Annotated in this window: 60 protein-coding genes, 2 tRNA genes and 1 pseudogene (1 of these 63 only partly in view); 39 read left to right on the forward strand and 24 right to left on the reverse strand. The window is 68.2% G+C overall.

Annotated elements, in window-relative coordinates:
- Positions 1–642: 642 nt before the first annotated feature.
- Positions 643–924 (reverse strand): annotated as a pseudogene (locus tag IE88_RS17920) (integrase core domain-containing protein); the annotation flags it as partial.
- A 267-nt stretch (positions 925–1,191) separates the two neighbouring features.
- Positions 1,192–1,283: transfer RNA gene (locus IE88_RS0114165), tRNA-Ser, on the reverse strand.
- A gap of 130 nt (positions 1,284–1,413) precedes the next feature.
- Here IE88_RS0114165 and IE88_RS0114170 point away from each other — a divergent pair.
- On the forward strand, positions 1,414–2,091 hold the full coding sequence (locus IE88_RS0114170) for a hypothetical protein (protein WP_031555689.1): 678 nt from the start codon (positions 1,414–1,416) through the stop codon (positions 2,089–2,091).
- 7 nt (positions 2,092–2,098) lie between these two features.
- Here IE88_RS0114170 and IE88_RS0114175 read toward each other — a convergent pair whose 3' ends face one another.
- Positions 2,099–3,094 carry an NADPH:quinone oxidoreductase family protein gene (locus IE88_RS0114175; protein ID WP_031555690.1) on the reverse strand — a complete coding sequence of 332 codons (996 nt, stop codon included), beginning with the start codon at positions 3,092–3,094 and terminating at the stop codon, positions 2,099–2,101.
- 77 nt (positions 3,095–3,171) lie between these two features.
- Between IE88_RS0114175 and IE88_RS16760 the strand changes: the two genes are divergently transcribed.
- From IE88_RS16760 to IE88_RS0114200, 5 genes are all read left to right on the forward strand, one after another.
- Positions 3,172–3,624, forward strand: coding sequence for a hypothetical protein (locus IE88_RS16760; RefSeq protein WP_051882305.1), 453 nt, complete (start codon positions 3,172–3,174; stop codon positions 3,622–3,624).
- A gap of 3 nt (positions 3,625–3,627) precedes the next feature.
- On the forward strand, positions 3,628–4,983 hold the full coding sequence (locus IE88_RS0114185) for a spinster family MFS transporter (RefSeq protein WP_031555696.1): 1,356 nt from the start codon (positions 3,628–3,630) through the stop codon (positions 4,981–4,983).
- Between the two features lie 177 nt (positions 4,984–5,160).
- Positions 5,161–7,572 (forward strand): endopeptidase La, encoded by a 2,412-nt coding sequence (gene lon, locus IE88_RS0114190; protein WP_031555698.1) that lies wholly within the window; start codon positions 5,161–5,163, stop codon positions 7,570–7,572.
- Positions 7,573–7,644: 72 nt separating this feature from the next.
- On the forward strand, positions 7,645–7,965 hold the full coding sequence (locus IE88_RS0114195) for a chorismate mutase (RefSeq protein ID WP_031555700.1): 321 nt from the start codon (positions 7,645–7,647) through the stop codon (positions 7,963–7,965).
- Between the two features lie 135 nt (positions 7,966–8,100).
- Positions 8,101–8,373, forward strand: a complete 273-nt coding sequence (locus IE88_RS0114200; RefSeq protein WP_031555702.1) for an HU family DNA-binding protein — start codon at positions 8,101–8,103, stop codon at positions 8,371–8,373.
- Between the two features lie 67 nt (positions 8,374–8,440).
- On the opposite strand, the gene IE88_RS0114205 is transcribed toward IE88_RS0114200, so the two are convergent.
- The gene (locus IE88_RS0114205; protein WP_051882307.1) at positions 8,441–8,944 is read right to left on the reverse strand and encodes a DUF2726 domain-containing protein; all 504 of its coding nucleotides are present in this window, start codon (positions 8,942–8,944) and stop codon (positions 8,441–8,443) included.
- A 129-nt stretch (positions 8,945–9,073) separates the two neighbouring features.
- On the opposite strand from IE88_RS0114205, the gene tolB reads away from it, so the two are divergent.
- Both tolB and pal read left to right on the forward strand, forming a co-directional pair.
- Complete coding sequence (tolB, locus tag IE88_RS0114210) at positions 9,074–10,390, forward strand: Tol-Pal system beta propeller repeat protein TolB (RefSeq protein WP_031555707.1); 1,317 nt, start codon at positions 9,074–9,076, stop codon at positions 10,388–10,390.
- Between the two features lie 226 nt (positions 10,391–10,616).
- On the forward strand, positions 10,617–11,159 hold the full coding sequence (gene pal / locus IE88_RS0114215) for a peptidoglycan-associated lipoprotein Pal (RefSeq protein WP_031555709.1): 543 nt from the start codon (positions 10,617–10,619) through the stop codon (positions 11,157–11,159).
- 59 nt (positions 11,160–11,218) lie between these two features.
- Here the strand turns inward: pal and IE88_RS0114220 are convergent, their stop codons facing one another.
- The 4 genes from IE88_RS0114220 to map form a co-directional block, all read right to left on the reverse strand.
- Positions 11,219–11,434 (reverse strand): ribbon-helix-helix domain-containing protein, encoded by a 216-nt coding sequence (locus IE88_RS0114220; RefSeq protein WP_031555712.1) that lies wholly within the window; start codon positions 11,432–11,434, stop codon positions 11,219–11,221.
- Between the two features lie 3 nt (positions 11,435–11,437).
- Entirely contained in the window at positions 11,438–11,659 is a 222-nt protein-coding gene (locus IE88_RS18550) for a hypothetical protein (RefSeq protein ID WP_202900517.1), read from the reverse strand.
- A gap of 689 nt (positions 11,660–12,348) precedes the next feature.
- Positions 12,349–13,059 carry a RadC family protein gene (gene radC, locus IE88_RS0114230; RefSeq protein WP_031555718.1) on the reverse strand — a complete coding sequence of 237 codons (711 nt, stop codon included), beginning with the start codon at positions 13,057–13,059 and terminating at the stop codon, positions 12,349–12,351.
- Positions 13,060–13,068: 9 nt separating this feature from the next.
- Positions 13,069–13,929, reverse strand: a complete 861-nt coding sequence (gene map, locus IE88_RS0114235; RefSeq protein WP_031555719.1) for a type I methionyl aminopeptidase — start codon at positions 13,927–13,929, stop codon at positions 13,069–13,071.
- A 216-nt stretch (positions 13,930–14,145) separates the two neighbouring features.
- Here map and IE88_RS0114240 point away from each other — a divergent pair, with 216 nt between their 5' ends.
- Positions 14,146–14,484 carry a PRC-barrel domain-containing protein gene (locus IE88_RS0114240; RefSeq protein ID WP_031555722.1) on the forward strand — a complete coding sequence of 113 codons (339 nt, stop codon included), beginning with the start codon at positions 14,146–14,148 and terminating at the stop codon, positions 14,482–14,484.
- Between the two features lie 10 nt (positions 14,485–14,494).
- On the opposite strand, the gene IE88_RS0114245 is transcribed toward IE88_RS0114240, so the two are convergent.
- A complete protein-coding gene (locus IE88_RS0114245) occupies positions 14,495–15,592 on the reverse strand; it encodes an acyltransferase family protein (RefSeq protein ID WP_031555725.1) in 1,098 nt (365 codons plus the stop codon).
- A 127-nt stretch (positions 15,593–15,719) separates the two neighbouring features.
- The gene (locus IE88_RS0114250) at positions 15,720–16,280 is read right to left on the reverse strand and encodes a type 1 glutamine amidotransferase domain-containing protein (RefSeq protein ID WP_031555728.1); all 561 of its coding nucleotides are present in this window, start codon (positions 16,278–16,280) and stop codon (positions 15,720–15,722) included.
- 139 nt (positions 16,281–16,419) lie between these two features.
- Between IE88_RS0114250 and IE88_RS0114255 the strand changes: the two genes are divergently transcribed.
- Together IE88_RS0114255 and IE88_RS0114260 are read left to right on the forward strand one after the other, a co-directional pair.
- Positions 16,420–17,598: a dipeptidase gene (locus IE88_RS0114255; protein WP_031555730.1), complete on the forward strand. Its 1,179-nt coding sequence runs from the start codon at positions 16,420–16,422 to the stop codon at positions 17,596–17,598.
- On the forward strand, positions 17,598–18,341 hold the full coding sequence (locus tag IE88_RS0114260) for an SDR family oxidoreductase (RefSeq protein ID WP_031555731.1): 744 nt from the start codon (positions 17,598–17,600) through the stop codon (positions 18,339–18,341). The genes IE88_RS0114255 and IE88_RS0114260 overlap by 1 nt, the downstream gene beginning before the upstream one ends.
- On the opposite strand, the gene IE88_RS0114265 is transcribed toward IE88_RS0114260, so the two are convergent.
- Positions 18,338–18,865 (reverse strand): GNAT family N-acetyltransferase, encoded by a 528-nt coding sequence (locus IE88_RS0114265; RefSeq protein ID WP_051882308.1) that lies wholly within the window; start codon positions 18,863–18,865, stop codon positions 18,338–18,340. The two genes, IE88_RS0114260 and IE88_RS0114265, sit on opposite strands and share 4 nt — an antisense overlap.
- Positions 18,866–18,975: 110 nt before the next feature.
- On the opposite strand from IE88_RS0114265, the gene IE88_RS0114270 reads away from it, so the two are divergent.
- The 3 genes from IE88_RS0114270 (at position 18,976) to pgi (ending at position 23,410) form a co-directional block, all read left to right on the forward strand.
- Positions 18,976–21,090 carry a protein-disulfide reductase DsbD family protein gene (locus tag IE88_RS0114270; protein ID WP_031555735.1) on the forward strand — a complete coding sequence of 705 codons (2,115 nt, stop codon included), beginning with the start codon at positions 18,976–18,978 and terminating at the stop codon, positions 21,088–21,090.
- A complete protein-coding gene (locus tag IE88_RS0114275) occupies positions 21,087–21,683 on the forward strand; it encodes a thioredoxin family protein (protein WP_031555736.1) in 597 nt (198 codons plus the stop codon). The genes IE88_RS0114270 and IE88_RS0114275 overlap by 4 nt, the downstream gene beginning before the upstream one ends.
- Positions 21,684–21,769: 86 nt before the next feature.
- The gene (pgi, locus tag IE88_RS0114280; protein ID WP_031555738.1) at positions 21,770–23,410 is read left to right on the forward strand and encodes a glucose-6-phosphate isomerase; all 1,641 of its coding nucleotides are present in this window, start codon (positions 21,770–21,772) and stop codon (positions 23,408–23,410) included.
- A 6-nt stretch (positions 23,411–23,416) separates the two neighbouring features.
- Here pgi and IE88_RS0114285 read toward each other — a convergent pair whose 3' ends face one another.
- The gene (locus tag IE88_RS0114285) at positions 23,417–24,034 is read right to left on the reverse strand and encodes a GGDEF domain-containing protein (RefSeq protein ID WP_051882313.1); all 618 of its coding nucleotides are present in this window, start codon (positions 24,032–24,034) and stop codon (positions 23,417–23,419) included.
- Between the two features lie 214 nt (positions 24,035–24,248).
- Here IE88_RS0114285 and purE point away from each other — a divergent pair, with 214 nt between their 5' ends.
- On the forward strand, positions 24,249–24,749 hold the full coding sequence (gene purE, locus IE88_RS0114290) for a 5-(carboxyamino)imidazole ribonucleotide mutase (RefSeq protein WP_031555745.1): 501 nt from the start codon (positions 24,249–24,251) through the stop codon (positions 24,747–24,749).
- Positions 24,746–25,825: a 5-(carboxyamino)imidazole ribonucleotide synthase gene (locus IE88_RS0114295; protein WP_031555747.1), complete on the forward strand. Its 1,080-nt coding sequence runs from the start codon at positions 24,746–24,748 to the stop codon at positions 25,823–25,825. Before purE ends, IE88_RS0114295 begins: the two co-directional genes overlap by 4 nt.
- A gap of 6 nt (positions 25,826–25,831) precedes the next feature.
- Here IE88_RS0114295 and IE88_RS0114300 read toward each other — a convergent pair whose 3' ends face one another.
- From IE88_RS0114300 to IE88_RS0114325, 6 genes are all read right to left on the reverse strand, one after another.
- On the reverse strand, positions 25,832–26,329 hold the full coding sequence (locus IE88_RS0114300; protein WP_031555750.1) for a DUF2937 family protein: 498 nt from the start codon (positions 26,327–26,329) through the stop codon (positions 25,832–25,834).
- A gap of 63 nt (positions 26,330–26,392) precedes the next feature.
- Positions 26,393–27,100: a histidine phosphatase family protein gene (locus IE88_RS0114305; protein WP_031555752.1), complete on the reverse strand. Its 708-nt coding sequence runs from the start codon at positions 27,098–27,100 to the stop codon at positions 26,393–26,395.
- Between the two features lie 9 nt (positions 27,101–27,109).
- Positions 27,110–28,051: a 5-oxoprolinase subunit C family protein gene (locus IE88_RS0114310; protein WP_036767425.1), complete on the reverse strand. Its 942-nt coding sequence runs from the start codon at positions 28,049–28,051 to the stop codon at positions 27,110–27,112.
- Complete coding sequence (locus IE88_RS0114315; RefSeq protein WP_031555757.1) at positions 28,048–28,659, reverse strand: 5-oxoprolinase subunit B family protein; 612 nt, start codon at positions 28,657–28,659, stop codon at positions 28,048–28,050. Before IE88_RS0114315 ends, IE88_RS0114310 begins: the two co-directional genes overlap by 4 nt.
- On the reverse strand, positions 28,652–29,398 hold the full coding sequence (gene pxpA, locus IE88_RS0114320) for a 5-oxoprolinase subunit PxpA (protein WP_031555759.1): 747 nt from the start codon (positions 29,396–29,398) through the stop codon (positions 28,652–28,654). The genes IE88_RS0114315 and pxpA overlap by 8 nt, the downstream gene beginning before the upstream one ends.
- Positions 29,395–29,601, reverse strand: coding sequence for a DUF2842 domain-containing protein (locus IE88_RS0114325; RefSeq protein ID WP_031555762.1), 207 nt, complete (start codon positions 29,599–29,601; stop codon positions 29,395–29,397). The genes pxpA and IE88_RS0114325 overlap by 4 nt, the downstream gene beginning before the upstream one ends.
- Positions 29,602–29,670: 69 nt before the next feature.
- Here IE88_RS0114325 and IE88_RS0114330 point away from each other — a divergent pair, with 69 nt between their 5' ends.
- Positions 29,671–30,774 carry a COX15/CtaA family protein gene (locus IE88_RS0114330; protein WP_051882315.1) on the forward strand — a complete coding sequence of 368 codons (1,104 nt, stop codon included), beginning with the start codon at positions 29,671–29,673 and terminating at the stop codon, positions 30,772–30,774.
- Here IE88_RS0114330 and IE88_RS0114335 read toward each other — a convergent pair.
- Positions 30,686–31,867, reverse strand: coding sequence for a hypothetical protein (locus IE88_RS0114335; protein ID WP_031555767.1), 1,182 nt, complete (start codon positions 31,865–31,867; stop codon positions 30,686–30,688). The genes IE88_RS0114330 and IE88_RS0114335 overlap by 89 nt on opposite strands.
- Positions 31,868–32,071: 204 nt before the next feature.
- Here IE88_RS0114335 and rplM point away from each other — a divergent pair, with 204 nt between their 5' ends.
- Together rplM and rpsI are read left to right on the forward strand one after the other, a co-directional pair.
- The gene (gene rplM / locus IE88_RS0114340; RefSeq protein ID WP_031555770.1) at positions 32,072–32,554 is read left to right on the forward strand and encodes a 50S ribosomal protein L13; all 483 of its coding nucleotides are present in this window, start codon (positions 32,072–32,074) and stop codon (positions 32,552–32,554) included.
- A gap of 13 nt (positions 32,555–32,567) precedes the next feature.
- Positions 32,568–33,071 carry a 30S ribosomal protein S9 gene (gene rpsI, locus IE88_RS16765; protein ID WP_036767427.1) on the forward strand — a complete coding sequence of 168 codons (504 nt, stop codon included), beginning with the start codon at positions 32,568–32,570 and terminating at the stop codon, positions 33,069–33,071.
- A gap of 63 nt (positions 33,072–33,134) precedes the next feature.
- Here the strand turns inward: rpsI and IE88_RS18270 are convergent, their stop codons facing one another.
- Positions 33,135–33,272, reverse strand: a complete 138-nt coding sequence (locus tag IE88_RS18270; protein ID WP_156032628.1) for a hypothetical protein — start codon at positions 33,270–33,272, stop codon at positions 33,135–33,137.
- 115 nt (positions 33,273–33,387) lie between these two features.
- Complete coding sequence (locus tag IE88_RS0114355; protein ID WP_031555774.1) at positions 33,388–34,305, reverse strand: hydrogen peroxide-inducible genes activator; 918 nt, start codon at positions 34,303–34,305, stop codon at positions 33,388–33,390.
- A 111-nt stretch (positions 34,306–34,416) separates the two neighbouring features.
- Here IE88_RS0114355 and IE88_RS0114360 point away from each other — a divergent pair, with 111 nt between their 5' ends.
- The 3 genes from IE88_RS0114360 to IE88_RS0114370 are packed head-to-tail and all read left to right on the forward strand — an operon-like array spanning position 34,417 to position 37,421.
- Entirely contained in the window at positions 34,417–34,614 is a 198-nt protein-coding gene (locus IE88_RS0114360) for a YdcH family protein (RefSeq protein ID WP_031555776.1), read from the forward strand.
- Between the two features lie 8 nt (positions 34,615–34,622).
- Positions 34,623–35,858 carry a Na+/H+ antiporter NhaA gene (nhaA, locus tag IE88_RS0114365; protein ID WP_031555778.1) on the forward strand — a complete coding sequence of 412 codons (1,236 nt, stop codon included), beginning with the start codon at positions 34,623–34,625 and terminating at the stop codon, positions 35,856–35,858.
- Between the two features lie 24 nt (positions 35,859–35,882).
- Entirely contained in the window at positions 35,883–37,421 is a 1,539-nt protein-coding gene (locus IE88_RS0114370; RefSeq protein WP_051882316.1) for an FAD-dependent oxidoreductase, read from the forward strand.
- Here IE88_RS0114370 and lipB read toward each other — a convergent pair.
- The gene (gene lipB, locus IE88_RS0114375; RefSeq protein ID WP_031555782.1) at positions 37,413–38,099 is read right to left on the reverse strand and encodes a lipoyl(octanoyl) transferase LipB; all 687 of its coding nucleotides are present in this window, start codon (positions 38,097–38,099) and stop codon (positions 37,413–37,415) included. The two genes, IE88_RS0114370 and lipB, sit on opposite strands and share 9 nt — an antisense overlap.
- 109 nt (positions 38,100–38,208) lie before the next feature.
- Here lipB and IE88_RS0114380 point away from each other — a divergent pair.
- Together IE88_RS0114380 and IE88_RS0114385 are read left to right on the forward strand one after the other, a co-directional pair.
- Positions 38,209–38,295, forward strand: a tRNA-Leu gene (locus IE88_RS0114380).
- A gap of 129 nt (positions 38,296–38,424) precedes the next feature.
- The gene (locus tag IE88_RS0114385) at positions 38,425–39,831 is read left to right on the forward strand and encodes a site-specific integrase (protein WP_031555785.1); all 1,407 of its coding nucleotides are present in this window, start codon (positions 38,425–38,427) and stop codon (positions 39,829–39,831) included.
- Positions 39,832–40,080: 249 nt separating this feature from the next.
- Here IE88_RS0114385 and IE88_RS17580 read toward each other — a convergent pair whose 3' ends face one another.
- On the reverse strand, positions 40,081–40,611 hold the full coding sequence (locus IE88_RS17580) for a helix-turn-helix domain-containing protein (RefSeq protein WP_051882317.1): 531 nt from the start codon (positions 40,609–40,611) through the stop codon (positions 40,081–40,083).
- Positions 40,612–40,728: 117 nt separating this feature from the next.
- The gene (locus IE88_RS0114400) at positions 40,729–41,106 is read right to left on the reverse strand and encodes a hypothetical protein (RefSeq protein ID WP_031555790.1); all 378 of its coding nucleotides are present in this window, start codon (positions 41,104–41,106) and stop codon (positions 40,729–40,731) included.
- 369 nt (positions 41,107–41,475) lie between these two features.
- Here IE88_RS0114400 and IE88_RS0114405 point away from each other — a divergent pair, with 369 nt between their 5' ends.
- The 15 genes from IE88_RS0114405 to IE88_RS0114475 form a co-directional block, all read left to right on the forward strand.
- Complete coding sequence (locus IE88_RS0114405; RefSeq protein ID WP_036767428.1) at positions 41,476–41,808, forward strand: membrane protein; 333 nt, start codon at positions 41,476–41,478, stop codon at positions 41,806–41,808.
- A gap of 166 nt (positions 41,809–41,974) precedes the next feature.
- Positions 41,975–42,268: a type IV conjugative transfer system protein TraL gene (gene traL / locus IE88_RS0114410; RefSeq protein ID WP_031555795.1), complete on the forward strand. Its 294-nt coding sequence runs from the start codon at positions 41,975–41,977 to the stop codon at positions 42,266–42,268.
- 5 nt (positions 42,269–42,273) lie between these two features.
- Positions 42,274–42,879, forward strand: a complete 606-nt coding sequence (locus IE88_RS0114415; protein ID WP_031555797.1) for a type IV conjugative transfer system protein TraE — start codon at positions 42,274–42,276, stop codon at positions 42,877–42,879.
- Positions 42,876–43,619: a type-F conjugative transfer system secretin TraK gene (locus IE88_RS0114420; protein WP_031555798.1), complete on the forward strand. Its 744-nt coding sequence runs from the start codon at positions 42,876–42,878 to the stop codon at positions 43,617–43,619. The genes IE88_RS0114415 and IE88_RS0114420 overlap by 4 nt, the downstream gene beginning before the upstream one ends.
- Positions 43,616–44,905, forward strand: a complete 1,290-nt coding sequence (locus IE88_RS0114425) for a TraB/TrbI/VirB10 family type IV secretion system protein (RefSeq protein ID WP_031555801.1) — start codon at positions 43,616–43,618, stop codon at positions 44,903–44,905. Before IE88_RS0114420 ends, IE88_RS0114425 begins: the two co-directional genes overlap by 4 nt.
- A gap of 271 nt (positions 44,906–45,176) precedes the next feature.
- The gene (locus tag IE88_RS0114430; RefSeq protein WP_031555803.1) at positions 45,177–45,974 is read left to right on the forward strand and encodes a DsbC family protein; all 798 of its coding nucleotides are present in this window, start codon (positions 45,177–45,179) and stop codon (positions 45,972–45,974) included.
- Complete coding sequence (locus IE88_RS0114435; RefSeq protein ID WP_031555806.1) at positions 45,971–46,531, forward strand: TraV family lipoprotein; 561 nt, start codon at positions 45,971–45,973, stop codon at positions 46,529–46,531. The genes IE88_RS0114430 and IE88_RS0114435 overlap by 4 nt, the downstream gene beginning before the upstream one ends.
- Positions 46,521–49,103, forward strand: a complete 2,583-nt coding sequence (gene traC / locus IE88_RS0114440; protein ID WP_051882318.1) for a type IV secretion system protein TraC — start codon at positions 46,521–46,523, stop codon at positions 49,101–49,103. Before IE88_RS0114435 ends, traC begins: the two co-directional genes overlap by 11 nt.
- A complete protein-coding gene (locus tag IE88_RS0114445) occupies positions 49,093–49,389 on the forward strand; it encodes a hypothetical protein (RefSeq protein WP_031555811.1) in 297 nt (98 codons plus the stop codon). The genes traC and IE88_RS0114445 overlap by 11 nt, the downstream gene beginning before the upstream one ends.
- On the forward strand, positions 49,386–49,916 hold the full coding sequence (locus IE88_RS0114450) for a TrbI F-type domain-containing protein (RefSeq protein WP_031555813.1): 531 nt from the start codon (positions 49,386–49,388) through the stop codon (positions 49,914–49,916). Before IE88_RS0114445 ends, IE88_RS0114450 begins: the two co-directional genes overlap by 4 nt.
- Positions 49,913–50,425, forward strand: a complete 513-nt coding sequence (locus IE88_RS0114455; protein WP_051882319.1) for a S26 family signal peptidase — start codon at positions 49,913–49,915, stop codon at positions 50,423–50,425. Before IE88_RS0114450 ends, IE88_RS0114455 begins: the two co-directional genes overlap by 4 nt.
- Positions 50,379–51,011, forward strand: a complete 633-nt coding sequence (traW, locus tag IE88_RS0114460) for a type-F conjugative transfer system protein TraW (RefSeq protein WP_031555817.1) — start codon at positions 50,379–50,381, stop codon at positions 51,009–51,011. The genes IE88_RS0114455 and traW overlap by 47 nt, the downstream gene beginning before the upstream one ends.
- A complete protein-coding gene (gene traU, locus IE88_RS0114465; RefSeq protein WP_031555819.1) occupies positions 51,008–52,012 on the forward strand; it encodes a conjugal transfer pilus assembly protein TraU in 1,005 nt (334 codons plus the stop codon). The genes traW and traU overlap by 4 nt, the downstream gene beginning before the upstream one ends.
- Complete coding sequence (gene trbC / locus IE88_RS17585) at positions 52,002–52,778, forward strand: type-F conjugative transfer system pilin assembly protein TrbC (protein WP_051882320.1); 777 nt, start codon at positions 52,002–52,004, stop codon at positions 52,776–52,778. Before traU ends, trbC begins: the two co-directional genes overlap by 11 nt.
- Positions 52,775–53,361 carry the beginning of a conjugal transfer protein TraN gene (locus IE88_RS0114475; RefSeq protein WP_031555824.1) on the forward strand. The gene runs 1,225 nt beyond the window's last position, so only the first 587 of its 1,812 coding nucleotides appear in the window; its start codon is at positions 52,775–52,777; the stop codon falls past the right edge of the window. The genes trbC and IE88_RS0114475 overlap by 4 nt, the downstream gene beginning before the upstream one ends.

Raw genomic sequence — 53,361 nt, forward strand, 5'->3', positions numbered from 1 at the left:
TCGCGATTGCGATTTTCGCCTGCTTCTTCGCCGCTGGCTTGGCCTTTATCGATAAAAAGGAATGAGATGAGGCCTATGCCGCAAACGATCCGGTGAATAACATCGATCCTGACGGAGAGTTCTTTGTGCAAGCAATGATCGGTGCGGCGATAGGGGTAGGAACTGGAGCGGTCAAGATTATGGCGTCAGGGGGAAATTGTTTCGGCGCGAGGGAGTGGCGCAGCTTAGCGAAGGCGGTGGCGGAAAGCTGCCCGTGGTAGATCTGCGTCGTGCCCAAGAAAACGCTAGAGCGGAGCTAGATTGGAAGGATAGGCATTGTGCTATGAATATATCGAGAGCGCTCCGTAGGTTATCTTTCCAAGCGAATATTTACGATGAGAAGATATAATCAGAAACTAGATACCATTCTGGCGGCGCTTGGCGCAATCGTTGCCCTAATATTTCTCTTGTTATCTCCCGAAATGAATGGGTTCGAAAAGGTGATAATCCTGGTATTTCTGGTGATTGGTATCTCGTTATCGATATTTGTGCTTCGTCATTTTTCGCGTCGGGGAAGTGGGCGATGACCGGCTCCCAACGAGTGGTCCGGGTGCAATGTTAGACCAAGGGCGCTCTGAGGTGCTTGTCCCTAGTGGTCCAGTCCTAGGGTAAGTTTCCGGGAGCTGATGATTTCATCGTCTCACACGGTTCTCTGGTCTGCAAAGCATATTGTGCAGGGGCTAGATTCCCGAGGGCCATGTGAGGTCGGCTTCCGTTGTAATCCACCCGCCAGGTCTCGATCTGCCGCCTAGCTTCGGCCAGCGTCTCGAACCGGTGGACGTTCAGGCGCTCGTCCCGGAGCGAGCCGTTGAAGCTCTCGATGTGGGCATTGTCCGTTGGCGTCGCGGGGCGGGAAAAGTCCAGGCGAACCTTGTGGTGGTAGGCCTAGAGATCAACGATCTGACCGGTGAACTTGCACCGTTATCGGCGAAGAACGGTTATCGGTGACAAAGGGCAATTCAGGATGACGGACTTCCCGACCCACCATCAGAGATAACGCAGACGAGCGCCGCCTTCGGCGGCCAGTCGGCGTCTCAAGACGGCGTCTAGAACCAGCCGTCCCGAGGGTTTGCACACTAACCTCCGGAAAGTGCGGCTGAATTCTCAGCCGCCTGGAAGGGATATATCTCTTGTATATCGATAGGTTGTGGGTGGCGGACAGGAAGGGATTCGAACCCTCGAGACGGGACAAACCGCCTACTCCCTTAGCAGGGGAGCGCCTTCGACCACTCGGCCACCTGTCCGCCGCGGACACTGCCCAAGCGGTTCGGGCTTTGCAACCCGCGAATGGGACGTCCTGTCGTTTTTGTCCGGGGGTGGTAACCCTCCCTCCATTCTCGCCTGTCAGATGTATGCGCGCTGAAGGAGGGCATCATGCGGACAGCGATTCTCGGTTTTGCGGCGGGGGCGGCGTGCCTTCTGTCGGGCGCAAGCGCGCAGGAGCTCGGCGCGGCCGTCGACGTGAGCGGCGGGACCACGGGCGTGAGCGCCCATGCGCAGGTCGGCGTCACCGACTGGCTCGCGCTTCGCGGCGGCTATAACTGGCTCGACTACTCCGCCGAGGACGAGGAGTATGACGGCATCCTCTTCGACGGCGATCTCGAATTCTCGGGCTTTGGCGGCTTCGCCGACCTTCATCCGTTCAAGAACGGCTTCACCGTGACCGGCGGCCTCTTCGTGGGCGACAAGGCGGTCCATCTCGACGCGACCCCGCAGGAGCCGGTGGATATCGGCGGCCGGGTCTTCGCGCCCTCCGAGGTCGGCACTCTGACCGGCGACGCGCAATTCGCCGACACGGCGGGCTTTGCCGGGCTCGGCTGGGACCGCAGCCTCTACAAGCCGGGCCGCCTCTCGCTGATCCTGCGCGCGGGCGTCATGTTCGCGGGCGATTCCGAGGTCAGCCTCGATGCGACCGGGCTTGCCACCGTCGACCCCGTGCTCGCCCAGGAACTCCGCGACCGCCTCGAGCTCGAGGAACGCGAGCTCGAGGACGATATCGACAAATACGCCTATTGGCCGGTTCTCACGATCGGCCTCGGCTACAGGTTCTGACGGCCCTTCATCCCATCGTCAGGACGAGCTTGCCCATCACCTTGCGGCCCTCGACCTCGGCGAGGGCCTTCGCCCCCTCCTCGAGCGGGTAGGCGCCGGTGATGCGCGGCTTGATCTCGCCCTTGGCGATCATCTCCTGGATCTTCGCCATGTTCGCCTGATTGGCCCTGGGGTCCCGCATCACCGCGGCGCCCCAGAACACGCCCATGATCTGGCAGCTCTTGAGCAGGGTCAGGTTGAGCGGCGGCTTGGGGATGCCGGCGGGGAAGCCGACCACGAGATAGCGGCCCTCCCACGCCATGGCCCGCAGGGCGGGCTCGCAGTAATCGCCGCCGACCGCGTCATAGACCACGTCCGCGCCGCCGCCGGTCGCCTCCTTGAAGCTCTTGGAGAGCGCCTTCTGCGCGTCCTTGTCGAGTTCCCGCGGATAGATGACGGTCTCGTCCGCGCCCAGGCCTTTGCAGAACTCCGCCTTCTCCTCGGAGCTCACCGCGGCGACGACTTTCGCGCCCATCGCCTTGCCGAGCTCGACCGCGGCCGAGCCGACGCCTCCGGCCGCGCCGAGGACCAGCAGCGTCTCGCCCTCTTTGAGCCTGGCGCGGTCCTTGAGCGCGTAATAGCTCGTCCCGTAGGTCATCACGAAGCCGGCGGCGACCTCGAACTCCATTTCGTCCGGGATCGGCATGGCGCTCGACGCCTGGCAGACCGCATGGGTCGCATAGGCGCCGAAGGCGCCGACCGAGGCGGCGACGCGCTGGCCGACCTTCAGATGCTCCACGCCCTCGCCCACGGCCTCGACCGTGCCCGCCGCCTCGCCGCCGGGCGCGAAGGGGCGCTCCGGCTTGAACTGGTAGAGGTCGCGGATGATCAGCGTGTCGGGAAAGTTCACGCCCGCCGCATGGATGCGCAGCAGGATCTCGCCCTGTCCGGGCTCGGGCGTCTCGGTCTCGGTGAGTTCCAGGGTCTCGGGTCCGCCGGGGGCGGTCGACATCAGCGCCTTCATGCGCAGCCTCCATACTTGTTCTTCGAAGCGACCATAGGCAGGGTTCGCCGAGCGGCAATGACGAAGGGCAGGCGGGGATGGCGATCCGGAGGGTTCTCACACTCGGAATGGCGCTCACGGCGCTCGCTTCCTGCGCGAGCGGGGAGAGGAGCCTGGAGGCCGGCCCTGCCGAAGAGGAATCGGCTGTTCTCACGATGATGATGATGGGCGGCGCGAAGGCGAGCGATGCACAGGTCGCGGCCATCGAGGCGAGGGGGCCGCTCGGTTCTTTGGCCAACCCGGTCAGGGCCCATATGCCGCAAGGTCAGCGATCCTATATGCGCTCGCTGCGCTGCCCGGGCGGGGCGGCGCCGGAATCCTCCCGCATCGGAGCGGCCGGACCAAGCCCTTATGGCGGCATTACGGATGTCTATGAGTGGTCCTGTCCCGGCGGGGCTGAGGGCGAAGTCCATATCGATATGTACCACCCCGATCATGTCGAGACGCGGGCGCCGGACGGTCAGGCATTGCACAGCAGAAACGAGGTCTAGCCGATGAGCGCCACGACCATCGAAGCCAGCAGGTCGACGCCTCGGGGCTACGTGCTGGGCCTTCTCACGCTGGTCTACGCCTTCAACTTCGTCGACCGGCAGATCCTCGGCATCCTCGCGCCCTCGATCGCGAACGATCTCGGCTTCGAGGATACCGGCATCGGGCTTCTGACCGGCTTCTACTTCGCCATGTTCTACACCGTGCTCGGGCTGCCCATCGCGCTGCTCGCGGACCGGGTGAACCGCGTGCGGGTGATCTCGGTCGCGCTGGCGGTCTGGTCGGGCTTCACCTTCCTGTCGGGCTTCGTGACCAGCTTCTTCTGGCTGGCGCTCGCCAGGATCGGCGTCGCGGTGGGCGAGGCGGGGGGCAGCCCGCCCAGCCACTCCATGCTGTCCGACCTCTACGGCAAGACCGAGCGGGCGCGGGCGCTGGGCATCTATTCGCTCGGCATTCCCTTCGGGATCATGACGGCCTTCTTCGTCTCCGCCGCGCTCTCGACGGCCGAGGCGACGAACTGGCGCCTCGTCTTCTTCGTGCTCGGCGCGCCGGGCATCCTGCTCGCGCTCCTCCTCGCCTTCACCGTGCGAGAGCCCGAGCGCGGGCGCCTCGACGCGAAGACGAGCCCGCCGCCCCTGCGCGCGGCGCTCGGGGAGCTGCTCGGCTTCCGCTCCTACTGGCTGATGGCGCTCGGCATCAGCTTTGCGAGCTTTGCGAGCTACGCGGTCAGCGCCTTCGCGATCCGCTATATCGCCACGGCCTTCCCGGGCGTCTCGCTGGTGTCCGTCCTGATCGTGCTCGGGGTCCTCAACGGCACGCTCTATGCGGGCGGCACCTATGCGGGCGGGGCGCTGGCGGACCGCTGGGCGAAGCGCGGCGTGTCGGGCTACGGCTATCTCTGCGCGGCGGCCGTCGCGGTCGCCATACCGGGCCTCCTCCTCGCGGTCTGGACGGAGAGCTGGCCGCTCTTCCTCGTCTTTCTCGGGGTGAACATCTTCTTCGGCGGCATGTATCTCGGGCCGTCCTTCTCGGTGGCGCAGAACCTCGCACCGCCCAATGTGCGCGCGACCTCGACGGCGGTCTTCTTCTTCGTCCTCAACCTGATCGCGCTGGGCGGCGGGCCGACCATCACCGGGGCTTTGTCGGACGTCTTCGGCCTCGGCCGCGAGGTCTGGTTCATCCCCTTCTCGGGAAGCCTGATCGAGGCGGTGGGCGGCCCCATGGGCGAGGTGCCGGGACGCAGGCTGGCGCTCAGCCTGCTGGCGATCCCCTACGGCCTCGCCATCGTGTTCTACCTCCTCGCCGCGCGCAGCCTGCCCGGCGACTGGGCGCGGGCGACGGGCGAGGGGCGGGCCGCCTAGCCGGATCGTAAGGACACCCGGCGGTGAGATGCTTGCGCGCGCGGTGTTCGAACCCGACATAGGGTCTCGAAACACCCAAGGCGCAGGGTCCCATCGCGAATGGTTTCCGTGCTTCGGGGGCGCCGGCCGTGCCTGGTCTCGGGCGGCGGGCGCCGGACTGCCTAGACAGGAGTGAACATGTCCGAAGACAACAAGACCTATCCCGTCCTGCCCCTGCGGGACATCGTGGTCTTCCCTCACATGGTCGTCCCCCTCTTCGTGGGGCGCGAGAAATCCGTCGCGGCGCTGGAAACGGTGATGCAGTCGGACAGGGAGATCCTGCTCGTCGCGCAGAAGGATGCCGGCGACGACGATCCCGGAACGGACGACATCTACCGCCTCGGCGTGGTCGCCAAGGTGCTCCAGCTCCTCAAGCTGCCCGACGGCACGGTCAAGGTGCTGGTCGAGGGCGGAGAGCGCGCCGAGATCGTCACCTTCACCGACAATGACGAATTCTTCGAGGCCGAGGCCGCGCTCGTCGCCGAGGACGATGGCGAGCCCGCGGAGGTCGAGGCGCTGGTGCGTTCGGTGAACGCGCAGTTCGAGAGCTATGTGAAGCTCAACAAGCGCGTCAGCCCGGAGGTCATCGTCTCGATCGGCCAGATCGACGAGGCGTCCAAGCTCGCCGACACCGTCGCCAGCCACCTGAACCTGAAAGTGGCCGAGAAGCAGGAGCTCCTGGAGATTGCCTCGGTCCCCGCGCGCCTCGAAGCCGTCTACGGCTTCATGGAAGGCGAGATGAGCGTGCTCCAGGTCGAGAAGAAGATCCGCGGGCGCGTCAAGCGCCAGATGGAGAAGACCCAGCGCGAATACTATCTCAACGAGCAGATGAAGGCCATCCAGAAGGAGCTCGGCGAGGGCGAGGACGGCAAGGACGAACTCGGCGAACTCGAAGAGAAGATCGAGAAGACCAAGCTTTCCAAGGAAGCGCGGACAAAGGCCGTCGCGGAGCTCAAGAAGCTGCGCCAGATGAGCCCCATGTCCGCCGAGAGCACGGTCGTGCGCAACTATCTCGACTGGATCCTGTCCATCCCCTGGAACAACAAGGGCAAGATCAAGCACGATCTGGACCGCGCCCAGAACGTTCTGGACGAGGACCATTACGGCCTCGACAAGGTCAAGGAACGCATCGTCGAATATCTCGCCGTGCAGAAGCGCACCGGCAAGCTGAAGGGGCCGATCCTCTGCCTCGTCGGCCCTCCGGGCGTCGGCAAGACCTCGCTCGGCAAGTCCATCGCCGAGGCGACGGGGCGCGAATTCGTGCGCGTGAGCCTGGGCGGCGTGCGTGACGAAAGCGAGATCCGCGGCCACCGCCGGACCTATATCGGCTCCATGCCCGGCAAGATCATCCAGTCGATGAAGAAGGTGAAGAAGTCCAATCCCCTCTTCCTGCTCGACGAGATCGACAAGATGGGACAGGACTTCCGCGGCGATCCGGCCTCGGCGCTTCTCGAAGTGCTCGACCCGGCGCAGAACGACACGTTCTCGGACCATTACCTGGAGGTCGATTACGACCTGTCGGACGTGATGTTCATCACCACGGCCAACTCGCTGAACATGCCGCAGCCGCTTCTCGACCGGATGGAGATCATCCGCATCCCCGGCTATACCGAGGACGAGAAGGTCGAGATCGCCCGCCGCCACCTGATCCCCAAGCAGCTCGAGAATCACGGGCTCAAGGAGAAGGAGTTCGAGGTGACGGACGAAGCGCTCTTGCAGCTCATCCGTCTGTACACCCGCGAGGCGGGCGTGCGGAACCTCGAGCGGGAGCTTGCGAACCTCGCGCGGAAGGCCGTGACCATGCTGGAGCGCGAGGGCGCCGAGAAGAAGGTCGTCGTCACGCCCGACAACCTGTCCGACTTCGCCGGCGTGCCGCGCTTCCGCTATGGCGAGGTGGAGGGCGACGACATCGTCGGCGTCGTCACCGGCCTCGCCTGGACCCAGACGGGCGGCGACATCCTCAAGATCGAGGCGGTCACCATGCCCGGCAAGGGACGGATGACCCCGACCGGCAACCTCAAGGACGTGATGAAGGAGTCCGTCTCCGCCGCCGCGTCCTATGTCAGGAGCCGCGCGGTGGAGTTCGGCATCAAGCCGCCGGTCTTCGAGAAGACCGACATCCACATCCACGTGCCCGAGGGCGCCACGCCCAAGGACGGGCCGTCGGCGGGCGTGGCGATGGCGACCGCCATCGTCTCGGCGCTGACCGGCAATCCGATCCGCAAGGATATCGCCATGACCGGCGAGATCTCCCTGCGCGGCCGGGTGCTGGCGATCGGCGGCCTCAAGGAGAAGCTGCTCGCGGCGCTCAGGGCCGGCGTGAAGACCGTGCTGATTCCCGAGGAGAACGAGAAGGACCTCGCGGACATTCCGGACAACGTGAAGGACGCGCTGGAGATCCTGCCCGTCACCCATGTGGACGAGGTGCTCAAGCACGCCCTGACCCGGCCGCTGACGCCGATCGAGTGGGACCCGGAGGAAGAGGCGCTGAAGAAGAGCGGCGCCGGCGATCCGGAGGCCGATGACACGGCCGCGGTCATCACTCACTGACAGGCGCCCCACAAAGCGCAATATCGGAGCCGGCCCCTCGCGGGCCGGCTCTTTTGCGTCTATCCGTCCGGCATGACCGAACCGCTCGATCCCGATTCCTGCTCGACCATGGAGGAGGTCCGCGAAGGCGTGGACGCCCTCGACCGCCGCCTCGTCGCGCTTCTCGCCGAACGCCAGCGCTATATGGGCGCCGCCGCGCGCATCAAGCCGCGCGAGGAGGAGGTCCGCCTGCCCTGGCGGATCGAGCAGGTGGTGCAGAACGTGCTCGCGGAGGCAGGAAAACAGGGCCTTTCGGCCCGAATCGCAGAGCCCGTCTGGCGCGAACTGATCGAACAGTCGATCCGATACGAGGCCGAAGCCTGGCGGCGGCAGCGCGCTGGCGGGAATGAATAAAGCGCAGTCTTTTCAACGGCTTGAGTGGTAAACCCTGACTTTTGTGGGAATCACGGCGCCAAGCCCGTTTGACGGAAGGGTTTTTCCGCTCATAGCTTCCCCCCGGCAACACAGAGCGCCCGAGGAGGGATCCCCATGAACAAGAACGAGTTCGTCGATCGCGTGGCCGACATGGCCGACATGACCAAATCCGACGCCGGCAAGGCCGTGGACGCCGTGTTCGACGCCATCACCGAGGCGCTGAAGAAGGGCGACGACGTCCGCATCGTCGGCTTCGGCACCTTCTCCTCGTCGCGCCGCGCCGCCCGCGAGGGGCGCAATCCGCGCACGGGCGAGACGATCCAGATCAAGGCGTCGAACCAGCCGAAATTCTCGGCCGGCAAGGGCCTCAAGGACGCGCTGAACTAAGCTGCGACCGGCTTCGAGTGTCGATCGCCCCGGCCTTGCGGCCGGGGCGTCGTGCATTGAGGGCTTGTCAAAGCCGCCCCTTCAGCGCCGCCTCGACCTTGCCGAGCGCGGCCTTGCGGTCCTCGTCCGGGAACAGCTCCACCAGCGCGATTCCCGCTCCTTGAAGCGCCGCCCTCTTCACCCGGTCGCGGGCGCGGGCATCGCCTTCCCAGTGACCCTCTCCTTGATATTCGACCGCGGCGAGCGGGTAGCCGCCCTTGTCGGTGATCAGGAAATCCGCCCGCTTCGCATTGACGCTGCGGAAGGCGGCCTCGTCTCTCGTCCGCATCATCTCGCCATAGGGCACCTGGGCGAAGACCCGGCAGGCGCGCCCACGCGCCCAGGCCTCGAGCCAGGCGAGGCGGATGAGCTCCGAGCGGTTGAGGATCGGACGCGCTTCGATCCGGGCCCGCCGCACCGCCCGCAGCTGCGCGCGCGGATCGCCGAGCGTGCGCGGCCCGCGCAGCAGGAGAACGAGCGCCAGGGCGATGCCCGCCAGTCCGAGAAGCAGCGTCACTCCCGCCTCGCCCATCAGCGTCTCCTTTCTCTCCCGACTGTCACACCCTGCGCTGTGGCGCCGCAGGGACGGCTCGTCTAGTTTGCCCGGCGAAGCGCGACAACGAGGCGGGCCGGCATCGCGGCGCCGCATGAGGACGGACACATGAGAGAATTGCTGACGGGCCTGCTCGCCGGGCTCGCCCTCCTTGGGGCCGCCGCGCCCGCGAAAGCGCAGGTCGAGATCGACATCACGCGCGGCCGCACCGACCCGCTGCCGGTCGCCGTGCCGGACTATCTCGCGGGCAGCGCGGAGGTCTCGGAGGTGGCGGGCCAGATCACCGAGGTGATCGAGGCCGACCTCGAGCGCTCCGGCCTCTTCGCGCCGATTGACGAGCGCGCCTTCATCCAGCAGCTCGACTCGATCAACGTGAAGCCGCGCTTCGCCGACTGGCGCGCGATCAATGCCCGCGTGCTCGTGGCGGGCGAGGTCGAGCCGCTGGCCGATGGCCGGGTGCAGGTGAACACCCGCCTGTGGGACGTCACCGGCAATCAGCAGCTCGGCTCCATCGCCTTCAAGACCCCGCGCGAGAACTGGCGCCGGGCGGCGCACAAGGTCGCCGACTTCGTCTATTCGCAGCTGACCGGCGAGGAGGGCTATTTCGACACCCGGGTGGTCTTCGTCGCCGAGACCGGGCCCAAGGAGGACCGCACCAAGCGCCTGATGATCATGGATCAGGACGGCGCCAACCCCCAGGCGCTGACCGACGGGCTGAACTATGACGTCCTGACGCCGCGCTTTTCTCCCGCGGGCCAGCAGATCACCTATCTCGCTCTGTTCGAGAACCGCCCCGCCCAGGTCTATCTCTTCAATATCGAGACCGGAGAGCAGGAGGCGCTCGGCACCTATCGCGGCATGACCTTCGCGCCGCGCTTCTCGCCCGATGGCGAGAGCGTCCTCTTCGCCGTCGAGCAGAACGGCAATTCCGATGTCGCTGTCATGGATCTGCGCACCCGCCGGCTGCGCACGCTGACTGACAATCCGGCCATCGACACCTCGCCCTCCATGTCGCCGGACGGCGGCCAGATCACCTTCGCCTCGGATCGCGGCGGCAGCCAGCAGATCTACGTGATGGACGCCGACGGCACGAATCAGCGGCGGATCACCTTCGGCGACGGAACCTATGGCACGCCGGTCTGGAGCCCGCGCGGCGATCTCATCGCCTTCACCCGGCAATACAAGTCGCGCTTCTATATCGGCGTGGTCCGGCCCGACGGGACGGGCGAGCGGCTCCTGACCGAAAGCTATCTCGACGAGGGGCCGACCTGGAGCCCCAATGGCCGGGTCCTGATGTTCCACCGCGAGGAGCGGCCGGGCGGCCCGGTCTCGCTCTATTCGATCGACCTGACCGGCCAGAACCTGCGCCCCGTCGAGACGCCGACCGAGGCGTCCGACCCCGCTTGGTCGCCGCCGCTGAAGTAATGCGGCCACAGGGCCGGGCGAAGCGCCTTGGGCCGATTGAAAACCGCCGCGATGGGTCTAGCCTGTCACGAAATGGTACAGATCGGCCTCTAACGGCGGCAGCGTCATGGCGGTCAACGGTGTAGAAAGGTTTCTGTGCCGAAAGTAACCGGCAGTGACCGGGGGCGGGTCTGGCAGGGGCGGTGTGCGTCGCCGGGACTCGCGGCAGGTAGAGCGGAGCAAGACAATGATGCAGACCACGCTGAAAAGAGCGGGCCTCGCCATCGCCCTCGGGGCGCTGGCCGCCTGCGCCTCCACGCAAGGGGAGGACACGGACGCGCCCTTCGAGGACGGCATGGACGTCGCCCGTCCGATGAGCGACGAGGGCGGGAGCGGCATGAACACGCCGGTCGGCCCCGAGCCCGGCTCGATGGAAGACCTGATCGAAAGCGCGGGCAACCGCGTCTATTTCGGCTACAACCAGTACAATCTGACCAATGAAGGCCAGGCGACGCTGGCCCGCCAGGCCGCATGGCTGAAGGAATATCCGGAAGTCCGCCTGCGCCTGATCGGCAATGCCGACGAGCGCGGCACGCGCGAATACAACCTTGCCCTCGGCGCGCGCCGGGCCAATGCCGCCAAGGACTATCTGGTCAGCCTCGGCATCGATCCCTCGCGGATCACCACGATCTCCTATGGCAAGGAACGGCCGGTGGATCCGCGCTCGACGCCCGAAGCCTGGGCGAAGAACCGCAACGCCACGACCATGCTGGTCACGACCGGCGTCTGAACCGGCAAGGGCAGGCAGAGCTCGGAAAGGCCGGACCGCGACAGGCGGTCCGGCCTTTTTCATGGCCGCCGCTGCGCGCGGTTCAGAAGATAGACCCTGACGGCGGATGACAGCGCCTGATCGGGGCGGGCAAGGCGCGCCTCGTCGATCGAGGCGACGAGGCCTGCGAGGCTGAGGCCCTCTTCCTCGGCGGCCCTGTCGAGCGCATCCCAGAACTCCGGCTCCAGCGCGAGGCTCGTGCGGTGCCCGTTCAGGGTCAAGGAGCGCTTGCGCACTCCTCAGCGGTCCTTGGCCCAGTCCTCGATGCCGTGCTCCGCGATGCGGCGCGCCGCGATGCTCATGCCGTCGAGGACGCCCGCCATATGCGACAGCGCCTCCGCATCGGCCTGCGTCGCATCGATGCCGAGCGCCGCGTAGAGCGCTTCGAAGTCGATGTCGTGCGCCACGCAGAACCGGGCCAGCGCGATCCGGATGCGGGCATGGGAGGATGTGTCGGACATGGATTCCATCGCCTGAGGGTGGCCGTTCGGGGAAGGGCACGCAAGGGAGGGGCCACAGGGGGAGGGGCGGGAGGGGCGTAGGGTGGATCGTGATCCACCACGGTCCCCCGCCGGATGGTGGATCATGATCCACCCTACTTGTCCCCGCAGCCTCCCCATGACCCATACTTCCCCCTCGCGCCGGGAGAGGGCTGTGCGGGATCCATCACCGCTCTGCCCGGTGCCGCGGAGCCTGCGTGCCCGTCACTCGTGACGGGGATGGCACGCGCCGGGCGAGCTCCGGAGGGGCCCCGGCGAGAGGCTTGAAAGAGCCGAAAGGGCCTCGCGCCGCGCGCGGCGAGGGTGTGGGAAGCCCGAGCTGAGCCGACACAGTAACACAAGACCCTCCGTCGGCACGGAAGCCGCGCGCGGGACCCTCATCTTCTGCAAGACCGGCTCGGACGGGCGATGACGGCTGCGCGGAGCGCAGAGAGCAGCTCCGACGGCACCGGCGTCATGGTGGATCACGATCCACCCTACAGGCCGCTACGCGCCCGCCACCCCCGCACTCCGCTCCCGCGGAGCGAGCGACGTTCAGGAGCGAGCCGGCAGCTCCGCTGCCGTCGCCGCAGGCGTCAGCACCAGGAATGCGCGACGTTCAGGAGCGAGCCGGCGCTCCGCGCCGTCGCGCGACGCGCGTCAGTAAGAAATCACAGCAATCCCAGCTGCGCGAAGCTCACCTCGCTGCCGCGTCCGATGATCAGGTGGTCGTGCACGCGGATATCGACGCCCTTGGCCGCCTCGACGATGCGGCGGGTCACGTCGATATCGGCGCGCGAGGGGGTGGGATCGCCCGAGGGGTGGTTGTGGACGAGGATGATCGCGGCGGCGTCGAGGGCGAGGGCGCGCTTGACCACTTCGCGCGGATAGACGGGCGTGTGGTTCACCGTGCCCGTCTGCTGCTTCTCGTCGGCGATCAGCATGTTCTTGGTGTTCAGGAACAGGATGCGGAACTGCTCGATGCCTTCATAGGAGACGGTGGAGCGGCAATAGGAGACGAGCTCCTTCCACGAGGACAGGACATGCCGGTTCAGCACGTTGGCCTGGGCGAGCTGGAGGGCGGCGGCGCGGACGATGCGGAATTCGTCGAGCGCCCGCTCGCCCGCGCGCAGGTCGGGCTTTCCGGGCACCTCGGCCCGGACCTCCGCCACCCGCTCGGGCGGCGCGGAGAGGACGTCGGCGAAGCTGCCGAAGGTTTCGATCAGCGCCTTGGCAAGCGGCTTCACGTCGCGCTGCGGGATCGCGTTGAAGAGGATGAGTTCGAGGAGCTCGTAGTCCTGCACGCCGTCCGCGCCCGCGCGCCGGAACCGCTCGCGCAGGCGCTTCCTGTGCCCGGCATTGGGATTGGCGGGCTTGGCCACAAGAAGGCCTCAGCCGGCGGTATAGGGCGGCCGGTCGAGGCCCTTGGGACTGCGGGTGAAGATCTCGTAGCCGTCTTCGGTCACGGCCAATGCGTGTTCGAACTGCGCCGTCAGGGAGCGGTCGCGGGTCACCGCCGTCCAGCCATCGCGCAGGATGCGGGCATCGGGGCGGCCTGTGCAGATCATCGGCTCGATGGTGAAGAACATGCCCGGCTCGAGCACCGTGTCGGGCGCGCGATGCACATGGCCCGTGGCATCCCGGTATTCGCCGTAATGGACGACGTTCGGCGCTTGGTGGAAGACGCGGCCGAGCCCGTGGCCGCAGAAATCGTGCACGGTGGTGAAGCCGTCCTCTGCGGCGCGGTCCTGGATCGCCTTGCCGATATCGTAGAGCGTGTTGCCGGGCTTCACCTGCTCGATGCCCGCCCAGAGGCATTCGAAGGTGACGTCCGTCAGGCGCTGGGCCAGCACCTTGGGCTCGCCCGCATAATACATGCGGCTCGTATCGCCGTGCCAGCCGTCGAGGACCAGGGTGATGTCGATATTGGCGATGTCGCCCTCGCGCATCGGCTTGGCATTGACCGGCTTGCCGCCCGGAATGCCGTGGCAGATGACGTGATTGGGCGAGATGCAGAGCGCGTGGCGATAGCCCCGATAGCCGATCGTGCCGGACACCGCCCCGTGGTCGCGCACGAATTCATAGGCGAGGCGGTCGAGCCGCGCCGTGTCCGCGCCGGGCTTCACCTCGCCCGCCAGCATGTCGAGGCATTCGGCGGCGAGCCGCCCGGCCGCGCGCATGCCCTCATAGGCTTCGGGGCCGTGAATCGGAATGGCGCGGGCGCCGGGGCGTGAGCTGACATCTTGATCCATGGAAGGGGCTATAGCGCGGCTTTCCCGCGCTGGCGAGCGGGGTGGGAAAGGGTTGAAGAACAATGGGTTAACTCGCCTTAAGGGGGCGAACCGATGCGGCCGGGCGCGTGTTCCCCAGATGTGTCCGCGAAATGCGGGCGGCCGCAGGGCCGGCGCCCATGCTCATCGGGCCTCTGCCTGCGGACAGAATGCGACAGCAGATTTTGGAGATATGATATGAATCCGGTTCTTTCCGCTACCAGCCTCATCGGCGACACCGTCAAGAACGCGCAGGGCGAGAAGCTCGGCACGATCAAGGACATCATGATCGACACGGCCGATGGCCGCACGGAATACGCGGTCCTGGAATTCGGCGGCATCATGAAGATTGGCTCCAAGCTCTTCGCCGTGCCCTTCGACCAGATCGATGTCGACACCGCGAACGAGCAGCTCGTCCTCAACGTGCCGAAGGAGCGCCTCGAAAGCGCGCCCGGCTTCGACAAGGACAATTGGCCGAATTTCGCCGATCAGGGCTATCGCAACGAGATCTCGAGCTATTACGGCGCCCGCCAGTAAGGCTCGGCGATCAGGAGGGAAGCAGAGGCCCCGCCCCGGCGGGGCCTTTCGTTTTGCGCCGCCCATCCGCGAAGACGCCCGCGGGCCCTTCCCTGGGGCGCAGCGCCGGCAGGACCCGCCCCCACCGCGCCTCCGCCGCAAGAGAGGCCCATGCCGCGAGAACGGCCAGGAAGGGCTGCGCCAGCCACCATGCGACGCTCGGATCGTCTTCGATGCCGAACAGGACGTTGAGCGCCATGAAGACGATCACATGCGTGCAGAAGAGGCGCAGGGCGAGCGCCGAGTTCACCCAGGAGGGCGGCTCGGGCAGGCGCAGGGCAAGGAGGAAGACGAAGAGGCCTCCCATCGCGCTCGTCGCCATGACGATCCACGGATTGGACGACATCAGCGAGACGCCGAATGCGAAGCCGGCGCCGCCGAAGCCCATCAGGACGAGATCGTGGTCCCGCATCGCCCGCAGGATGCGGCCCCCCGCCGCCGGGCGGATCCCGAGCAGGGCGCCGGCCATGAAAAAGAGGGTCGAATCGATCCGCGGCAGCGCGGAGGCGGCATTGGTCATCGTCCCGCTCACGAGGACGAGGCCCGTCACGAGAAGGATGCAGGCCGCGCAGAGCGCGGGCCAGTTGCGGCCGATCAGCCTGTTGAGAAGATAGAAGGCCGCCATGCCCTTGGCGATATCGGCGAGATAGTGGAGGGGGAAGTTGAACGGCCATGCGGTGATCCCGAGGACACCGTTGAGCGTGACCATGCCCGCTTGCGGCTGCTTGCCGAAAAGCAGGCTCGCGCAGACGCCGAGGCCGACGGCGGCGAGGTTCCAGAACAGGTAGAGGCTGAGGAGCCCCGTGATCCGGCGGCGGGTCAGCCTGGCCGGCGAGCGCGTTCGCGCCAGGGCGAGGCCGAAGAGCAGGCCCGACATCAGGCCCAGGAGCGGGGAGCTGAGACGTCCATAGCCGCCGATCACCGCCAGCAGCCACATGGGCGCTTCCGGCCACGCCGCCTCGAGCCGGTAGGACATGTGGAACCAGGTGATGCCGAAGATGCACAGGACCCGCATCAGGTCGGTATGCCCTCGGCTCACGCCTGCGGCGGCTTGCGGCGCTTTCGTCATGTCCCCCTCCCGAAGCGGCCTCCCCAGGCCGCCCCGAAAGGACTCTACATGCACCGAATGGCAATGAACATCCGGTCTTCGCGGCGGCACCTCATGCCGTCAGCAAGTTTCAGGCCGCCACCAGGTCTCAGGCCGCGTTGCGGGTGTCCTTGTCTTCCTCGATGGCCTCGGCGATCGCCTTGGAGAAGGCATCGAGGTCGCCGGGATTGCGCGAGGTGATGATGTTGCCGTCGCGCGCGACCTCCTGATCGACCACGGTCGCGCCTGCATTGCGCAGGTCGGTCCGGATCGACTGATAGGAGGTCAGCGTCCTGCCCTCGGCGAGCCCCGCCTCGATCAGGAGCCAGGGCGCGTGGCAGATCGCGGCGACGACCTTGCCCTGCTCGTCGAAGCGCCGGATGAGATCCAGGACGTCGCGCTCGACCCGCAGCTTGTCCGGGTTGATCTGTCCGCCGGGCAGCACCACCGCGTCGTAATCATCGGCATTGGCCGAGGAGACGGTGAGGTCCACCTGCACGGTCTCGCCCCAATGATCCTTGTCCCAGGCCTTGATCTCGCCCTCCTCGATCGAGGCGACCCGCACGGTCGCGCCCATCTCGGAGAGGTCCTTGCGCGGCTGGAGAAGCTCGGACTGCTCGAAGCCGTCCGTTGCCACGATGAGGATTTTCGCGTCGCCGATCTTGGTCATGATGTCGTCCTTCGAATGTCTGGCTCGTTCCCTTGCCTTGCGAACAGCGGCGGGGCGCGAAGGGTTCGGCGGTGCGGGGCCCCCGGGACGGTGGCGGGATCGGCCGGGCGCCGCTAGCCTTGCGGCCATGAGCAACGTCATGACCTGGACGATCCGCATCCTGGCGGGTCTTCTGATCGCCGCCCTCGCGCTCTTCTACGGGGTCCTGCCGCCGCGGGTGGATGCGGGCATGAACCGCGTCGAGCCGCACGAGCCCTATTCCGTCTCGGCCCATGCCGAGGCTCTGCACGCGGCCACGCCGGTCGCCGATCTGCACGCCGACACCCTCTTGTGGATGCGCGATCCCGCCCGGCGCCACGCCAGGGGCCACACCGACATTCCGCGCCTGCGCGAGGGCGGCATGTTCCTTCAGGTCTTCACAGCCGTCACCAAGACGCCCGCGGGCCAGAACTACGAGGAGAACGATGCGGGCTCGGACCGCATCACGCTTCTCGCGCTGGCCCAGCGCTGGCCGCGCCGCACCTGGGGATCGATCGAGGAGCGCGCCCGCTACCAGGCGCAGCGCCTGCACGAGGCGGCGGCGGACGACAAAGGCTTCGCCGTCATCCTCTCGCGCGAGGACCTGGAAGCGGCGCTTGAGGCGCGGAGCGCCAGGCCGGACATGATGGCCGGCATATTGGGGACGGAGGGCAGCCACCCGCTCGAGGGCGATCTCGCCGCCATCGGGCGTCTCTTCGCGGACGGCTATCGCGTGATGGGCCTCCAGCATTTCTTCGACAATGCGCTGGGCGGCTCGCTGCACGGCGAAGCCAAGAGCGGCCTGACCGCCTTCGGACGAGAGGCCGTCGCGGAGATGGACCGCCTCGGCATCGTCGTCGACGTCGCGCACAGCGCGGAAGCGGTGGTCGAGGATGTGCTGGCGATGACGGACCGGCCGGTCATCGTCAGCCACACGGGTTTTCAGGGCCATTGCCCGAGCCCGCGCAACATTTCCGACGAGCTCATGGGGCGCATCGCCGAGGCCGGCGGCCTGATCGGCGTCGGCTTCTGGGCGGATGTCGTCTGCGATGCGAGCCCGGAGGGCATCGCGGATGCCATCGCCTATGGCATCGACCGCTTCGGCGAGGATGCGATCGCGCTCGGATCGGATTTCGACGGCACGGTCACGACGCGCCTCGATGCGACCGAGCTTCCCGCGCTGACCGAGGCCCTTCTGCGGCGCGGCCTGAACGAGCGGCAGGTCCGCAAGGTGATGGGCGGAAATGCCGTCCGCTTCTTTCTCGATACCCTTCCCGGCAAAGCGGAGCAGACTCTCTGATGTTCGACCTTTCGGGCCAGAACGCCCTCGTCACCGGCGCCTCTTCGGGCCTTGGACTGTCCATTGCGAGAGGCCTCGCGGCCTGCGGCGCGCATGTCGTGATCAACAGCCGGTCGGAGGAGAATGCCGGGCGCGCTGCCGAAGAGGTGGGGCGCGGGGCGAGCGCCCTCGCCTTCGATGCGACCGATGCTGAGGCCGTCACCGATGCGATGAAGCGGCTGGAGGCCGAGCGGCCGCTCTCGATCCTCGTGAACAATGCGGGGCTGCGCTGCCGCAAGAGCCTCTACGAATACGAGCTCGGGGACGTCGACCGCCTGCTTCGCGGCAATGTGACCGCGCCCTTCCACGTCGCCCGCGAAGCCTCGCGCGGGATGACGGAGCGCGGCTATGGGCGGATCGTCAACATCACCTCGATCACCGGCCCCATGGCGCGGGCGATCGACCAGGCCTATGGCGCGTCGAAGAGCGGCCTCGAGGCGATGACGCGCTCTCTTGCCGCCGCGCTCGGCAAGAAGGGCGTGAACGTCAACGCGGTCGCGCCCGGCTTCTTCCACACCGCGCCCAATGACGCCCTGACCAAGGACCCCGCCATCAAGGCATGGGTCGATGGCCGCATGGCGCTGGGGCGCTGGGGCCAGCCCGACGAGATCAAGGGCGGCGTCGTCTTCCTGTGCTCGCGCGAAGCCTCCTATGTGACCGGCCAGACCCTGTTCATCGACGGCGGCATGAACGGGCACTATTAGGCGGGCCGGTCCAGCCGCAGCGCCGTATCCACATGGGGGGCGGCCTTCCCGCGCAAGGGGTGGTCGAGGCGGCGCTCGCCGGTCTTCTCGAAGCCGAGGCGCGCCAGGATGCGCGCCGATGCGGCATTGTCCCGCCAATAGCCCGCCGAGAGCCGGTCGAGCCCGCTGCGGCGGGCATGGCCGACGACCGCCGCCGCCGCTTCGCCCATATAACCCCGCCGCCAATAGGGCCGGCCGAGCCAGTAGCCCATATTGACCGCGCCGTGGGCCTCTTCGTGAAGGCCGATCATGCCGATGAAGCCGTCGCCGCGCAGGCGGATCGCCCATGTGCTGCGCCCCGGCAGGAGCTTTTCGAGAAAGAAGCGCGCATCCGCCTCGGCATAAGGGTGGGGCAGGGCGGCGAGCATGCGCGCGACCTGCGCGTCGTCGGCCAGTTCGATCATCCTCGGCAGGTCCGCTTCGCAGGGCGCGGCCAGGTCGAGGCGCTCGGTGCGCAGCGGCGTGAGGGGGACCGGACGGGGCATGATTCCTCGGAAGGCGGCCGAGGCGGCAGGATGCGGGCACGGTCCGGGCATCGCAATGCCCGGGCGGGGGGCTCGCCATGCGGGGCCGCCGCTCTTATCTCGGGAGCGCCATGATCCGCTTTCTCGTTTCCCTCGCCGCGCTCTTCGCGCTCTTCGCCCCTGCCGCCGCGCAGACCGGCCCCGTGGTCGAAACGGACCATGCCGCCTCGCGGCTGATCGCCGAGCGGGAGGGCGCGGTGCCCGGAGAGACCGCATGGATCGCGCTGCGCCAAGAGCTTGAGGAGCATTGGCACGTCTATTGGCGCAATCCCGGCGATTCGGGCCTGCCGCTGGAGATCGACTGGACCCTGCCCGAGGGCTTCGAGGCGGGCGAGGTCATCTATCCGCTGCCCCACCGCCTGCCGCTGGGGCCGCTCGTCAATTACGGCCATGAGGGCGAGCCGGTCTTCCTCGTTCCGCTCAGCGTGCCCGAAACGGCGCAAGCCGGAGAGACCGCGCGGATCGTTGCGGAGGCGAACTGGCTCATCTGCGCCGATGTCTGCGTGCCCGAACAGGCGCGGTTGACGCTGGACCTGCCGATCATGGCCGAAGAGGCGCCGCCGGCCGCCTTCGCGCAGGAAATCGGCGAGGCGCTGGCGGCGCGGCCGCGGCCTGCGCCCTTCGATGCCGCCTATGCGGCCGCCGAGGCCGGGCCGGTCCTCCGGCTCGCGGCCGATCTCGACGCGCCCGAATTCTACCCCTTCGAGCCCGCGCTGATCGAGCCTGCCGGACGCCAGGACGTCTCGCATGACGAGGGCGCGACGCTGATCGCCTTCGATGGCGGCTTCGACTATCTCGACGCGCCGCCCGAAACGCTAGAGGGGCTCGTCGTCACCGGCAGCGGCGCGAACCGGCAGGGCTACATCGTCGAGGCGATGCGCGCAGAGGAGGGCGCCGCCTTCGCCTCGGCTCCTGCGCCCGCGCCCCTTACCGCTGGCGGAGGAGCGGGGCCGGCCCCCGCGGCCCTCGGCGCGACTTTGCTCTTCGCCTTCCTGGGCGGCTTGATCCTCAACGTCATGCCCTGCGTCTTTCCGGTGGTCTTCATGAAGGCGGCGAGCCTTGCGGGCAGCGCGGGCCATGAGCGCGCGGTCGTGCGGCGCCACGGCGTCCTCTATACGGCGGGCGTCCTCGCCACCTTCCTCGCCATCGCGGGCGTGCTGATCGCCCTGCGCGCCGGCGGCGAGCAGCTCGGCTGGGGCTTCCAGCTCCAGAATCCGGTCGTGGTCGGCCTCTTCGCCGTCATCATCCTTCTCGTGGGTCTGAACCTCGCGGGGCTCTTCGAGGTCGGCACCTCGGTCCAGGGGCTCGGGCAGGGGCTCACCCAGCGCGGAGGGAATGCGGGCGCCTTCTTCACCGGCATGCTGGCCGTCGCCGTGGCCGCGCCCTGCATCGGGCCCTTCCTCGGCGTGCCGGTGGGCTATGCGCTGGCGCAGCCCGCTATGATCGGCCTTCTCGTCTTCGCCGTGGTCGGCCTGGGGCTCGCCGCGCCCTATCTCCTCTTGTCGATCGTGCCGGTGCTGGGGCGCCTCCTGCCCAAGCCCGGGCCGTGGATGGTCACCTTCAAGCAGCTCCTCTCCTTCGCGATGTTCGGCACTCTGGTCTGGCTCGCCTGGGTCCTGAGCCTTCAGGCGGGGCCGCAGGGCGTGCTCCTCCTCGGCGTCGCGCTGGTCCTCGCCGCCTTCGCCGCCTGGGCCTTCGGGCGGTCGCAGGGCGGCAGCCGGGGCTGGCGCGTCGCGGCGCTGGCGGGGCTCGTCCTCGCTCTCCTGCCGCTGGCGCGCGTCGAGACGGTCGTGCCGCAAGCCATCGCCGCCGAGACCGATGACCGCTCCAAGCTGCCGACCGTGCCCTATGGCGAGGAGCGGCTGGCCGAGCTGCGCGCCGAAGGCGTGCCGGTCTTCGTCGACTTCACCGCCGCATGGTGCGTGACCTGCCAGGTCAACAAGCAGACCGTCCTCAACCGGCGCGAGGTGATCGACGCTTTCCATGAGCGCGGCGTGCGCTACATGGTGGCCGACTGGACGGTGCAGGATCCGGAAATCACACGCGCGCTGGAAGCGCAGGGTCGCAGCGGCGTGCCGCTCTATCTATACTATGCCCCGGGGGCGGAGGCCGCGCGCGTCCTGCCGCAAGTGCTCAGCGTGGATGGCGTGATCGGCCTGTTCGACGATCTGGAGAAAACCGCATGAAGACCCTGTTCTCAGTTTTCGGCGCCGCCCTGCTTCTCGGCGGATCGGCGCTCGCCCAGCAGGTCGGCGACCCCGCCCCTGCCTTCGAGGCCGAGACGACGGCCGGCGAGACCATCTCGCTGAGCGATTTCGAGGGCCGCAAGGTCGTCCTCGAATGGACCAATGCCGAATGCCCCTTCGTGCAGAAGCATTACGGCGCCAACAACATGCAGTCGCTGCAGAAGCGCATGACCGCGGACGGCACGGTCTGGATCACCGTGAACTCCTCCGCGCCCGGAAAGCAGGGCCATGTCACCCCCGAGGACGCCGATCGGCTGACCGAGGAGCGCGGCGCCGCGCCGACCCATGTCGTCCTCGACGAGGACGGCGCGATCGGCCGGGCCTATGGCGCGAAGACGACGCCGCACATGTATGTCATCGATGAGGAAGGGGTCCTGCGCTATAACGGCGCCATCGACACCATTCCCTCGACGGACCAGGCGGACGTTCCGCGTGCGGAAAACTATGTCGTGGCCGCGCTCGACAGCCTCGACAGGGGGCAGGCGGTGGTCACCTCGCGCACGCAGCCCTATGGCTGCTCGGTGAAGTACTGATCCAAAAGCCGGAGCCTCTAGGCCCCGGAGGACTGCCTCAAGCCCCCGCAGCCCGCTGCGGGGGCCTTTTCACGAAGGAGAGCCCGATGACCGCCCGCACCGAACTGCCCGAATGGAATGCCCTGAAGGCCCTCGCCGGCACGGATGGCGAAAGGCATCTGCGCGATCTCTTCGCCGAGGACGAAGAGCGCTTCTCGCGCTTTTCGGGCGAGGCCGCGGGCCTCTTCGTCGACTATTCCAAGACGCGCATCACCGAGGACGTGCGCGACGCGCTCCTCGCCCTGTCGCGGGCCTGCGGCGTCGAGGCGCGGCGCGACGCCATGTTCGGCGGGACGGCCATCAACGAGACCGAAGGCCGCGCGGTCCTCCATGTCGCCCTGCGGGCGCAGGAGGAGGGGCGTCATCTCGTGGAAGGCCGGGACGTGCTGCCCGATGTGCGGGCCGAGCTGTCCCGCATGGAAAGCTTCTGCGGCAAGATCCATTCCGGCGAGCACAAGGGCCATACCGGCAAGCCGCTCGACACGGTCGTCAATATCGGGATCGGCGGCTCGGATCTCGGCCCCGTCATGGTGACCGAGGCGCTGGCGCCCTATGCCCTGAAGGGGCGCAAGGTGCATTTCGTCTCCAATGTCGACGGCACCCATCTGGCCGAGACGCTGCGCCGGATCGACCCGGAAACCACGCTCTTCGTCGTCGCCTCCAAGACCTTCACCACGCAGGAAACGATGACCAATGCGCACAGCGCGCGGGCCTGGTTCCTGGAGCAGGGGGCGTCCGAAGACGACGTCGCCAAGCATTTCGTCGCGCTGTCCACGAATGAGGAGGGCGTGCGCGAATTCGGCATCGACACCTCCAACATGTTCCGCTTCTGGGACTGGGTCGGCGGGCGCTATTCCTTGTGGTCGGCCATCGGCCTGCCGATCGCGCTGCAGATCGGCTGGACGAATTTCGAGAGCCTCCTTTTGGGCGCGAGGGGAATGGACGAGCATTTCCGCACCGCGCCCGCCCAAGAGAACCTGCCTCTCCTCCTGGGGCTGATCGATGTCTGGCACCGGAGCTTCCTCGGCATGCACGCCCATGCCGTGCTGCCCTATGACCAGTACCTGCACCGGCTGGCCGCCTATCTTCAGCAGGCGGACATGGAATCGAACGGCAAGTCGGTGACGATGAACGGCACGCCCGTCTCATACCCCACCGGGGCCATCGTCTTCGGCGAAGCGGGCACGAACGGGCAGCACGCCTTCTATCAGCTGATCCATCAGGGTACGGATGTCATTCCCTGCGACTTCCTCGCGCCCGCCCGCAGCCACAACCCGCTCGGCGACCACCACGAGAAGCTGCTGGCCAATTTCCTCGCCCAGCCCGAGGCCCTGATGCGCGGGCGGACCGAGGACGAGGCGCGGGCCGAACTGATCGAGGGCGGCGCGGATGCGGCAGAGGCCGACAGGCTGGCCCCGCACAAGGCCTTTCCGGGGAACCGGCCGACCGTGAGCATCCTGACGGAGGAGATCACGCCCGCAACGCTCGGGGCGCTGATCGCGCTCTACGAGCACCGCATCTTCGTCGCGGGCGCGGTCTGGGACATCAACAGCTTCGACCAATGGGGGGTCGAGCTCGGCAAGACGCTCGCAAAGGCGATCCTGCCCGAGCTGACGGGCGGGACGGGCGGCGCGCACGACGCGTCGACGGCGGGCCTCATCGCCCGCATCAACGCTTCGCGCGGCTGAGCCGGTTCAGCCCGCCGCCTCGCGGGCCTGGCGGCGGGCATACATGGCCGCATCGGCAGCGCTGAGCACTTCTTCCGCGCTCTTGCCGCCGTCGATCTCGCAGAGCCCGTAAGTGACCTTGAGCGGGATCGGCACGCCGTTCCACGAGCAGGCCTCCGCCTCGAACTTCTTGCCGAGGCGCGCCATCTTCAGCTCGGCGCCCTCGCGGTCGGCGAATGCGAGCAGCATGCCGAATTCGTCGCCCCCAAGGCGCCCCACGGCGTCCGTCTGGCGGATATGGGCCGTCAGGATCGAGCCCACCTGGGTGAGGAGCTGATCGCCCGCGCAGTGTCCATGCTCGTCATTGATGCCCTTGAGGCCGTCCACGTCGAGATAGACGAGGACCGCCGCATGGCCGTGGCGCTGGCGGGCGGCGACCGCGCGGCTGAGTTCGCGCACGAACGCCCTGCGGTTCAGCACGCTCAGCATCGGGTCCTGATCGGCGAGCACGGTGAGTTCGCGCACCCGCTTCTGCGACAGGGCCAGTTCGCGGCGCAGCGCTTCGACCTCCGCTTCCAGCCGCGCCATGGTGCCCGCGCCGGTCGTCCGCGCGAGCTTGAGCACGGGTTTCTTCGAATCGTTCATGACCGCTCTCCTCGGTGGGTGCCTCGGGGTGCAGAGTGAGGGGGAAAATCTGCGGAAGCGTTTCGTGATCGCGCCGGTTTCGAGTCGAATCTCTCTCGAATACAGATCGAATGCGGCGCAGCCGCGGCGGGGCTGAGGGCATGGCGGTTCCGTTTGCCATGCCGAAGCTCTAGGGAGCTGTCTGCACCGCAAGAGGGGCCGCAAGGAGAGCGCAATGGCCGAAGAGGGAGTTGAGGTCGCCATCATCATGGGCTCGACCTCGGACTGGCCGACGATGAAGGCCGCCGCCGACGTGCTGGACGCGCTCGGCGTGGCTCACGAGGACCTGATCGTGTCGGCGCACCGAACGCCGGAGCGCCTCTACGAGTTCGCCCGGAGTGCGCGCGACCGGGGCTTCAAGGTCGTGATCGCGGGCGCTGGCGGCGCGGCCCACCTGCCGGGCATGGTGGCCTCCCTGACGCCGCTGCCGGTCCTCGGCGTGCCCGTGCAATCCAAGGCCCTGTCCGGCCTCGACAGCCTTCTGTCCATCGCCCAGATGCCGGGCGGCGTGCCGGTCGGCACCCTCGCCATCGGCGAGGCGGGCGCGAAGAATGCGGGGCTTCTCGCAGCGGAAATCCTGGCCCTCGGCGATGCCGATCTCGCCGGACGCCTCGATGAGTGGCGCCGAGCGCAGACGGATGCGGTGGTCGACATGCCGCCGGTCGAGCCGCGATGAGCGCCGCCCCCCTGCCGCCGGGCTCGACGCTCGGCATTGTCGGCGTCGGGCAGCTCGGACAGATGCTGGCCGTCGCGGCCGCGCGGCTCGGTTTCCGCGTGAGGACCTTCGGCCCCGATGAGGACCCCCCCGCCGCGCGCGTCGCCCAGGCCCATATGGCGGCCCCTTACGAGGACGAGGAGGCGCTGCGCCGCTTCGCGGGCTGCGTCGATGCGGCGACCTACGAGTTCGAGAACATCCCGCCGCGCAGCGTCGCGGTCCTCCAGGACCACGTGCCCGTGCGTCCCGGCGCCGAGGTTCTGGCCGTCTGCCAGGACCGGCTCGAGGAAAAGCGCTTCTTGTCCTCCCTCGGCATTCCCGTCGCGCCGCACGCGCCGGTGGATCATCCCGGCGGTGCGGCAGAGGCGCTGCGCGCGGTCGGCGGAGAGGGCATATTGAAGACCCGCCGCTTCGGCTATGACGGCAAGGGCCAGGTGCGCCTGCGCGCGGGGGACGATCCCGCCGCCGGCTTCGCCGAAGCGGGCGGCGCGCCGGCGATCATCGAGGGGTTCGTTCCCTTCGAAGCCGAGCTGAGCCAGATCGCAGCCCGCAGCGTCGATGGCGCCATCGCCTTCTACGACACGCCGCGCAACGACCATGAGAGCGGGATCCTTCGGCGCTCGACCCTGCCTTCCGGCCTGCCCGAAGAGGTGTCGGCCCAGGCGCGGGCGCTGACGGGCAAGGTGCTCGAAGCGCTCGGCTATGTCGGCGTGATGACGCTCGAATTCTTCTGGTCGCGCGATGGCGGCCTCGTCGCCAACGAGATCGCGCCGCGGGTTCACAATTCGGGGCACTGGACGCGCGAGGCCTGCGTCACCTCGCAGTTCGAGCAGCATGTGCGGGCGGTGATGGGATGGCCGCTCGGCGCGCCGGACCGCCAGCTCGATGCGGAGATGGTCAATCTGATCGGTGCCGATGCGGAAGACTGGCTGGCGCTGGCAAGCGAGCCGGGCGCGCGGATGACGCTCTACGGCAAGGCGGAGGCGCGGCCCGGCCGCAAGATGGGCCATGTCGTGCGCACGCGCCCGCGCCAGTAACGCTCCTCAATAGGCGAAGCGCCGCTTCGGCCTGCGCCGGAAGGGCGCGGCAAGGAGCGCGAAGAGTGCATAGAGGAGGACGAAGCCGCCGCCGGCATAGCCCGCGCCCTCCGGCGTCGTGGGCATGGCGGGCTGGTAGCTGTCCCAGGCGCTCTGCGCGATCTCGGGCCTGACCTCCCGCGCCAGGACCAGCGGCCGCATCCAGGGCTGCGCCGCGTTGAGGGCCGCCTGATGGGCCTGCAATGTGGTCAGCCGGGCGATATCGGCATTGATGCCGTCGCAGAGCGCGCCGAGCAGGCGTTCGGCCACGCTGCATTCGTCGAGGGCCCGGGTCCGGTCATAGCCGATGCGGGAGATGTTCTCGTCGAAGCGGGCGACGATGATCTCGAGCTCGGCCACGCGCCCGGCGAGGTTCTGCCGGTACTGGCCGGTGAAGGCCGGCGCCTGGCTCGCCGCCACCGCGCCTGCGATGCCCGCCAGAAGGGCCACGAAGCGTCCGAACATGGGCCTTTCCCCGATGCCGCTCGGCGCTGAGGATGCGCCCCGAGCGCCCGCGCGGCAAGCCGGTCAGCGATAGGTCAGGAGGCTCTCCTCGCCGCGCCGTCCGAGGACGTCGAGGAATGCGTGCTCGTTGAAGCTCGACAGGGAGATTTTCCCCTTCGAATAGAACGCCTTGGTGATAGAGGCGTTCAGAAGCGGCTCGTAGAAGGCGTAGGCGTGGCTGCCCGGCAGGCCGAGCATGAAGGCGACGGCGGTTGCGATCGTGCCCCCCGAGGTGAAGACCGCGACCGTGCTGCCCGAGCCGTGGGCGGCGGTTACCGCTTCGAGCGCGGCGGCGACGCCCGCCGAATACTCGTCCCAGGACTGGATCTGGGGAACGTCGCATTCGGGCGAGACCCAATGCGTGAAGACCGCCCTCAGCGCCTTCTGGTAGTCGCGGCTCGTCGTCAGGCCCCGCTCCACCAGCGCCTTGAGCGCGGCGTCCTCTTCCATCAGGGCCGGCAGGAGGTGTTCGAGATGCTCGTCATTGCGCACCTCGTCGAAGCGCGGATCGACGGTGAGCGGCACGTCCTGCGCCTGCGCGCCGAGCGCGATCTCGGCGGTGCGCTTCTGCCGCGAGAGCTCGCCGCAATAGGCCGCGTCGATGCTTATGCCGTGATCGCGCAGATAGCCGCCGAGCACTCCGGCCTGCCGTTCGCCCAAGGGTGAGAGCTTGTCGTAATCGGCGGCGCCGAAGGACGCCTGTCCGTGGCGGATGAGATAGAGCGTGGCCATCCGCGCGCCCTAGCGGAGGGCGAAGCCCGTGCCGAGCCAGCCGCGCAGCAGCGCGGTCTTCTCGTCGAGGACGCGCACCGCGTCCTCCTCTGACCATTCGAGAAGGCGCACATCGTCGCCGGGGCGGATCTGCCCCAGAAGGTGCCGGTCGGCCCGGATCACGCGGGCCGCGCGCGGATAGCCGCCGGTCGTGCCGCAATCGGGCAGGAGCAGGATCGGCGCGCCGCCGCCGGGGCACTGGACCGTGCCCGGAAGGGTGGCGGCGCTGTCCATCTCGGCATCCTCGGCGAGGGTGACGGTATCGCCGTCGAGCCGCACGCCGGTCCTGTCGCTGTCCCGGCCGGCGGTCCAGCCGCTGGCGAAGAGCGCGCCCTGGCTTTCGGGGCTCAGCCGGTCCCATTCGGGTCCCAGCGTCGCGCGCAGGGTCCAGCGGTGGAGGAAGGGCTGGCGCAGCGCCTCCGGGGTGACGCGCGCCTCGAGCGGTGCCGCAGGCCCCGTGGCGAGGCGGTCGCCTTCCTTCAGCGCCCGTCCCTCATGCCCGCCAAAGCCCGCCCGCAGGTCGGTCGAGCGGCTGCCGAATGCGGTCTGGCCTTCGAGCCCGCCCGCTATGGCGAGATAGGTCCGGCAGCCGAGCCGGGGCGGGGAGAGCGTCAGGACCTGACCGGCCTGCGCCTGAAGCGTCTCATGGTCCGGCACGGCGGTCTCGCCGAGGCGCGCCTCGCAGGGAGCCCCGGCGAGGGCGAAGGCGGTGTCCGCCAAAAAGCGCAGGGCCATGCCGCTGAGCGTGGCTTCGAGCGCGGGCGCGCCCGGCGGATTGCCGACGAGCGCATTGGCCAGCGCATGGGACAGGGGATCGGCGGGCCCGCCCGAAGCGAGGCCCTGATGGCGCAGGCCGGCTCGCGGCTCCGCCTGCACGCTGGTCTGGAGGCCGGGAGAGAGGATCTCGATCATGAGGCTTCGAAGGATACGGTGTCGCCCGCGCGAAGGAGCGGGCCGTCCTCGCCCCAGAGTGGAACCGAGACGCGGCCGATCAGCGGCCAGCCGCCGGGGCTCTGAAGGGCATAGAGGCCGGTGCGCCCTCCCGCGAGGCCGACGCTGCCCGCGGCCACGCGCGGCCTCGGGCGGGACAGGCGCGCCGCGGGCAGGTCTCCGGCCCCGTCGAGATAGGCGAAGCCCGGCATGAAGCCGATCAGCGCGACCTTGTGGGTCGCGGCGCCGTGCCGGGCGACGACCTCGTCCTCGCTCAGCCGCAGGGTCTGCGCGACGGCTTCGAGGTCGGGTCCTGCTTCGCCGCCATAGCGGATGGCGAGGCGGTGATGGCGGGGGTCCGTTCCCTGGGTGGGCGCGGGCCGGGACAGCGCCTCGGACAGGCGGCTCATGGCCTCCTCGCGGGGCAGGCGCAGCGGATCGAAGCTGACCGTCAGGCTGGATAGCCCCGGCACGACCTCCTCGAAGAGGCCGAGCGCGCGCAGCGCCTCCGCTCGCGCGGCCAGCGACGCTGGAAGCTCGTCGAGCGCGACGGTCAGCGCATCGTCTCCGAGAGCCCGCAACTCAACCATGCGGCGGCCTCACATCGACGCCTGCGGCCTTAAGCGCCGCGCGCAGGCGCCTGGCGCTCATCGCCGCGCCCCTCGTGTCGCCGTGCAGGCAGAGCGTCTTGACGTCGAGGGTCAGCGGATCACCGTCCGTCCGCAGCGGCGCGCGGGTGGCGAGGGTGACGGCCTGTGCGGCCTGCGCCGCCTCGTCCTCGATCACCGCGCCCGCTTCGGATCGCGGCGTGAGGGTTCCGTCTTCCCGATAGCGGCGGTCGGCGAAGCCCTCTCCGATGAACCGCACCCGGCCTTCGGCCATCCGCGCGAGAGGGCTGTCCGCGAGGCCGTAGAGCGGCAGGCGTTCTTCCTCGCAGAGGCGCAGGACGGCTTCGGCGAGGGCGCCGCCCTTGGCCGCATCGTTGTAGAGCGCGCCATGCGGCTTGATATGCGACAGCGCGATGCCCACGGCATCGCCCGCCGCGCGCAGCGCCGCGAGCTGTTCCTTCAGGAGCGGCAGCAGGATCTCCGGCTGGATATCCATGCTGCGCCGGCCGAACCCCTCGCGGTCGGGATAGGAGGGGTGGGCGCCGGGCAGGACGCCCGCCGCCTTCGCCGCGCCGAGCGCGGCATGCATGGTGTCCTCGTCGCCCGCATGGCCGCCGCAGGCGATCGAGCAGCTCGTCACCTGCGAAAGGATGGCGGCGTCGAGCGCGCGGCCCTCCTCGCCCGGCAACTCGCCGAGATCGGCGTTGAGGTCGATTCTCACGCCTCCTCCACCGGCCGGTTCATCCAGCGGAAGACGGGCTTGAGCGGGAAGGCCCAGACCGTGCCCGCGACGATGTAGAAGACGAGATAGACTGCCCAGTGATCGGGCAGGTGGTCCGAGATCCACAGGACGAGGCCCATATAGAGAAGGAGCGCAGGGCCGAAGGCGAGCATGCCGATCAGCTTCTTGGTCCGCGGCGACATCGCGATTCTTCGGTCCCTTGTGGCGTCTCGTCCCCTTCATCTGGGGCGCGGCGCTCTTATAACCATCCCATGAACGCGCAGAACCCCCCGGCCGGAGCGCCGCCCCGCATCGTCCGCGACTGGCTGGCCGTGATGGCCGGCCTGATCGCGATCATGGTCGTGGTCGGCGGCGCGACGCGCCTGACGGATTCAGGGCTGTCCATCGTCCAGTGGGACCTGATCATGGGGACGCTGCCGCCCCTGTCGGCGGCGGACTGGGAAGAGGCCTTCGCGCAATACCGGCAGATCCCCGAATACGAACTCGTCAATGCGGGCATGTCGCTGCACGAGTTCAAGTCGATCTTCTGGTGGGAATGGGCGCACCGGAATCTCGGGCGCTTCATTGGGCTGGCCTTCGCGCTGCCGCTCTTGTGGTTCAGCGCGCGGGGGCTGGTCCGGGGCAATCTGCGCTGGCGGCTCTGGGGCCTCTTCGCGCTGGTCTGCCTTCAGGGCGCGATCGGCTGGTTCATGGTGTCGTCCGGCCTGTCCGAGCGGGTGGATGTCAGCCAGTACCGCCTGGCCCTGCATCTCGGCACGGCCTTCGTCCTGTTCGGCCTCGTCGTGTGGCAGGTGCTGGCGCTGTCCCGTCCGCGCGGCACGGGGGCCGGGGCGCGCCTGGGCGGGTTCGCGGTCTTCATGCTCTGCGCGGTGTTCGCACAGATTATTCTCGGCGCCTTCGTCGCGGGGCTGCGGGCCGGTCTCACCTATAATAGCTGGCCCCTGATGGATGGCGGCTTCTTGCCGGATGCCTATTTCGGCGAGCCCGCCCGCTTCGCCGATCTCTTCGAGCGCATCGCGGCGGTGCAGTTCAATCACCGCCTGGGCGCCTATCTCCTCTTCGCGCTCGCTGGCGCCTTCGCCTGGCGCTGCTACAGGGCGGGGCCCGCCTATCGCAGATATGGCGCGAGCATGTTCGGCGCCGTGACGGTCCAGGCGCTGATCGGCATCTGGACGCTGGTCGCGGTGGTCCCGCTGCCCCTCGGCCTCCTGCACCAGGCCGGCGCGCTCGGCGTCCTGACCGTGGCGGTCTGGTCGGTCTATGCCCTCAGTCCTGCCCGCCGGCGCGCGACAGATCCGGCACGGCGGGGCGGACATCGAAGCGCGGCGCATCCACATCCGGCTCCGGCCCCGTAGCCGCTTCGGGCACGGTGGGGCCGCCTTCGGGACGGCCTTCGGCGTTCAGGGACCGCCGCGCCACCGTGGTCGTCTCCTCGATGCCGAGCGCGCGGGCGAGCCCCGCCCAGGGCAGAAGCTTCAGCGCGCCTTCCGCGTCGAGCACCGCGACCACGCCGTCGCGGTAGATGCTGCCGAAATTGCCCGAGCCCGCAGCGAGCACGGCGATGGCGGCGTCATCTGTCACGCCCTCGCGCTGCGGCGCGGTCCTCGCCGCCTCCGCACCGTCCTCGAGAGGGAAGGGCAGGGCGCGGATCGTGCCGTCCGCGCCGCCTGCGAGGAGATAGCCTCCGCTCTCGCTCACCGTGACGGCGGCGAGGGCGGTCGCGGGCGTCCCGCCGAACAGGTCGCCATAGCCGTCGCTTTCGCCGTCAGGAGAGAGTTCCGCGACGCCGCCATCGGCGCTCAGGACGAAGAAGCCTTCCCGCGAGGCGGCGCAGCCGGCCGCGCCGTCCAGCGCAGGAACCGGCTCGGCGACCGCCGCATTCCCGCCGAGCGTAACGCCGTAAAGGCTCGCTGCCCCGTCGGCGGAGACGCGCAGGACCGTGCCGCCGAGCGCGCAGAGCGCTCTCGTTCCGCCAGGCGCGGGCACCGCCGCGACCTCCGCGAAGCTGCGGTCCGGCGCGACGCTATAGAAGGCGATCTCTCCGCCGCGTCCAGCAGCGGCGAGAGTGTTCGAAGGATCGCCGTCGTCCGGATAGCTCACGGCCACGCCGCCGCTGAAATCGCCCTCGACAGAACTCAGCGTCACACCGGAATCAACCGGAATGACGGCCAGGCCCGCCTCTCCGTTCGCGGCGAGGACGGCGCTCTCGAAGGAGAGGGTGGGATGCTGCCAGACGGCGAGGCCCGACACCGCGCTTTCGAAGCTGCCGAGCGTATCGGTGTAGATGGCGCGGGGCGCGGGGCGCTCGGGCCGCTGGCGCAGAGGCTCGCCCAGCGTGATCTCCTCGGGCCTCTCCGCAGCCTCGGGCACGGCGACCTCCGCTTCGTCCCCGCCGCAGGCGGCGAGCGTCAGGGCGAGAAGGCTGGTCGCGAGCAGCGGTCTGATCATGGGGAAGAGTCCTTCGAAAGAAAGCGGCGCCCTTCTAACACATGGAAACCACAAGGCTATCCGGACCGCTCCGGGAATGGGGTAGCAGGATACCACATGGCTAGCGGCCTGTTCGCGCATGATTTCTCCGAGCCGTGTTGACAAGTTCGCGCGCGGGCCGTACTGGCCCGGCCTTCGGAACAACACGCAACAGAAGGGTCCGGCATGCAGACCGAGGCCAGCAAGACCTACAACACCAAACCCGCCGACATCGAGAAGAAGTGGGTGCTGATCGACGCGGAGAAGCTCGTCGTCGGCCGCCTCGCCTCGATCATCGCCCTGCGCCTGCGCGGCAAGCACCTGCCGACCTTCACGCCGCATGTGGACGATGGCGACCATGTCGTCGTCATCAATGCCGAGAAGGTCGCCTTCACCGGCCGCAAGCGCGAGAAGCAGACCTATTACAAGCACACCGGCTATCCGGGCGGCCTCAAATCCGTCACCGCCGACAAGGTGCTCGAAGGCCGCTTCCCCGAGCGCGTCCTGCACAAGGCCGTCGAGCGCATGATGCCCAAGGAGAGCCCGCTCGCGCGGCGCCAGATGAAGCATCTGCACATCTATGCCGGCTCCGAGCACCCGCACGAGGCGCAGAAGCCCGAAGTGCTCGACGTCGCTGCCATGAACGCCAAGAACACGCTCCGCGGCTGAGGAACGAGAGATTATGTCTGAGACCACTGCGGGCCTCGAAGGCCTCAAAGACCTCGCCGCCGACGCCGGCGTCATCTCCGAAGAGGCGGCGCAGGACGATTACGTCCCCGCCGAGCCGAAGATCGACGAGCAGGGCCGCTCCTACGCCACCGGCAAGCGCAAGACGGCCGTCGCGCGCGTCTGGATCAAGCCCGGCAACGGCAAGATCATCGTCAACAAGAAGGACTACACCGAATATTTCGGCCGTCCGGTCCTTCAGATGATCCTGCGCCAGCCGCTCGACGCGGCCGACCGCAAGGACCAGTTCGACGTCTACTGCACCGTCAAGGGCTCCGGCCCCTCGGGACAGGCGGGCGCCGTGCGCCACGGCATCTCCCGCGCGCTGACCTATTACGAGCCGGGCCTGCGCCCCGTGCTCAAGAAGGGCGGCTTCCTGACCCGCGACTCCCGTGCGGTCGAGCGGAAGAAATACGGCAAGGCGAAAGCCCGCCGGAGCTTCCAGTTCTCCAAGCGCTGAGGCGCCGAGACTTTCCGACCAAGGCAAAGCCCCGCTCCGGCGGGGCTTTTCTTTTCCGGTCCCTCACGCCGCGCTCTCATCCCGGCCGGCGGGCCGCCGCCGCCGTGCCGCGCGCTTGCGGTAGCGGCTGCGCTTCAGGCGCCGGCGCGAGCGGTCGCGGATGCCCGAAAGCTCCGATTCCGGCGGGAAGTAGCCGAACATGATCTCCTCCACTTGACGGGCGGCCCCGATGACCATCCTCGCGATGAAGTCGGATGGCGGGCCGTCATGCGGAAGAGGAATAGGCAAAGCCGATCGCGACCGTCCGCGCCGCCGATCATGTCTCGACCGTGACGCTCGGAAAGACTGCGCCGACGGTCTCCCGGATCTGGGCGGCGAGCAGGCGATAGGCGGGCGGGTCGCCCGCGCTCCTGCGCCAGGCGAGGCCGATCGAGCGGGTGATCGGCCGCCTTGGCCGCAGGATCACGACATCGCCGGCATCGCGCACCTCCGAAGCGACATAGAGCGCTGGCAGGAAGGTTGCGCCCATTCCCATCGCCACCATCTGGCGCAGTGCGTCGAGGCTCGTGCCTTCGTAATCGCGGCGCGGGTGCGCGCCATGCGCCTTGCAAAGAGCGATGACTTGGTCGTGCAGATGGTAGCGTTCGCCGAGCGACAGGACATCGAGGCCTGCAAGATCGCCCGGCTCAAACGGCCCAGACGCTGCGAGGGGATGGTCTCCGGCGACGGCGAGATAGAGCGGCTCGCGGAACAGGCGGGCGGCGGTCAGGTCGGCGCTGCCGAGCGGAAGCTGCGCCAGCATCACGTCATGGCGCCCCTCGGCGAGTTCCCGCTCGAGATCGACCTGCGCGCCCTCCCGGATGATCAGACCCAGCGCGTCGTGATCGGCATGCAGCCTCTTGACGACATGGGGCAGGAGATAGGGCCCCAGGGTCGGCTTGACGCCGAGCCGCAACGTGCCGCGCAGTCCGGTTTCGGCCGTCAGGTCCCGAAGCGCCCGCACTTCGTCGAGGATGGCTGTCGCACGTGCCGCCACCTCGCGCCCGAGCGGCGTCAGGGCGACAGTGCCCCCGCCGCGTTCCACGAGCCGAACCCCGAGAGCGCTTTCGAGCTGCTGGATCTGCTGGCTGAGCGAAGGCTGGCTGATGCCGCACCGCTCGGCGGCCTTGCGGAAGTTCAGGGTGTGGGACAGTGCCGTGAGATAGCGCAGCTGCCGCAGGGTAGGCTCGGCCATGACACCACTCCCCGATAGAGAAAGCCTATGAGCATTTGAGGCATCGCCGTCTTTCGCGCCAGAGCGGTCACCACGATCTGCATCGGGTCACCAAGCCGAGGAGGCCGGATCATGAGCGCAGTCGCAAATGCCCATCTGATAGCGAGCGAGGCACGTCACCGGGCCGCGGACCGGGCCGTCGCCGAGGAGGCGCGCCGGCCGCTGCCCGATCAGCTGCGGCTCCAGGCTCTCAAGAAAAGGCGCCTCTACCTCAAGCAGAAGCTGACCTGGCTGCGCATCGCGGCCGAGCGCAACGCGCTGACGGCCTGAGACCGTCCATGCCGAGCGCCGCGGCCGCCTCCCCTCCTGTGCTGACCAGCCGGATCCGCGACTTCCTGCGGATGGAGGCCTCGGGCGGCATCATGCTCGCGGCGGCCGCGGCGCTCGCTCTCCTGATCAGCAATTCGGCGCTCCGTTCTGCCTATGTGGCGCTCCTGGAGACGCCGGTCAGCGTACGGATCGGGAGTCTCCTGCTCGACAAGCCCCTGCTGCTCTGGGTGAATGACGGCCTGATGGCCGTGTTCTTCTTTCTTGTGGGCCTCGAGATCAAAAGAGAGGTCCTGAAGGGCGAGCTGTCGAGCCTGTCGCGCGCCGCCCTGCCGATCTTCGCTGCGATCGGCGGCATGGCCGTGCCGGCCCTGATCTATGCGGGGGTGAACTGGAACAATGCGGAGGCGCTGCGGGGCTGGGCCATTCCCGCCGCCACGGACATAGCCTTCGCCCTCGGCATACTCGCCGTTCTGGGACGCCGCGTGCCCGTCTCGCTGAAGGTCTTCCTGCTCGCCGTCGCGATCATCGACGACCTTGGGGCGATCGTCATCATCGCTCTGTTCTATACGAGTGAGCTGTCCCTGCTGGCCCTCGGCCTCGCAAGCGGCGGCCTTGTCATCTTGATCGGCTTCAACGTCGCCGGCGTGCGGCGCGCCGCCCCCTATCTCCTGATCGGGATCGTGATGTGGGTGTGCGTGTTGAAGTCCGGCGTCCACGCCACGCTGGCCGGCGTGCTGGTCGCGCTGACCATTCCGATGCGGGCCACCTCCGAGGAGGCGCCCGCTCCGCTCTACCGGATCGAGCACGGCCTGCACCCCTGGGTCGCCTTTCTCATCCTGCCCGTCTTCGCCTTCGCCAATGCCGGCGTGAGCTTCGCCGGCCTGACGCCGGCGGCCCTTCTCGCCCCCGTGCCGCTCGGCATCCTGCTCGGCCTTTTCGTGGGAAAGCAGCTGGGCGTGATGGGCGCATCCTGGCTGGCGGTCAGGGCGGGGCTTGCGCGGCTGCCCGAAGGCCTCAGCTGGGCGATGCTCTACGGCGCTGCCTGCCTTACGGGGGTGGGCTTCACCATGAGCCTGTTCATCGGCTCTCTGGCCTTCGAAACGCCCGAGCAGCGCGATGCGGTCCGTCTCGGCGTGGTCGGCGGATCGCTCCTTTCGGCGCTGCTCGGCTATGGCGTCCTGCGCCTGGCCAGCCGCCTGCACGCCGGGGCGGCGCAGGGTGGTCGGCCTGCGCTATCCTCCTAGCTTCTGCAGGTCAGGAGGACGCGAATGCCGAGCGCAGAGCTAGGACCGATCAGCGACTATTCCGAGAACACGCCTGCCAAGGCGAGCGGCGGTGGGCGCGAATTCGTCGTGGTGCGCAGGGGAGAGGGCGCCTTCGTCCTCGATCACGCCTGCCAGCACCTCGGCGCGCCGATGTCCGACGGCCTCGTCGAGGGCGACACGCTCGTCTGCCCCTGGCACCGGGCGGTCTATGCCCTCGGCACCGGCGCATTGCTGGAACCGCCGGGCTGCAACCAGCAGCGCGCCTACAAGACGCAGGTCAAGGACGGCATCCTGATCGCGAGCTGGGAGGAGGACGAGGCGCCGCATCCCGCGCCGCCCATGGCCTCCGCCGGGAGCGACAAGCGGCGCTTCGGGATCCTGGGCGCGGGCGCGGCCGGGCTCACCGCCGCCGAGGCGCTGCGCGAATACGGATTCGAAGGCGAGATCGTCCTCGTCGACGGCGAGGAATCCTCTCCTTACGACCGCACCAAGCTCTCAAAGGGGCTGGTGGAGGAAGACGAGGTTCCGCGCCTGCGCGGGGAGCGCTTCCTCGCGCAGCACGACATCTCGCCGCTCAGGGCGACCGTGACCGTGATCGACCTGCCCTCGCGCACCCTGCAATTCGAGGAGGGCGAGGATCTGCATTGCGACGGGCTCATCCTCGCGCCGGGCTCCGAGCCGCGCCGTCTGGACCTGCCGGGCGCGGACCTCCAGCGGGTCGTCACCCTGCGCTCGGCCGCCGATGCGCTGACGCTCAAGGACTATGTCCAGGGCGCCAAGCGCGCCGCGGTGATCGGCAGCGGCTTCATCGGGATGGAGCTGGCGACGGTGCTGCGGAACCAGGACCTGCCGGTGACCATCGTGGCGCGGGACGAGATCCCCTTCGAGAAGATTCTCGGCGAGCGGATCGGCCGCCGCCTGCGCCGCGAGCAGGAAGAGGCGGGCGTCACCTATGCGGGCGGCGCGGAGATCGAGGAGTTCGAGGGCGAGGAGCAGGTGCGCGCCGTCAACCTCAAGGACGGGCGCCGGATCGAGGCCGATCTCGTCGTCATGGCTGTGGGCGTCTCGCCCCGCACGGACCTCCTGAACGTCGAAAAGGAGGAGGATGGCGGCATCCTGACCGATGCCGCGCTGCGCCTGCCCGATGTGGAGGGCGTCGTCCTGGCGGGCGACATCGCCCATCTGCCCGGCCCCTGGGGGCCGATCCGGGTCGAGCACTGGCGCTGGGCCCAGCAGCTCGGCCGCCTCGCCGCGCGCAGCCTCCTGGGCCAGGAGGTCGCCTATGAGGGCGCGCCCTTCTTCTGGACCAAGCAGCAGGCGCCCGGCTCCTATGTCTATTTCGGCCATGCCGAGGGCTTCGACGAGATCCGCTATGAGGGGGAGCCCGATGCCGGCAAGGATTTCGCGGCCTATTATTTCAAGGACGGCAAGGTGATGGCCGTGTTCGGCCACGGCATGACCGATTCCCTGTCCGCGCTGGAGCGGCGGATGGCGCGGGAAGGGCCGTTGCCGGCGGAGGTGGCGGCAGGCGCCTCAGCCTAGGGGGCCGAAGATCCGCTGCCAGCTGACGCGCAGCGCGGCATCGGCCTCGTCCATCGTCACCGGATGGCCGAGATCGACGAGGCTGGTGACGCCGAGGCCCTCCTCGGCGATGCCGCAGGGCGTGATGCCGCCGAAATGGGAAAGGTCGGGCTCGACGTTCAGCGCGATGCCGTGAAAGCTGACCCAGCGGCGGATGCGCACGCCGATCGCCGCGATCTTGTCTTCGCGCCGCGGGCCGCCTGGCCGCGTCCTGTCGACCCAGACGCCGACCCGTCCCTCGCGCAGCTCGCCCTTTATGCCGAACTCGTCGAGCGCCCCGATGATCCAGGCCTCGAGATCGCGCACGAAGCAGCGCACGTCGCGCTTCCGCTTGCGCAGGTCGAGCATGACATAGGCCACGCGCTGTCCCGGTCCGTGATAGGTATACTGGCCCCCGCGCGCGGAGGGGAAGACGGGGAAGCGCTGCGGATCGAGGAGGTCGCCGGGCTTCGCCGAAGTGCCGGCGGTGTAAAGGGGCGGGTGCTCGAGGAGCCAGACCTGCTCGCCCACCATCCCCTCATGCATGGCGGCGACATGCGCCTCCATCTCCGCCACCGCCTGAGGATAGGCGATGCGGCCCGGGCTGACCCGCCATTCGGCGGGGGCGTCCGACCAGTTCGGAGAGCATGCGCGATCCATCGGCTCCGCTTACAGCGTCTTTCTTTCCCGGCAAGGCGAGAAGGGGGTTCACAGAGCCGATTCACCGCGCTATCTGCCCGCTTCCGCGAGGGCATCGCCCCTCGCCAGTGCGGTCGTGGCGGAATTGGTAGACGCGCAGCGTTGAGGTCGCTGTCCGGTAACACGGGTGGAAGTTCGAGTCTTCTCGACCGCACCATATTTAGCTTCTTGCGTTCTCTCTAAATAACTGAATTTCCTAGCAAACTGTTGGGGGCGTGCTCTCTGGCGCGCCTTGCTCGCACTGGTTGTGATACAAATTGCATACATTCTGTGATACAAGGCGGGCATGGTCTCGCCGAAGAAGTCCGATCGTCATCTCCTGCTACGGGGAACCACCTGGCACTACCAACGCCGGGTACCGAAGCGTTTCCAGCGTTTCGATCCACGCCGCTTCGTGCGCGAGACGCTGAACACGGAGTCGCTCGAGCTGGCCCGCCTACGGCGGGACGAGCTAGCCCGCGCCGACGACGAGTACTGGGCTTCACTCGCTATGGCCGATGCGGCGGTAGGAGAGGGCGGGCCGGGCGCCGCTAAAGTCGCTCGTCAGCACTACGCTGCTGCGAAGGCCCAGGCGCTCGCCATGGGCTTCACCTACAAACCGATGGCGACCCTTCTGCGCGACCCCGATCCCGACGAGATCGCCCGGCGCATGTTGGCCCTGCGGCCAGCCATCGACAGTGACGCACCTTCCGCTGCCTTCAAGGCCGATGCCGTCCTCGGCGCGGTGGAGGCGCCGCGGCCGACAGTGAGCGAAGCGCTGGAGATCTACTTCGACGAGATCGCGATCGACGAGCAGTACAACAAGTCGGACCGTCAGAAGTACCAATGGCGCAAGGTCAAGCGGCTCTCGATCGCCTACTTCGTCGAGGTCGTTGGTGACATGCCGCTCACGGACATCACCCGCGATCACGCTCAGAAGTTTCATCGGTTCTGGACCGACAGGATGCTCAAGCCGAAGAAGGGCGAGCAGGCCGTCACGCCCAACACGGCAAACCGTCATCTAGGCAATGTCCGTGTTCTCTACACGTCCTACTTTCGTCATATCGGCGAGGAGGATCGGGCCAACCCGTTCCGGAACATGTTCTTCAAGGGAAAGACGCGCGCGGAGGTGCTCGCCTTCGACGACGCGTTCGTTCGCGATAACATCCTCTTGCCCGGCATGTTCAGCGGGCTCCGTCCTGACTTGCAGCTGGCAGTCTACATGTTGATCGAGACGGGGTGCCGACCGAGCGAGATCATCAACCTTCAGCCGGAGGATATTCGCTTGGACGAGGAAGTGCCGTTCATCGCGATCAAGCCCCGGCGGAAGCGAGAGATCAAGACGGAGAGCTCGATCCGGGAGATTCCGCTCGTTGGGGTCTCACTCGAAGCCGCAAAGAGGGCGCCGAGCGGGTTCCCGCACTACCATGATCGGAACGAACTCTTCTCCGCCAGCGTCATGAAAGCCTTCAAGTCGCGAGGGCTCCTACCAACGCCAGCGCACCGGGTTTACTCCTTCCGGCATGCCTTCGAGAAGCGGATGCAGGAGGCGAACATCGACTACGGTCTGCGCTGTCTCCTCATGGGTCATCGTACCGATCGGCCCGCCTACGGCGATGGCGGCAGTCTCGCCTACCGCCGAGATGAACTCATGAAGATCGTTCATCCGTATGACGAGAGACTCTTCGGGGAGTTCGACCGCTCCGTCTCCTGAGGCGGGCGTCGTCGAGGCAGGCGCGCAGGCGTAGGCGGCCGGTTTCACGTGTTTCAACAGCCCTGTCGAGGACATCGAAGAACGGAAGGTATCTTTCGCCGTGGCGAGCGACGAGTTCGGCACAGATTCGTCGCGCCTCAAGGAGGTCCTCGTCGCTTACGGCAACACAGTTCGCCGCGGTCAGTTGGCTCTCGGGCATGATGCGATGGCCTGACGCCGACCTTAACCCAGAGAAAGCGACACAGCGTGCTAGTCAGCACGCCGCCCCGCAAGGGCGCCATTCGTCACCGGATCAGTGACCGGGTTGCATGCGTAAGTGGCCCCTCCATCTATCGCGTCGCTGCAGAGATCATTCGCCCACAGATCGAGGAAGGTCTGCTTGACCGTCGCGTTGTCGGCGCGCTCAAGGCTTTCGAGGGCAAGGCGACTAAGGCCGCTCGGCGTCACCTGATCCAGCTTGATCTTGATGAGCTGGAGAAGGAGAGGACGCTCAATAGGCAAGGTCGATGCGGTATCACTGTCAGTGCTGCGTGTTCCGCCAGTCCCGATCACCTCGTCGCTTGAAAGCTCCAGCACGGCGATCAGCGCGAAGAACTGATCCGATGTCGGCGGGCGCTTGCCGTTCTCGATCCGGCAGATGCAGGTGCCGCTGGCGCCGACCTTGTCGCCGAGCTCGTCCTGCGTCCATCCGCGCCGCTTGCGTGCGAGCTGCACCCTGCTCCCGAAGCTTCGGGTAATCTCGGCGCATGCCGCGTCAACGTTCTGATCCCGTTTGGACATATCCGCGTCCCCCGGCCTTTCTCCTGGGCATCAACTTTCGGCGCAGAATCTCCGGTTGACAAGACAGAATCATCACAATCGACGAATGTCGGTGTTGCAAGCCGTTGGTTTCTCGCCTCATCGGGGAAAGGCGAGTTCTCTCTTCTCCGCCAGGATGCAGATGGCGCAGTGGACGATGGCGCGGAGGTTGAGCGCTTCGGCGCCGCGGGCGATCAGCTCACCCCTCATGCGGTTCAGCTCGACAGCGGCTTCTCCGACCAGTTGCATGGAGGTGGGGTCGGGCGCCTTGGCGGGCGGCTGCGTGGCCGGAGAGCAGCCCCCATCATGCGCGCTGATGATCTCTTCGGGCGTCGCGAGCCGGACGGCGTGACGAGCGACGTCGGCGATGCGTCCGTCCGAGACGCCTTCGGTGCAGAGCCGCACGCGGGCGCGGCGGAGGCAGTCCTGGAAGTGCGGATCGCCACTGAGCCTAATCTGATGCCGCTTGGTGGTCATCGTCTCCGTCGCTTGCCTTCCTCCTGCCTGCCTCCGAGAGGAGGCGAGTTCCGTCGCCATCTCGATCGATCCCCCTTCTAACGATGATTCTGGCCGAAGCGCGGCCAATCCTCATGACTTGCCGATATGGCAAGTTCTCTGCACCTCTGGCAATTCCCAGTGACGGAAGAGCGACGTTTGAAGGTGTTCTCGCACCTCTAGCGAGAATCCAGTCGCACTCTTCGGCTAATGCGCGAACAGCTTGCTGTCGCTGCAGATGATCTGCCGACAGGGCAACATTCCTGACACGGAATTCCTCTTCCAGCGCAGCGCTTTTCGGGGTCTCCTCTCCCTGCCGCCGATGGTGGCGGCGCGAAGAAGGAGACCCTCATGGTACCAACAACTCAGCTAGGGCCCGGTTCCGAACGGATGGCTCAGGGCGCCGTGCTCGCTCTGATGGCGCTGTTCGCCCTGGCCTACTTCTATCTGGGTCCGGCGCTCGCCGGCACGGACACGACGTTCGACACGGCGACCTCGACGGTCGCGGGCTACATCAACGGCTCTGCCGGCAAGCTCGCCGCCCTCGTGGCCCTCGGATACGGCGTCATCCGCATGGCGACGTCCGGCTGGTCGCTCGGCCATGTCGGCGTGCCGATCGCCGTCGGCATCTCCGCCGGGATCGGCGGACCCATCGTCCAGTCCTCGGTGACCGCGATCATCTGAAGACGGACAAACCTTCGCCCCAACCATCCACTCTAACCAGGAAAGGACGACCGACCTCACCGTCTAGGAAAAGCACTGAAGGCGCGCATGCGGGGGGTACCCCCCACGGAACCGGCGCGGCTTCGAGTTCCAAGGCGAGGCGTCCCGTCGTCATCGAAGATCACCCATGGCGCAGGCCGACCGCACCCGCATCCCGGCGACCCTCGACGACCCCGAGAAGCTCGCCTTCTGGACCATCGACGAGTTCGTCCTGCTGATCGGCGGCTTCATGCTGGGGATCCTGCTCGGCCGCTTCGTCGAGGGCATCCTCCTCGGCTTCGCCGCGGTCTTCGCCATCAAGAAGTTCAAGCGCGGTGAGAGCCTCCGGGCGCTCCGCCACGCCGCCTACTGGGTGCTCCCTTCCGGGCTCTTCGGCCTCCAGGCGACGCTGCCCTCGCACAAGCGCGACCTGGCCGGGTGAGCGCGATGCAGACTTCCGTCTCCTACACCCGCCTGCGCTCGGCGATCCGCCAGCGGAACGTCCTCGCGACGGCGGCCTCGGTCCTGACCCTCACCGTCCTGATGCAGGCCTTCATGATCCACAGCCGCGAGACGCGCGTGATCCTGACGCCGACCCTTCATGCCGAGACCGCGCTCAGCTCCGGCGCGCCAGGGGCCGACTACCTCGAGCAGGTGACCCGCGACGTGGCCGGGCTCTTCCTCAACCGCCACCCCCACAACCTCGGCTACTTCCGAGAGAACATCCTGCGGCTCGCGCACCCCTCGACCCACGGCTCGATCGAGGCCGCGCTCCTCGAGACCGAGCGGCGGCTCATTGCCACGAAAACTTCGACCGTCTTCTACCCGGCGGAGATCTTCGTCGACCCCGAAAGCCTCTACTCGGAGATCCGCGGCGAGGTGCACACCTATCTCGGCCCCGACCGGGTCGAGACCGAGCGCGCCGTCTACGCCGCCGACTGGCGCTTCGACGCCATGCGTCTCTGGCTGGAGGACTTCTACCCGATCACGCCAGAGGAGGCGCAAGCGATCGACGCGCCGCTGAGCAAGGCCTCTGCGGGGGATGTCCGGTGACCCGCGCAAGCTCACTCGCCGCTACGCTTCTCGCGACAGCCTCGGTTCTTGTCGCTCCAGCTGCGGCGCAGCAGATCGTCGAGGCGAGCGATGGCGGCGTCGTCTCAGGCTACGTCTCGGCCTCGGGCGTCACCCGGCTCAGCTTCACCGGCGACAAGGCCGCGAGCGCGCCGATGGCGCAGGGCGGCGGCGGGCCCGGCTTCGCCTTGGTCCACGAGCCTGGCACCGGGGACCTCTACCTCACCCTGGAGCGCGAGCCGCGCCCCGGCGAGCGGGCAGGGGCCGTCTCCTTCTTCGTCACCACTGAGGCCGGTTTCACCTACCAGGTGGAACTCGCTGCCAAGGATGTGCCCTCCACCCAGATCGAGGTGCGGAACGTCCAGCTCGGCATCCGCCGGGCCGAACGAGCTGCCACGGCGGCACCCTTCGAAGCACGTGTCGTCGCGCTGACCCGGGCCATGTGGTCGGGCGCGCTCTTGGACGGGTTCGGAATCAAGCGTCCGGTGAGGCGCGAGCGCGCGGCAGGATCTCTCCGCGTCGCCGTCGCCGCGGTGTATGAAAGCGCCGACCTCACCGGCCGCGTGCTGACGGTCCGCAACTCGAGCCGGGGCACCATCCCGGTCCGCGAAGATGCCTTCCTCGCACCGGGCGTCGTTGCCGTCACCCTGAAGGGTCCGACCGAACTCGGCCCCCGTCAGTCCACGCAGGTCCTCGTCGTCGACCGGGGAGGCGCAAGGTGAGCGAGGAGAACGAGAAGCGCCTCACCCGGCAGCGGGTCCTGATGTACGGCCTCGCCAGCGTCGCCGTCCTCGGTGCAGGCGTCTGGGTCTTCTCGGGTGACGGGAGCGACAACCGCTCGCGTGCCGAGGACCTTCGGCGCCGCACCGCCATGGCGGACGTCATCAACCCGCCTGGCCTCGCCGACGACTTCCTGTCGGAGACGGGCGTCAGGATCGCCGCCCTCGAGAACGGCCTGTCGCGGATCGAGGCGGAGCGGAACGAGCTGAAGGAGGCTCTGCGCGCTCAGGAACTCCAACTCGCCGCCCTTCGTGCCGAGAAGCAGAGCGACCGCAACTCGGCGAACGCCGCGCTCGAAGACATGGCCTCGCGCCTCGCAGCAGCCGAGGGGCAGGGGGCCGACCGATCCGCTCCGGGGATGCCCGTCCCGCAAGGTTCCGCACCGGGCGATCCCTTCGAGCGGCGGGGCGTCGTCACGGCGGCGCCCCAACCTTCGCCTACGGGTGTCGCCGCGCCGACACAGGCGGTGCTGACGGAGCCATCGCCGCGCTCGCTCTCCATCGTCCGCTTCGAGACAGACGCCGAGCGCTTCGAGACCGGCGTCCTGGAACCGGCCGTCTTCGACACCACAAGCGGCGACTACGTGCCGCCCAACGCCTATGCCGAGGCGCACGTCCTGGTCGGCGTCGACATGTCGACCGGCGTGCGGCTCTCGGCCGACCCGAAGCCCGTCCTGCTGCGCATCACCGGGCCCGCCTACTCGGTGCTGCAGGGGGGCAAACGTCTCGATACCGACCTCACCGGTTGCCTGGTGAACGGGGCGGCCCATGCCGAGCTGTCGTCCGAACGTGTCTACGTGAAGCTGCAGAAGATCACCTGCGACCGGGGCGACGGCGTCGTCGCCGAGAGCCCGGTCCAGGGCTACGTCTCGCAGCTCGGCAAGGTCGGCGTACGCGGGCGGGTGGTCAGTCGGGAAGGCGACATCGTCTCCAAGGCGCTCGTCGCCGGCGTGGTCGGCGGCTTCGGCCGCGGGATCTCGCGCAACACCGACCAGATCTTCGGCGCGGGGCTCGCCGGCGGCGGCAACACCATCATCGGTCAGGAGCCGCTGTCGGCGGGCGAGATCGCCGTGGGCGGCCTCGGCGAGGGGCTCTCGACGGCCGCCGACACCGTGTCCGACTACCTCATCGACCGCGCCGAGCAGTACCAGCCCGTCATCGAGATGCCGACCGGCATCGATGTCGAGGTCGTGTTCCTGAACGGCTTCTACGCGCGGGGGGCGAAGTGATGCGCACTGCCTTTCCGCGTCCGAGATTGCAGGAGGCAAGGGCGCCACGCTCTGCCCCCGCCAGCGCCTGCGGCCACGACGTCCCTCCTCTCTCCCCAGGGACCGGCCGCCGCCTCCTGCAAGCCCTCATCACCCCTCTTGTTAGGACCATCGGCAGACCGGTCGAGGCCGTGCCGCCGCACGTCCACCGCGCCTTCTACCGCGGTGCCGTCCTGGTCCTGACGAGCGGCAGCGACAGGAGGATCCAATGGGTTTGGAAAGACGAAGAGGCATGTTGACGGTCGGTCTCGGTGCAGCTAGTGCGCTCGGCCTCGCCGCATTGGTAGCGGGCGCGGGAAGCGCTCAGACGGAGAACCCGCCTTCGACCGAGGCCTCCTTCGCCGCGCGCTTCCCAGAAACCACGCCCGACGTCATCGCCTGCGAGGGCTTCGGGCCCCTGTGCCAGGTCATAGCCGGGCGGACGGTCTTCTACATCGACCCCGAGGCGCGGCACGCCTTCATCGGCCACCTCTACGATCTCGAAGCGGAGCGGGACCTCACCGCAGTGGCCCTCGAAGCGCTGGCTCCCGAAGAGGCGGTGGTGTCGGAAGCGGAAGCGGAAGCGGACGCGACCGCGGCTGCCGCGAAGGCCGACTGGGACGCGCTGCCCTGGGACAGCGCCGTTCTGCGCAACGAGGGCGGCCGTCTCAAGGTCGCGGTCTTCTCCGACCTCAACTGCGGCTACTGCCGCCAGCTCTCCGCCGCCTTGGACGAGGCCCCCGACATCGAAGCACGGGAGTTCCTGATGGGCATGGCGGGGTCGGAGCCCGCGAGCCTAGCTGTCGGCTGCGCGGACGATCCGGAAGCTGCGATCAGGACCTACTACCGCGACCAGTCTCTCCCCGCAGCGAGGTGTGATCGGAACATCGTCGAGCCTGCACGCCAAGCAGCGCGTGCCCTCGGTCCGCTGATGCGCGGCACACCGACCTTCGTCCGGCCCGACGGCGCGGTCACCAGCGGCTTCAGGGACATCGAGAGCCTGCGCGCCTGGCTAGAGGAAGGCGTCAAGCAAGAGGGAGGCGAGGGATGAACCGCCTGCGGAACATCATGCTTGGCGTCGCGACCCTCGGCGTCACCGGCTGCGCCGGTGCCGTCAAGCTCGACAACGTCGCCGGGAGCTGGACCTGCCCGCGGGTGGACGGCGTCTGCGCCGAGATCGCCGCCATCGACCGGGGCTTGGGCGCTACGCCCTCCGCCCTGGTGTCCATCGCAGCTGGTGCGGAAGGGGACGGGTCGGCCCTCACCCAGATTTACCTCGATGGTGGTAGCGCCTCGCTGCCCTCACGGACGCCGGACCAGGTGGCGCGGATCGTCTTCGCGCCGAGCGTCGACGCTGAGGGCCACTACCACGGTGCGCGGGTCGTCTACGCTGTGATTACGCCTGGTCGGTGGATCGCGAAGCCTGCTGCGACGAAACCCACTGCCAATCCCGTCACCGCACAGGCCACCTCAACGTCACGACCTATGCAGCCGACGGAAGTCGGAGTGGCGACCGACGGGGCGCGGTTAGAACGGAGTCATCAGTCCTCAGACGGAATAGAACGTCAGACTACGAACCTGACCGTGGAGGCGACCGATGCGCGCTGACCCGCTCGGCCTTCTCGACCGTGTAGGTGCGGCGCTGACTGGCGAGGGCTCGCTCTTCGACGGCGTCCGCCGGGAGACGAGCCTCGACCGGCTCTCGGAGATGCTGCCCTACCGCCTCCATGACGAACAGGCCGGGCTCTACCTCAACGCCCGCTCCTGCGGCTTCGTCCTCGAGATCGTGCCGCTCCTCGGTGCCGACGACGCGGCGGTGGCGGTGCTAGCGGAGACCCTGTCCGAAGGCATCCCCGACCACGCGCATCTTCAGATCATCAACTGGGCGAGCCCCAGGATCGGGCCCGTCCTCGACGGCTGGGCCGCGGCGCGCGGCGGCGAGGCCGGCGTTCTGAAGACCATGGCCCTCCACCGCGTGGACCATTTGCGCGCCGGCGCCTTCGAGAGCCTTTCCCGCGAGGCGCCCTTCCTAGCGCGGCAGTTCCGGGTGTTCCTCGCGCTGGGGCTCGCGGGCGACGCGGACCAGGCGACCCGCGAGCGCCTCGCCGAGCTGCGCGCCAACATCGCCCAGGCTCTGAAGAGCATCGGCGTCGCCTCCCGCGAGGTCGGCCCTGACGCCCTGATCCGCTTCCTCGACGACGTCCTCAACCCGCGCCTGGGCATCGGCCGCGGCGAGGCAGCCTATGACGAGAGCGAACTGCTCGGCCGGCAGGTCGTCCGGCCCGACACCAAGGTGCGGGTCGAGGCCGACCGGCTCCTTTTCGACACCATCGCCGCGGCGGACCGCTCGCCCTTTGCCGACCCGGAGGGACCGGGTCTCCTCGACTACGACAACGCCCGCTTCGACGTGCGCGCCTTCTCGGCGCGCAAGTTCCCCGAGCGCTTCCATCAGGCGGGCATGGCGAGCGCCATCGGTCATCCCCTCACCAAGCAGCTGCGGCTGCCCTGTCCCGTCCTCTCCTGCCTCGCGATCTCCTTCGGCTCCAAGGACGGCGCCGCGGACTTGGTGGGCGCGAAGTTCGGCCGGGCCGAGCAGCAGGCGGGGACCAACATGGTCCGCTTCCTCCCCGAGCTCTCGGAGAAGGCTGAGGACTGGAAGTGGGTCCGCGAGCACGTGCGCGGCGGCGCTCGGCTCGTCCGCGCCGGCTACTTCCTCGTCGTCTTCGCGCGGGAAGGGGAGGCCGAGCCCGCCGAGCGCGCCCTGCGCTCCCTCTACAAGAACATGGGCTGGGACCTCGCCAAAGACCGCTTCGTCGCCGCGCAGAGCTTGGCGGCCTGCTTGCCCCTGACGCTGGCCGACGGGCTCGGCGCCGACCTTCAGACGCTCCGGCGCCTGCGCTTCATGGTGACAGACACCTGCGTGCAGGTCGCGCCGCTCCAAGGCGAGTATCTCGGCGGCAGCCGTCCCGACCTCCTGCTCCTCGGCCGGCGTGGCCAGCCCTTCTTCTGGTCGCCCTTCGCCAACGAAGGGGCGGGCAACCACAACGTCTCGATCATCGGCTCGTCCGGGTCCGGCAAGTCGGTCCTGATGCAGGAGCTGGTCACGGGGCTGAGGGGCGCCGGCGCCGCCGTCGTGGTGATCGACGACGGCGAGAGCTCGAAGCACACCTGCCGGGCGCTCGGCGGGCGGCACGTGACCTTCACCTTGAAGGACAGCGTGTGCCTCAACCCCTTCTCGCTCCTCGACGAGACCAGGGCCGCGAAGGACAGCGACTACCGCGCCGAGAGCCTGACCCTGGTTAGGGCCATGATCGAGCAGATGGCCAAGGGCGAGGAGCGCGCCAGCGCCGAGGAGCGCGGCCTGATCGACGGCGCCGTCTCGGAGGTCTGGAAGGCAGCGGGCGCCAAGGCCGGGATCGACGAGGTGGCGGAGATCCTGCGCGGCGCGGACGGCCCTGGCATCAAGCTCGCCAACGCCCTGAAACCTTACTCGTCCGCGGGCCTCTACGGCGCCTTCTTCAACGGCGAGGCGTCCCTCGCCATCGACAACCCGCTCACCGTCTTCGAGATGAAGGACCTCGACGGGAAGACCGAGCTGCGCGCCGTCGTGATGCTGGCGCTGATGTTCCTCATCAACCAGCGCATGATGCGCGACCGCCGCGAGAAGATGGCGCTGGTCATCGACGAGGCCTGGGCCCTGCTCGGCAAGGGCGCGGCGGGCGACTTCATCGCCGGCTTCGCGCGGCGCTGCCGCAAGTATGGCGGCGCCATCATCACCGGCACCCAAGGCATCGACGACTACTACGCCACCGACGGCGCGAGGGCCGCCTTCGAGAACTCGGACTGGACGATCCTCCTTCGGATGAAGCCCGAACCCTTGGCGCAGGTCCTCAAGAACGACCGGCTCTCGATCGACGAGGGCACGGCGGACCTCATCCGGTCGCTCTCGGTCGTCGATGGCGAGTACTCCGAGCTCCTGATCATGGGGCCGCAGGGACGCCATGTCGGGCGGCTCGTCCTCGATCCCTTCTCGGCAGCGCTCACCTCATCCTCCGCCACCACCTTTGCCGAGATCGACCGCCTGGAGCAGTCGGGCCTCTCCACTGCAGAGGCCGTCGAGCGGGTCGCCTTCGGCGGTACAACGCGGGGTACGAGCAAGGAGTCTGTCCATGCTGCGTGACCGCCTCGAGCTCCGCCGCCTCGTCGGCACCGTCCTCGGCGAGGGTGTTCACGCCGTCCTGCTGGCGCTCGGGCTCATGACCGCGCTGGCTTTCGCCCTCACCGGCTTCGACGCCCTGGCCACGGCGCGGTTCGTCCACAATGCCCTCGGCCGGGTGATCGAGGCCGAGCCGACGCGCCAGGCCCGCTTCGGTCTGGCGTTCGCGCTCGCTCTGTCAGCGAGTGTCCTCATCATCCTCGCTGTCCGTCTCATCGACTGCCAGGCAGAGAAGGGGAGGGCGGCATGACCGAACAGCTCCCGACTATCGTCCAGACACGGATCGACGAGCGGACGAGGCGTCTCGCCTTGGGCGGTACGGCGGCTGCACTCTTCATCGGCGGCGCCGCGCTGGTCCTCACTATACGTCAGCCCGAAGCGCCCGTGGTGGTCTCGGTCTCGATGACCTCGCTGGTCGAGGAGCACATGCTGGCGACCGTGGGCCAGGATCTGAGCCAGGGAGAGGCCGAGCGCCGCACGGCGGAGTTCTCCTTGGCGCTGGACCGCGCCGTCCGCGAGCTGAGCGAGACCGGCCCGGTCCTGGTCCTCGCCTCGGAAGCCGTGATCGGCGACGGCGCCCCGGACTTCACCGAGGACATCCGCCAGCGGACTCGCGCGATCGCGGCGGAGCTGGCCGGACAGCGCGGCGAGACCCTGCCGCCGCCCGGCGCCGTGCCCGCCTACGAAGCCGCCTTCGGACGCCTTGAGGCCGAGACCGAGGCCCTGGCTCGCGAAGTCCGCGGGATGCCGGTTCCGCCTGTAGGAGGTACGCCATGAGCGCGGCCGTCCTCTCCCGCCGCCAGCTGGGCCGCCGCTGGCGCCGCCTCGGTCTCCTCGGCGCGTTGCTCGCAACTGCGGCGGGCGTAAAGGCAGCCGCGGCGTGGGAGCGGGATTCGTACCTCTCCTTCAACTGGACGGAATCGCTGCCCTACTGGGTGTTCCTGGTCGACGAGACGGCGGAGCCCGAGACCGGCGACTATGTCGACTTCTGGCCGCCAGACAATCCGTACTATGACGGCATCTCCTTCGTGAAGCGGATCGCGGCGGGGCCTGGCGAGCGGGTCGCTTGCGAGGGACGGACGTTCCTCGTTCAAGGTACCGAAGTCGCGCGCGCGAAGACCTACAGCCTGAGGGGCGAGCCTCTGGCACCGGGACCGTGCGGCACCGTGCCGGCGGGCCACTACTTCGTGGTCACGCCGCATGAGGACAGTTTCGACTCGAGATATGAGGAGATCGGCTATGTACCGCGCGATCGCGTGCGCGGCGTGGCTCGGCCTCTCCTCTGAGGCCGCCGCGCAGGACCTCGGCGCCCAAGACTTAGGGGTCAGAGGTCAGACCTTCCCTGTGACCGAGCCGGACCTCTTCGAGGAGATCGCGGCGAAGTTCGCCGCCATGGAGGCCAGCGGCGAAGTCGATGCCGTGAACCGGCGCCTCAAAGAGCGCGCGCTCGCCTCGGCGGAACGGCCACCGCGCATCGCGAGTGTCAGCGCCACGACCGAACCGCGGGCCTTCCACTTCGATCCGACCGTCACGCTGAATGCCGACATCACCACCCCCAACGGCCAGGTGATCGGGCGGGCAGGGCAGCGCTTCAACCCGCTCGACTACACGCCGATGCGTCAGCGGATGATCTTCTTCGACGGCGACGACGCGGCGCAGGTCGCGTGGGCCAAAGAGGAGATGGCGGCCGCCGAGACCCTAGTCTCGCCGATCCTGATCGGCGGCCCGGTGCTCGACCTTACCCGCCAGTGGGAGCGACAGGTCTTCTTCGACCAAGGCGGCAGGCTGACCGGCCGCTTCGGCATTACCCAGATCCCGGCCCGGGTCTCCCGCGACGGCGACCTCCTGTTGATCGAGGAGGTGAGACCGTGAGACGTTCGCTATTGGCAGCCCTCGCCGCGCTTCTGACCGCCTTCGCGAGCTCAGCCAATGCCGGTCCACCGAAGTGCGGCGGCACCTTCGTCAACCCGATCACCGACATCTGCTGGTCCTGCCTGTTCCCGATCTCCCTCGGCGCCGTGCCGATCTGGCCCTCGGACCGTCCAGACACGAAGAATCCCGCCTCGCCGATCTGCTTCTGCCCGATGGACGTGCCGCCCTTCGTCAGGCCCGGCCTCGCCGTCGGCTACTGGGAACCGACCCGGCTGATGGACGTCACCAAGAAGCCCTACTGCTTCACCAACCTCGGCGGCACGCGGATCGATCTCGGGCTTTCCATCGGCGGCAAGGCCTCGGGCCAGTCGGACAACGGTGATGATACTGGGTCGTGGCACGTCCACTACTACATGTACCCGCTCATCTACTGGCTGAACCTGCTGACGGACTTCGGCTGCATGCAGATGGCCGACTTCGACCTCCTCTACCTCACCGAGATCGATCCCCTCTGGAACAATGACGAGCTGACCTTCCTCTTGAACCCGGAGGTCGTCGTCTTCGCGAACCCGATCGCCCAGGCCGCCTGCGCCGCGGACTGCGTCGCGGCGTCCGCGCACCTGCCCGTCGACGAGCTGTTCTGGTGCGCAGGCTGCCACGGCTCGATGTACCCGATGAACGGCAACATCGCCGCCGAGTACGGCCACGTCCAAGGCGCGAGCCTCGCCGCCGAGCGTTTCCTCTACAAGCTCCACCGCCAGGGCCTCGGCTGGCGGCACTCAGGCGCCGGCCACCTCTGCCAGAACTGGCCGAACCCGATGATTGCGAAGTCCGAGTACCGCCTCCAGCTCGTGAACCCCGTGCCGAACGTCGCTGGGCGCTGGGCCTGCCCGACGCTCGGCGCCTCCAACGTCCTCTACGAGGCCGGCAAGACCATCCCCGTCATCGGCGAGGATTACGGCTTCCTCGTCTGGCAGAAGGAGAGCTGCTGTGTCTTCTGATCCGCGCAGCCTCGTCTTGGCGTTGGTCGTCATCTTCGCGCTGGCACCCTATGCCCAAGCGCAAGACAAGAGCCAAATCGGCCGTGAGCGGATCGAACAGGCCGTCCGTAATGCCGAGGACGAGGCAGCGACCTTCGCGAGCGAGGTGGCAAAGCGCGCCGAGGCCTACGCCGACGATGCGCTTGCCCTGTCCGAGGCCGTCACGGAACGGATGGAGGATGTCGAAACAGGCGCAAGGGCGGAAGGCCCGATCGACGTCCATGCGATGCTCGCTGGTGCGCCGACGATCGCGGAAGCGGCGAGAGCGGAGCCGCCCGCCGCCGGGGTCATCGTCTTCGCGAGCTTCGCCATGCCCGAAAATAGCCTGCGCGCCCTCGTACGCGACGCCCACGCGGCGGGCGTCCCGGTCTTCCTGCGCGGCTTCAAGGACGGCAGCCTCGGCGCCACGGCGAAGGCCATGCGCTCGCTTCTGGGCCCAGACGGCACGGTCCAGGCCTCTGCGACCGCAGGGCAGCCCCTTGGCGGGGTTGCGATCGACCCACGGGCCTTCCGCGTCTTCGGCGTCGCGCACGTGCCGGTCTTCGTCGCGACGGACCACGCCCTGCCGGACTGCGACGGCCTCGACTGCTCGGCGCCCCCGCCGCCTCACGCGCGGATCGCCGGGAACATGTCCCTCACGGCGGCGCTCGAAGCGCTCGCAGAGGAGGGGACAGTCGGCCGCGACACGGCGCGCGCCGCTCTTGCACGACTGGGGGATCGGCCGTGATCGAGCGCTGTCTCTGCCCCGCGGGGCTCACCTGCATCGCCGTCTTCGGCGTCGCGCTCGCCGCGTGGCTCCAGGCCTTCCCGAGATGGCCGGTCCTCGCCTGCGTCTACAAGATGATGATGGGCGCGGCGATCTTCGTATTCGTTCTCTTCGTCCCAGCTCAGGCGCAGGACATGAGCCGCGATGAGGCGAAAGCCGAGGCGGAGGCTTTGGCTTCAGGCCTCGAGCCTTCGGTGACGAGCGGTGCGACCCAGTCCGTCAACGGCGACACCGTGCCCGGCTTCGTGACGGACGCGCCCCCCGAACGAGCGCACTACGATGCTCCGTCCGGCCTGGAGAGCGCTGGTCGTGCCGCCATGGTGACGAGCGAGGAGAGCGCCTTCGTCACGGACTCTATGGCTTCGCGGCCCACGGTCAGCCCGGACGAGCTGGCGACCTGGACGGCGAACGGCCTCGCCATCGAAGCCGACGCGACGAGCCTGGTGACCGAGTATGGCGGCACCTACGGTGATTGCACCACGACGATCGCCGGCGGGACCGCGACGCGCTTCACCTATGCCTGCAACGAGGGCGAGACGCTGCT

The organism is Parvularcula oceani (assembly GCF_000733125.1).
Taxonomy (GTDB): Bacteria; Pseudomonadota; Alphaproteobacteria; order Caulobacterales; family Parvularculaceae; genus Parvularcula; species Parvularcula oceani.

Excerpts from the sequence above, each read along its gene's own strand:
- IE88_RS0114300 (WP_031555750.1), bottom strand. The coding sequence starts at position 26,329 with ATGTTCGGACGCTTCGTGGCCCTTCTGGCGGGCATCGCAGGCGCGGTG.
- rpsI (WP_036767427.1), top strand. The coding sequence starts at position 32,568 with ATGTCTGAGACCACTGCGGGCCTCGAAGGCCTCAAAGACCTCGCCGCC.
- IE88_RS0114260 (WP_031555731.1), top strand. The coding sequence starts at position 17,598 with ATGTTCGACCTTTCGGGCCAGAACGCCCTCGTCACCGGCGCCTCTTCG.
- IE88_RS0114305 (WP_031555752.1), bottom strand. The coding sequence starts at position 27,100 with ATGGCCACGCTCTATCTCATCCGCCACGGACAGGCGTCCTTCGGCGCC.
- IE88_RS18270 (WP_156032628.1), bottom strand. The coding sequence starts at position 33,272 with ATGTTCGGCTACTTCCCGCCGGAATCGGAGCTTTCGGGCATCCGCGAC.
- traC (WP_051882318.1), top strand. The coding sequence starts at position 46,521 with ATGCGCGCTGACCCGCTCGGCCTTCTCGACCGTGTAGGTGCGGCGCTG.
- IE88_RS0114450 (WP_031555813.1), top strand. The coding sequence starts at position 49,386 with ATGACCGAACAGCTCCCGACTATCGTCCAGACACGGATCGACGAGCGG.
- IE88_RS0114255 (WP_031555730.1), top strand. The coding sequence starts at position 16,420 with ATGACCTGGACGATCCGCATCCTGGCGGGTCTTCTGATCGCCGCCCTC.
- IE88_RS17580 (WP_051882317.1), bottom strand. The coding sequence starts at position 40,611 with ATGTCCAAACGGGATCAGAACGTTGACGCGGCATGCGCCGAGATTACC.
- IE88_RS0114330 (WP_051882315.1), top strand. The coding sequence starts at position 29,671 with ATGAACGCGCAGAACCCCCCGGCCGGAGCGCCGCCCCGCATCGTCCGC.
- IE88_RS0114310 (WP_036767425.1), bottom strand. The coding sequence starts at position 28,051 with ATGATCGAGATCCTCTCTCCCGGCCTCCAGACCAGCGTGCAGGCGGAG.
- IE88_RS0114270 (WP_031555735.1), top strand. The coding sequence starts at position 18,976 with ATGATCCGCTTTCTCGTTTCCCTCGCCGCGCTCTTCGCGCTCTTCGCC.
- IE88_RS0114355 (WP_031555774.1), bottom strand. The coding sequence starts at position 34,305 with ATGGCCGAGCCTACCCTGCGGCAGCTGCGCTATCTCACGGCACTGTCC.
- IE88_RS0114325 (WP_031555762.1), bottom strand. The coding sequence starts at position 29,601 with ATGTCGCCGCGGACCAAGAAGCTGATCGGCATGCTCGCCTTCGGCCCT.
- IE88_RS0114170 (WP_031555689.1), top strand. The coding sequence starts at position 1,414 with ATGCGGACAGCGATTCTCGGTTTTGCGGCGGGGGCGGCGTGCCTTCTG.
- rplM (WP_031555770.1), top strand. The coding sequence starts at position 32,072 with ATGCAGACCGAGGCCAGCAAGACCTACAACACCAAACCCGCCGACATC.
- nhaA (WP_031555778.1), top strand. The coding sequence starts at position 34,623 with ATGCCGAGCGCCGCGGCCGCCTCCCCTCCTGTGCTGACCAGCCGGATC.
- IE88_RS0114200 (WP_031555702.1), top strand. The coding sequence starts at position 8,101 with ATGAACAAGAACGAGTTCGTCGATCGCGTGGCCGACATGGCCGACATG.
- IE88_RS0114360 (WP_031555776.1), top strand. The coding sequence starts at position 34,417 with ATGAGCGCAGTCGCAAATGCCCATCTGATAGCGAGCGAGGCACGTCAC.
- traW (WP_031555817.1), top strand. The coding sequence starts at position 50,379 with ATGTACCGCGCGATCGCGTGCGCGGCGTGGCTCGGCCTCTCCTCTGAG.
- IE88_RS0114400 (WP_031555790.1), bottom strand. The coding sequence starts at position 41,106 with ATGACCACCAAGCGGCATCAGATTAGGCTCAGTGGCGATCCGCACTTC.
- IE88_RS0114185 (WP_031555696.1), top strand. The coding sequence starts at position 3,628 with ATGAGCGCCACGACCATCGAAGCCAGCAGGTCGACGCCTCGGGGCTAC.
- pgi (WP_031555738.1), top strand. The coding sequence starts at position 21,770 with ATGACCGCCCGCACCGAACTGCCCGAATGGAATGCCCTGAAGGCCCTC.
- IE88_RS0114245 (WP_031555725.1), bottom strand. The coding sequence starts at position 15,592 with ATGACGAAAGCGCCGCAAGCCGCCGCAGGCGTGAGCCGAGGGCATACC.
- traL (WP_031555795.1), top strand. The coding sequence starts at position 41,975 with ATGGCGCAGGCCGACCGCACCCGCATCCCGGCGACCCTCGACGACCCC.
- IE88_RS0114240 (WP_031555722.1), top strand. The coding sequence starts at position 14,146 with ATGAATCCGGTTCTTTCCGCTACCAGCCTCATCGGCGACACCGTCAAG.
- IE88_RS0114445 (WP_031555811.1), top strand. The coding sequence starts at position 49,093 with ATGCTGCGTGACCGCCTCGAGCTCCGCCGCCTCGTCGGCACCGTCCTC.
- IE88_RS0114455 (WP_051882319.1), top strand. The coding sequence starts at position 49,913 with ATGAGCGCGGCCGTCCTCTCCCGCCGCCAGCTGGGCCGCCGCTGGCGC.
- IE88_RS0114285 (WP_051882313.1), bottom strand. The coding sequence starts at position 24,034 with ATGAACGATTCGAAGAAACCCGTGCTCAAGCTCGCGCGGACGACCGGC.
- IE88_RS0114275 (WP_031555736.1), top strand. The coding sequence starts at position 21,087 with ATGAAGACCCTGTTCTCAGTTTTCGGCGCCGCCCTGCTTCTCGGCGGA.
- IE88_RS0114295 (WP_031555747.1), top strand. The coding sequence starts at position 24,746 with ATGAGCGCCGCCCCCCTGCCGCCGGGCTCGACGCTCGGCATTGTCGGC.
- IE88_RS0114335 (WP_031555767.1), bottom strand. The coding sequence starts at position 31,867 with ATGATCAGACCGCTGCTCGCGACCAGCCTTCTCGCCCTGACGCTCGCC.
- IE88_RS0114265 (WP_051882308.1), bottom strand. The coding sequence starts at position 18,865 with ATGCCCCGTCCGGTCCCCCTCACGCCGCTGCGCACCGAGCGCCTCGAC.
- IE88_RS0114315 (WP_031555757.1), bottom strand. The coding sequence starts at position 28,659 with ATGGTTGAGTTGCGGGCTCTCGGAGACGATGCGCTGACCGTCGCGCTC.
- purE (WP_031555745.1), top strand. The coding sequence starts at position 24,249 with ATGGCCGAAGAGGGAGTTGAGGTCGCCATCATCATGGGCTCGACCTCG.
- IE88_RS0114430 (WP_031555803.1), top strand. The coding sequence starts at position 45,177 with ATGTTGACGGTCGGTCTCGGTGCAGCTAGTGCGCTCGGCCTCGCCGCA.
- IE88_RS0114385 (WP_031555785.1), top strand. The coding sequence starts at position 38,425 with ATGGTCTCGCCGAAGAAGTCCGATCGTCATCTCCTGCTACGGGGAACC.
- IE88_RS16760 (WP_051882305.1), top strand. The coding sequence starts at position 3,172 with ATGGCGATCCGGAGGGTTCTCACACTCGGAATGGCGCTCACGGCGCTC.
- IE88_RS0114195 (WP_031555700.1), top strand. The coding sequence starts at position 7,645 with ATGACCGAACCGCTCGATCCCGATTCCTGCTCGACCATGGAGGAGGTC.
- IE88_RS0114205 (WP_051882307.1), bottom strand. The coding sequence starts at position 8,944 with ATGGGCGAGGCGGGAGTGACGCTGCTTCTCGGACTGGCGGGCATCGCC.
- IE88_RS0114175 (WP_031555690.1), bottom strand. The coding sequence starts at position 3,094 with ATGAAGGCGCTGATGTCGACCGCCCCCGGCGGACCCGAGACCCTGGAA.
- IE88_RS0114405 (WP_036767428.1), top strand. The coding sequence starts at position 41,476 with ATGGTACCAACAACTCAGCTAGGGCCCGGTTCCGAACGGATGGCTCAG.
- map (WP_031555719.1), bottom strand. The coding sequence starts at position 13,929 with ATGGATCAAGATGTCAGCTCACGCCCCGGCGCCCGCGCCATTCCGATT.
- IE88_RS0114250 (WP_031555728.1), bottom strand. The coding sequence starts at position 16,280 with ATGACCAAGATCGGCGACGCGAAAATCCTCATCGTGGCAACGGACGGC.
- IE88_RS0114435 (WP_031555806.1), top strand. The coding sequence starts at position 45,971 with ATGAACCGCCTGCGGAACATCATGCTTGGCGTCGCGACCCTCGGCGTC.
- IE88_RS18550 (WP_202900517.1), bottom strand. The coding sequence starts at position 11,659 with ATGTCCGACACATCCTCCCATGCCCGCATCCGGATCGCGCTGGCCCGG.
- IE88_RS0114415 (WP_031555797.1), top strand. The coding sequence starts at position 42,274 with ATGCAGACTTCCGTCTCCTACACCCGCCTGCGCTCGGCGATCCGCCAG.
- lon (WP_031555698.1), top strand. The coding sequence starts at position 5,161 with ATGTCCGAAGACAACAAGACCTATCCCGTCCTGCCCCTGCGGGACATC.
- pal (WP_031555709.1), top strand. The coding sequence starts at position 10,617 with ATGATGCAGACCACGCTGAAAAGAGCGGGCCTCGCCATCGCCCTCGGG.
- tolB (WP_031555707.1), top strand. The coding sequence starts at position 9,074 with ATGAGAGAATTGCTGACGGGCCTGCTCGCCGGGCTCGCCCTCCTTGGG.
- IE88_RS0114370 (WP_051882316.1), top strand. The coding sequence starts at position 35,883 with ATGCCGAGCGCAGAGCTAGGACCGATCAGCGACTATTCCGAGAACACG.
- lipB (WP_031555782.1), bottom strand. The coding sequence starts at position 38,099 with ATGGATCGCGCATGCTCTCCGAACTGGTCGGACGCCCCCGCCGAATGG.